Origin of the sequence: Trichocoleus sp. ST-U1 (assembly GCF_039961835.1) — a bacterium.
Classification (GTDB): domain Bacteria; phylum Cyanobacteriota; class Cyanobacteriia; order Cyanobacteriales; family FACHB-T130; genus FACHB-T130.
In genome coordinates, this window is record NZ_JAMPJZ010000049.1 from 1 (window position 1) to 41,875 (window position 41,875).

The 41,875-nt window shown below is 44.5% G+C and carries 35 protein-coding genes, 1 pseudogene and 1 riboswitch; of the genes and pseudogenes, 25 read left to right on the forward strand and 11 right to left on the reverse strand.

Annotation, left to right across the window (positions count from 1 at the left end; translation table 11 throughout):
* Together NDA06_RS17120 and serA are read right to left on the reverse strand one after the other, a co-directional pair.
* A partial coding sequence (locus NDA06_RS17120) for a 50S ribosomal protein L11 methyltransferase (RefSeq protein ID WP_348251787.1) occupies positions 1 to 371 on the reverse strand: 371 nt, incomplete at its 3' end.
* A gap of 245 nt (positions 372 to 616) precedes the next feature.
* Entirely contained in the window at positions 617 to 2,197 is a 1,581-nt protein-coding gene (gene serA / locus NDA06_RS17125) for a phosphoglycerate dehydrogenase (protein ID WP_190411818.1), read from the reverse strand.
* An 86-nt stretch (positions 2,198 to 2,283) separates the two neighbouring features.
* Between serA and NDA06_RS17130 the strand changes: the two genes are divergently transcribed.
* The 6 genes from NDA06_RS17130 (at position 2,284) to NDA06_RS17155 (ending at position 6,990) form a co-directional block, all read left to right on the forward strand.
* On the forward strand, positions 2,284 to 2,619 hold the full coding sequence (locus NDA06_RS17130; protein WP_190985391.1) for a hypothetical protein: 336 nt from the start codon (positions 2,284 to 2,286) through the stop codon (positions 2,617 to 2,619).
* A gap of 74 nt (positions 2,620 to 2,693) precedes the next feature.
* Positions 2,694 to 3,209, forward strand: coding sequence for a hypothetical protein (locus NDA06_RS17135; protein ID WP_190985390.1), 516 nt, complete (start codon positions 2,694 to 2,696; stop codon positions 3,207 to 3,209).
* 124 nt (positions 3,210 to 3,333) lie between these two features.
* A complete protein-coding gene (locus NDA06_RS17140) occupies positions 3,334 to 4,347 on the forward strand; it encodes an ion channel (RefSeq protein ID WP_190985389.1) in 1,014 nt (337 codons plus the stop codon).
* 143 nt (positions 4,348 to 4,490) lie between these two features.
* A complete protein-coding gene (locus tag NDA06_RS17145; protein WP_190536819.1) occupies positions 4,491 to 5,270 on the forward strand; it encodes a photosystem II S4 domain protein in 780 nt (259 codons plus the stop codon).
* Positions 5,271 to 5,523: 253 nt separating this feature from the next.
* Complete coding sequence (locus NDA06_RS17150) at positions 5,524 to 6,663, forward strand: hypothetical protein (protein ID WP_190985388.1); 1,140 nt, start codon at positions 5,524 to 5,526, stop codon at positions 6,661 to 6,663.
* A gap of 141 nt (positions 6,664 to 6,804) precedes the next feature.
* Positions 6,805 to 6,990: a PCP reductase family protein gene (locus NDA06_RS17155; protein WP_190411824.1), complete on the forward strand. Its 186-nt coding sequence runs from the start codon at positions 6,805 to 6,807 to the stop codon at positions 6,988 to 6,990.
* A gap of 134 nt (positions 6,991 to 7,124) precedes the next feature.
* Here NDA06_RS17155 and NDA06_RS17160 read toward each other — a convergent pair whose 3' ends face one another.
* Together NDA06_RS17160 and NDA06_RS17165 are read right to left on the reverse strand one after the other, a co-directional pair.
* The gene (locus NDA06_RS17160) at positions 7,125 to 7,952 is read right to left on the reverse strand and encodes an SWIM zinc finger family protein (protein WP_190985387.1); all 828 of its coding nucleotides are present in this window, start codon (positions 7,950 to 7,952) and stop codon (positions 7,125 to 7,127) included.
* A 69-nt stretch (positions 7,953 to 8,021) separates the two neighbouring features.
* Entirely contained in the window at positions 8,022 to 11,213 is a 3,192-nt protein-coding gene (locus NDA06_RS17165) for a DEAD/DEAH box helicase (RefSeq protein ID WP_190985386.1), read from the reverse strand.
* 165 nt (positions 11,214 to 11,378) lie between these two features.
* On the opposite strand from NDA06_RS17165, the gene NDA06_RS17170 reads away from it, so the two are divergent.
* From NDA06_RS17170 to NDA06_RS17185, 4 genes are all read left to right on the forward strand, one after another.
* A complete protein-coding gene (locus tag NDA06_RS17170) occupies positions 11,379 to 11,732 on the forward strand; it encodes a hypothetical protein (protein WP_199324039.1) in 354 nt (117 codons plus the stop codon).
* 336 nt (positions 11,733 to 12,068) lie between these two features.
* A complete protein-coding gene (locus NDA06_RS17175) occupies positions 12,069 to 14,225 on the forward strand; it encodes a polyribonucleotide nucleotidyltransferase (RefSeq protein WP_190431719.1) in 2,157 nt (718 codons plus the stop codon).
* Positions 14,226 to 14,862: 637 nt separating this feature from the next.
* A riboswitch (cyclic di-AMP (ydaO/yuaA leader) is annotated at positions 14,863 to 15,053 on the forward strand.
* A gap of 163 nt (positions 15,054 to 15,216) precedes the next feature.
* Positions 15,217 to 16,494 (forward strand): glycosyltransferase family 1 protein, encoded by a 1,278-nt coding sequence (locus NDA06_RS17180; RefSeq protein WP_190529517.1) that lies wholly within the window; start codon positions 15,217 to 15,219, stop codon positions 16,492 to 16,494.
* A 218-nt stretch (positions 16,495 to 16,712) separates the two neighbouring features.
* The gene (locus NDA06_RS17185; protein WP_242031478.1) at positions 16,713 to 17,078 is read left to right on the forward strand and encodes a hypothetical protein; all 366 of its coding nucleotides are present in this window, start codon (positions 16,713 to 16,715) and stop codon (positions 17,076 to 17,078) included.
* A 108-nt stretch (positions 17,079 to 17,186) separates the two neighbouring features.
* On the opposite strand, the gene NDA06_RS17190 is transcribed toward NDA06_RS17185, so the two are convergent.
* A complete protein-coding gene (locus NDA06_RS17190) occupies positions 17,187 to 17,594 on the reverse strand; it encodes a pentapeptide repeat-containing protein (RefSeq protein WP_190411830.1) in 408 nt (135 codons plus the stop codon).
* Positions 17,595 to 17,740: 146 nt separating this feature from the next.
* On the reverse strand, positions 17,741 to 17,923 hold the full coding sequence (locus tag NDA06_RS17195) for a hypothetical protein (RefSeq protein WP_190411831.1): 183 nt from the start codon (positions 17,921 to 17,923) through the stop codon (positions 17,741 to 17,743).
* 22 nt (positions 17,924 to 17,945) lie between these two features.
* Here NDA06_RS17195 and tpiA point away from each other — a divergent pair, with 22 nt between their 5' ends.
* Both tpiA and folP read left to right on the forward strand, forming a co-directional pair.
* Complete coding sequence (gene tpiA / locus NDA06_RS17200; protein ID WP_190411832.1) at positions 17,946 to 18,677, forward strand: triose-phosphate isomerase; 732 nt, start codon at positions 17,946 to 17,948, stop codon at positions 18,675 to 18,677.
* A gap of 54 nt (positions 18,678 to 18,731) precedes the next feature.
* Positions 18,732 to 19,685 carry a dihydropteroate synthase gene (gene folP, locus NDA06_RS17205; protein WP_347277018.1) on the forward strand — a complete coding sequence of 318 codons (954 nt, stop codon included), beginning with the start codon at positions 18,732 to 18,734 and terminating at the stop codon, positions 19,683 to 19,685.
* Between the two features lie 111 nt (positions 19,686 to 19,796).
* Here the strand turns inward: folP and NDA06_RS17210 are convergent, their stop codons facing one another.
* The 4 genes from NDA06_RS17210 to NDA06_RS17225 form a co-directional block, all read right to left on the reverse strand.
* Positions 19,797 to 20,609, reverse strand: a complete 813-nt coding sequence (locus tag NDA06_RS17210; RefSeq protein ID WP_190429171.1) for a stomatin-like protein — start codon at positions 20,607 to 20,609, stop codon at positions 19,797 to 19,799.
* A 160-nt stretch (positions 20,610 to 20,769) separates the two neighbouring features.
* Positions 20,770 to 22,584 carry an alpha/beta hydrolase gene (locus NDA06_RS17215; RefSeq protein ID WP_242032488.1) on the reverse strand — a complete coding sequence of 605 codons (1,815 nt, stop codon included), beginning with the start codon at positions 22,582 to 22,584 and terminating at the stop codon, positions 20,770 to 20,772.
* A gap of 191 nt (positions 22,585 to 22,775) precedes the next feature.
* Positions 22,776 to 25,067: a polysaccharide biosynthesis tyrosine autokinase gene (locus tag NDA06_RS17220; RefSeq protein ID WP_190429169.1), complete on the reverse strand. Its 2,292-nt coding sequence runs from the start codon at positions 25,065 to 25,067 to the stop codon at positions 22,776 to 22,778.
* Positions 25,068 to 25,155: 88 nt separating this feature from the next.
* Positions 25,156 to 26,631 carry an SLBB domain-containing protein gene (locus NDA06_RS17225; protein WP_190985384.1) on the reverse strand — a complete coding sequence of 492 codons (1,476 nt, stop codon included), beginning with the start codon at positions 26,629 to 26,631 and terminating at the stop codon, positions 25,156 to 25,158.
* A 270-nt stretch (positions 26,632 to 26,901) separates the two neighbouring features.
* Between NDA06_RS17225 and NDA06_RS17230 the strand changes: the two genes are divergently transcribed.
* From NDA06_RS17230 to NDA06_RS17275, 10 genes are all read left to right on the forward strand, one after another.
* On the forward strand, positions 26,902 to 28,272 hold the full coding sequence (locus NDA06_RS17230) for an O-antigen ligase family protein (RefSeq protein WP_190411837.1): 1,371 nt from the start codon (positions 26,902 to 26,904) through the stop codon (positions 28,270 to 28,272).
* Between the two features lie 274 nt (positions 28,273 to 28,546).
* The gene (locus NDA06_RS17235; RefSeq protein WP_190985383.1) at positions 28,547 to 29,461 is read left to right on the forward strand and encodes a phytanoyl-CoA dioxygenase family protein; all 915 of its coding nucleotides are present in this window, start codon (positions 28,547 to 28,549) and stop codon (positions 29,459 to 29,461) included.
* Between the two features lie 98 nt (positions 29,462 to 29,559).
* Complete coding sequence (locus tag NDA06_RS17240) at positions 29,560 to 30,918, forward strand: flippase (protein WP_190985382.1); 1,359 nt, start codon at positions 29,560 to 29,562, stop codon at positions 30,916 to 30,918.
* A complete protein-coding gene (locus NDA06_RS17245; RefSeq protein ID WP_190985381.1) occupies positions 30,915 to 32,108 on the forward strand; it encodes a hypothetical protein in 1,194 nt (397 codons plus the stop codon). The genes NDA06_RS17240 and NDA06_RS17245 overlap by 4 nt, the downstream gene beginning before the upstream one ends.
* 2 nt (positions 32,109 to 32,110) lie before the next feature.
* Positions 32,111 to 33,019: a glycosyltransferase family 2 protein gene (locus tag NDA06_RS17250; RefSeq protein WP_190985380.1), complete on the forward strand. Its 909-nt coding sequence runs from the start codon at positions 32,111 to 32,113 to the stop codon at positions 33,017 to 33,019.
* Positions 33,020 to 33,033: 14 nt separating this feature from the next.
* Positions 33,034 to 33,651: a DapH/DapD/GlmU-related protein gene (locus NDA06_RS17255; RefSeq protein ID WP_190431774.1), complete on the forward strand. Its 618-nt coding sequence runs from the start codon at positions 33,034 to 33,036 to the stop codon at positions 33,649 to 33,651.
* A gap of 6 nt (positions 33,652 to 33,657) precedes the next feature.
* Positions 33,658 to 34,389 carry an acyltransferase gene (locus tag NDA06_RS17260; RefSeq protein ID WP_190431777.1) on the forward strand — a complete coding sequence of 244 codons (732 nt, stop codon included), beginning with the start codon at positions 33,658 to 33,660 and terminating at the stop codon, positions 34,387 to 34,389.
* Positions 34,390 to 34,439: 50 nt separating this feature from the next.
* Entirely contained in the window at positions 34,440 to 35,363 is a 924-nt protein-coding gene (locus NDA06_RS17265; RefSeq protein WP_190985379.1) for an NAD-dependent epimerase/dehydratase family protein, read from the forward strand.
* 23 nt (positions 35,364 to 35,386) lie between these two features.
* Complete coding sequence (locus NDA06_RS17270; RefSeq protein ID WP_190985378.1) at positions 35,387 to 36,520, forward strand: glycosyltransferase family 1 protein; 1,134 nt, start codon at positions 35,387 to 35,389, stop codon at positions 36,518 to 36,520.
* A 30-nt stretch (positions 36,521 to 36,550) separates the two neighbouring features.
* A complete protein-coding gene (locus tag NDA06_RS17275; protein WP_190536834.1) occupies positions 36,551 to 38,041 on the forward strand; it encodes a hypothetical protein in 1,491 nt (496 codons plus the stop codon).
* Positions 38,042 to 38,087: 46 nt separating this feature from the next.
* On the opposite strand, the gene NDA06_RS17280 is transcribed toward NDA06_RS17275, so the two are convergent.
* Positions 38,088 to 38,690, reverse strand: coding sequence for a methyltransferase domain-containing protein (locus NDA06_RS17280; RefSeq protein ID WP_190536835.1), 603 nt, complete (start codon positions 38,688 to 38,690; stop codon positions 38,088 to 38,090).
* A 251-nt stretch (positions 38,691 to 38,941) separates the two neighbouring features.
* On the opposite strand from NDA06_RS17280, the gene NDA06_RS17285 reads away from it, so the two are divergent.
* From NDA06_RS17285 to NDA06_RS17295, 3 genes and pseudogenes are all read left to right on the forward strand, one after another.
* Positions 38,942 to 39,814: a glycosyltransferase family 2 protein gene (locus tag NDA06_RS17285; protein WP_190985377.1), complete on the forward strand. Its 873-nt coding sequence runs from the start codon at positions 38,942 to 38,944 to the stop codon at positions 39,812 to 39,814.
* On the forward strand, positions 39,811 to 41,013 hold the full coding sequence (locus NDA06_RS17290) for a glycosyltransferase family 4 protein (RefSeq protein ID WP_190985376.1): 1,203 nt from the start codon (positions 39,811 to 39,813) through the stop codon (positions 41,011 to 41,013). The genes NDA06_RS17285 and NDA06_RS17290 overlap by 4 nt, the downstream gene beginning before the upstream one ends.
* Before the next feature lie 146 nt (positions 41,014 to 41,159).
* Positions 41,160 to 41,875, forward strand: a pseudogene (locus NDA06_RS17295) (glycosyltransferase family 1 protein); the annotation flags it as partial.

The following is a 41,875-nucleotide window of genomic DNA, read 5'->3' on the forward strand; positions in this document are numbered from 1 at the left end:
CGCAGGGTAATCCGTTCCGTCTGCTCTGGAGGGGGCAACCAGGCAGGGTAGATTAATAAGCGATCGCCAACTTCTTGCGGTTGCCAGTATTGCTTCCAGCTACTTGCCCAATCTTCCTCATCAATTAAATGCCAATCCATCACCGGCATCGGCATTCCCACATTCAGCGCATCTTGACGCAGCCACAGAGACAGCGCCGCCAAATCTAATAACTGCGCTTGGAGTGCGGATAAATAACCACACACTAGGCGCGAGTGTCCTTTAACCTCAATGGATGTGCCGCGACAGCCAAATTTTTCCAGCCGCCAGAAAATTAAATCTTCTAAGGCTGGGTCGCAGAGAACTTGAATTTCCCACCAGGTGTTTGCCATACATCAGGGCTGAGGGCTGAGGACTAAGGACTGAGGTATGAGGGCTGAGGACTGAGGACTGAGGGGTGAGGACTGTTAGCCCAGTGGTGCGAAGCACTGGCTGAGGACTGAGGAAGGTTAGAACGTAGAACTTAGCAATAGAGAGTCAAGAGAAACTAAAAAGAATTTACTCTTTGTGTATCTCTTTTCTTCATCCTCAGTCCTCATACCTCAGTCCTCAGTCCTACATCCTCCATCCTCAGCACTTATAAAGTTACCGTATAGGCATCTCGAATGCCGGGAATCTTGAGAATTTCCGCCAAAATTCCCTCTGGTAGGGGATCGTCTAGGCTTAACACCATTACTGCATCGCCGCGCACGATTTTACGACCCACCTGCATACTGGCAATATTGACATTAAAACTGCCCAATAGGGAACCAATATTCCCGATAATTCCTGGCATATCGCGGTGCAGCGTAAACAGCATATTAGAAGTGGGGGGGACGTTGATGGGAAAATCATCAATGCTAGTGATCCGAATTTCGTTATCGCCCAATAAAGCACCAGTGACCGAGTGTTCTCCTAGGGAACCCTTTGCCGACAGTTGCAGCGAACCCGAATAATCTCGAATCGAGGCATCCCGCGTTTCAATCACGCGAATTCCCCGCTCCTTTGCCTCAATACTGGCATTCACGTAGTTCACTCGCTCTCTCAACGCTTGAGAGAGCAGCCCTTTCAGTGCTGCTACGATGAGAGGCTGACTTTGATTAGTTGCCAATTCTCCCTGCAAGCTGATATTCAACAACTCAATCCGTCCTCCAGCCAGTTGCCCGACCAAATGACCCAGAGTTTCCGCCAAGAGGAGATAAGGTCTGAGTTTTTCCAATACGTCAGGCCGCAACCCAGGAATATTCACGGCTGAACGCGCTGGTAGCCCCAGCAGAACGTCCCGAATCTGCTCGGCAACATCAATAGCGACATTTACCTGCGCTTCTGCTGTAGAGGCTCCCAGGTGGGGAGTGAGGATAAGATTTTTCCCCAGCGATCGCAACTCCGACTCGCCAAGCGGTTCTGTCTCAAAAACGTCCAACGCCGCCCCAGCAATTTTGCCAGCTTTTAACGCCTCCGCCAAGGCTGCCTCATCAATAATGCCACCACGGGCACAATTGATAATCCGAGTCGTGGGTTTCATTTTAGCGATCGCTTCGGCGTTAATCAGATGAGTCGTTTCTGGAGTTTTGGGGATGTGCAGGGTAATGTAATCGGATTCCTGAAACAGCATATCCAGATCGACTAGACGACAACCCAGTTCATCTGCCCGTTCTACCGAGATGAAGGGATCGTAAGCTAGCAGTTTCATCCCCATCGCTTTCGCAACGCTGGCGACATGAGAACCAATTTTCCCCAAACCGACAACACCCAGCGTTTTCTTGTAAACTTCAGCCCCGATAAAACTCTTGCGATCCCACTGACTGCTTTTCACCGACTGATTGGCTTCGGGGATATAACGGGAGAGCGATAGCATCATTGCCAAAGCGTGTTCTGCTGCTGCAATGGTGTTACCTTCGGGGGAATTGACGACGACAATTCCTTGTCGGGTGGCGGCTGGAACATCGACATTATCGACGCCAACTCCAGCACGACCAATAATTTTTAGCTGGGTGCCCGCTTCGATAATTTCTTTGGTGACATGGGTTCCAGAACGAATCATCAGAGCGTCATACTCTGGCATAATTCGCACCAGTTCTTCTGGAGAAAGACCTGTTTTAATGTCAACTTGGGCAACTTGGGAGAGGATATCTATTCCAACTTGGTCTATGGGATCGGAAACAAGAACCTTGGACATGATGGGCAGGTGAGTCTAAATAAAAATTCCATTACGACACGCACGCACGACCCCTAAAAGGTCAAAACCGCAAGTCGCGCGTTGCGTTGCATCCACTTCGCCAGGATAGCTCCCTTGCGTTACGCGATCGCGTGCCGGTAAAACCTTGGGAGCAAGCTTGCCTGATGGGAGCTGGCTTAGACATCGCGTCTAATCACTCTCCACCACGAACAATACAGGCAGAAGGTCATTTTAACTGTATCAGGTGTCTTTGTACGGCTGGTTGGCTGAAAGTTTTTAACTTTCATTCGCGTGGGCGAAGTGCTTCTTGCCGATGGCGGAACGAAACAAAACACAGCCAAAGATATCAGCTACCCATCGCACAAATGCGATCGCTTTCGCATATACCGCTCCTAGCGACTTCTCGCGCAAGTGCATCCTAATTACGGTAGAAGATTTGCTGTCCCTTGCACTGCTAGGCTTTAACTAAGGCTATCTCAGCATTTTACGAATCACCATGAATTATCTCGTTGCCGTACTGGCAGACCGCATCCAGGCAGAAGCCGCCTATTCCGCTTTAGAGAAAGAAGGCTTACCGATGAATAAAGTCAGTATCCTAGGCAGAGGATACAAAAGCGCGGATGAATTTGGCTTAATTGACCCCAACGAGCAAGCTAAAAAGCAATCAAAGCTGATGGCTTATTGGCTCATCCCCTTTGGATTTTTCGCTGGAATAGCTTTCAATATCACCACGGGTTTAGACACCTTTGCCTGGGCGGGTCCAATCGGCAATTACCTGATTGCTGGACTTTTAGGTGCCGCCTCCGGTGCGATGGGTAGCGTGTTTGTGGGGGGAGGAGTAGGCTTGGCACTGGGGAGTGGTGACGCCTTGCCTTACCGCAATCGCCTCAATGCAGGTAAGTATCTGATTGTTGTGAAAGCTTCCGAAACGATCATCCGCCAAGCGACTCGGATTCTCCGTCAGTTTGAACCCGAAAATATCCAAGGCTACATGGACTCAGGGGGTGTCTAGAACGGAAACCTCTCCCAACCTTTTGCCCTAGCTGGGTCTTCCATCTACGGACAGAGGAAGTAATAAACAGAACGTTGTTACTTTAAGTACCAGCCTGAGCGCAAGTCATTGGGAGCTGGTATTGATGCAAATATTGCTAACTTGTTTGGGAGTTGCGCTGGTCGGCTCGATTGTCGTTGATGTACTTTGGACAACAATCGCCGTTGGGGGTGGGGGGGGACCAATTACGTCTAGAGTGTCCAATTGCTTGTGGAAATTGCTCCTCCATCAACATCGCACCTCTCCCTCTCATCAGTTGCTTTCCATTGCAGGCTACAGCACCATTGTCATTTCTACGCTGCTGTGGATTTTGGTCACTTGGGCAGGATGGGTCTTAATTTTTAGCGCCAGCGATCGCTCTTTGGTTTCTGCGGATACAAAGCAGCCTGCTGACATCTGGGAGAAAATTTACTTTACAGGTTATACGTTAGTTACCCTCGGTCTCGGAGACTACCAACCCCAAGGAAAAATTTGGCAACTGGTGACAGCCGCAGCAGCAGCGAATGGGTTTTTCCTGATTACTCTGTCGATTACCTATCTGCTTTCTGTGGTGTCAGCCGGGACTCAGAAGCGACAGTTGGCAACCTACATTTCCTGTCTTGGCTATACTCCTACCGAAATCGTAACTAAAGCTTGGAATGGCAAAGATTTTGGGATGCTGTCTCAGCACTTAGTAGCGATCGCGCCCATGCTAGCCTTATACGGGCAAAGTCATTTCGCTTATCCGGTACTTCATTACTTTCATAGCACCAAGCGGGAGACAGCGGCGGAAGTTAACATAGCTGTCTTGGACGAGGCGCTGACCTTGCTCGAATCTGGAATTAAGCCGGAACATCGACCCGATGCGGTGGCGCTATACCCAGTGCGGCAAACCCTGTCAGTCTTTCTAGAAACCCTGACTTCTGCTTACATTAAGCCAGCCTCAGACGTGCCACCCCTGGCAGTTCTCGATGAGTTACGTGCGAATGGAATTCCCACTGTTAGCGATGAAGCCTTTGCATTAGAAGTCAGCAACTTGACGAGACGACGACGTTTGCTTCTCGCCTTAGTGAGAAACGACGGGTGGTCGTGGAAGGAGGTCGGGAATCGGTTTGGGTAAAGGGGAATGATTCAGTTTAACCAAGCGCGAGGAGCCGCTAAAAGCAGCATCCGCGAAAGCGATTGCACTCATCGCACTCTCCATCAGGTTTCGCTCCCAACGATAGAATCAAGAAAGTTTCACCTCAATCTAGCGTCTGCTGTATGTTGCCAAGGGAAGAACTCCTCAAAGGAGTCGAAAATCGAGAGACTGTCGCTCGTGTTATCGATCTAGCGGATCAAGCGATTAAGACGTGGGAAGTAGTCTTTACGGATTTTCTGTCTCCTCCAGAACTCGCTGAAATCCAGCAAGCGTTTAATCGGTTAACAGAAGTCCAACTGGTTGCCTGGGGAGGTTATCCGCAAGCTGAACGACAGCGGATTGCGATCGCGCGTGCAGAATTGCCCCTCGATTCGTCCCAAGTCTCGATTGCTGCTATCGATATTTCCGGGAATTTTTTGTTTGACCAAGCCACCCACCGAGACTTCCTCGGCGCGATGTTGGGGTGTGGGATCGTGCGAGAAAAGACTGGCGATGTAATTGTGCTGGGAGAGCAAGGAGCGCAGGCGATTGTTGTTCCAGAAATGGTGGAGTTTTTGGGAATGCATCTCAATCAGGTGCGTTCTGTCCCGGTAAAAACTCGGCAAATTGAGTTAAGCGAGTTAAAAATTCGGGAACCGAAAAAGAAAGAATTGACGACGGTTGAGGCTTCTTTGAGGTTGGATGCGATCGCTTCCGCTGGTTTTGGGATGTCTCGCAGCAAAATGGTTGATTTTATTGACGGCGGTGATGTGCGATTGAACTGGAAAGAAGTCACCCAGCCAAGTCATCTTCTGAAGTCTGGAGACTTAATTGCGATTCGCGGCAAAGGACGGTTAGAGGTTGGGGAAATTGCTGTCACTAAAAAGGAACGCTACCGCGTGCAACTCACAAGATTTATGTAAAAATTTCAATCTTGAATCTTCAACCCTAAGAATTAGATTTGCGATAGGCAAGAGATTAGTTGAACGAAGAGTGTTTTACTGTCTATAGCAATCCTATTTGAGTGGTGAGATGCTAGCGGTTCAGATCCCCGACTTCTCCAAGAAGTCGGGGATCTCGTCTTCACGAATCATTTAAGGTCGCTGATATGATTGCCATCTGAGTGATTTTCCAGTCAGTTGCGGGAACACTAACATGAGTTGCTGGGTGTAGCTTATGTCCCGTCTCAACAATCGCGCCTTTCAAATCCTCCGTGCAGAAGTGAAAAACTGTGCTGGTAATGACGCTTTGAGCCAAATGGAGCAGCGGATTGTACTGGAGGAATTAGAAAAACTGCGATCGCAACCAGGCTCACCTGCCTCCTTAGAAGAACTGCGGAAAATCGTCATCGCCACCTATGCAAACTTCAGCCAGAAGGCACTGCTAGCAGCAGCGAAAGCCAACCGTCCCCTGGGAATATTCGGCAAAATCAAATTAGCTGGCTGTGCGGTAGCTGGGGGGACTTTGTTGCTAGTTGGGGGAACAGGGACGCTTGTTTTGGCAATTTTGCTATCTCCCACAGCTCATCAGTCAGCGGGACAAAATGCTTCTATGAGTACAGAGGATCGCTATCAGGAAGCGATCGCATCTTTAGATCAAGCAGAAGAATTAATTAACCAAGCCAAGACCGCAGCAAGTTTGGCATTAGGTGAAAATAAATTAAGTAAAGCCAAAACACATATCGATTATCTACCTGTTTCAGATACAGTTTCTTCGCGGCGATACTCTTACAACCGCAAGGGTCGGCGCTATGTTAGCGGGTACGATACGCAGACAATCCCTAACGAGCAAACTGCCAATATTCGCTATAGATTTGAGCAAATCAAGTCCCAACTTTCTCAACAACAGCAGATTTTGGGGCGCACCAATACTTTAATTCAAGCCGCCAAACAATATGCTTTTGCTGCTGCTAAAACTGGGCAAAATCCACCTCATACTGCACAGCGGTGGCAACAAATTGAAAATTTGTGGTACAAAGCGATTGTCCAACTGCAAAACGTTCGGCTGGAAGACGTTGACTATGTGGAAGCGCAAAAGCTACTGGTAACGTACCAAATGAATTTAGACACTGTGCAAATTCGATTAAAAACAGAACGCGAGTCTCACGAAGCCTTCAATGATGCTCAGCAACAAATCAACGCTTTGCTTGCGTCGATACCCAAAGATAGTTCCCAAGCAGACCGCAACCAGATAGTCAGCCAGATGCAAAAAATAATCCATCGGTTGAAAATGGTCAAACCAGGAACAAGCGACTATCGAGAAACCCAACAACTGCTGCAATCGGCACAGAAAAAACTAAAAGCTGCTCAGCCATAGAATTGATTCTCCTAAGGCTGGTGTGTCATGGCGCGAGGAGCCGCTAGGAGAGGCATACGCGAAAGCGATCGCAACTTGATAAAATGCGATTAAGTTTACCAGCTAAAAGCCGAACGGCTGATAGCTAAGGGCTGGTGTGCCATGCGCGATTCTGATTTTACAGATGTTTTACAGTGGACGCCGGAAGCAAAGGCAAAGCTGAAAAATATTCCTTTTTTTGTTCGTTCCCAAGCGCGTCAGCGAATTGAGCAAATCGCTCGTGCAGGGGGTTTGGAAGTTGTCACGGGTGAGTTAGTGGAGCAGGCGCGGCTAGAATTTGGGCAGTGAGCGATCGCGCTGCCATACTTCTCGGAGCATACAAACCTCATCCTCATGGGTCATTTCCGAACTAGAAAATGGGAAATTTATAGCTCTTTCTGGGGTAAGGGAGAAGTTAACTAAGAAGTATGCGATCGTAGTCTTCAACTCTCTTCTAAATTCATCGCCGCTAGAAAAGCTTGCTGACTCACTGTTTGATAAACGGTGTCTAAATATTGCATCACCGGCTGACTAGAACCAGATGCTAGGGAAATCGATCCCAGTACATTTAATACAGTGTCGCCAGTAGGTGCAATTACCACCAGCGAAGAATCCAGCGGTTCGTCGTATTGCCAGAATTGCTCAATTTTCAGCGGGGTTGCTGGTAGGGATGAAGTACCCTCTCCCGATGGCTGGGATGTCTCCTCTGTGGTAATTTCAGTCTCAGAAGTTTCAGCGGTACCGCGTCTTAGCTTGCGTAAGGTATCGAGGATTTGTTCTTTCGTGCGTCCCCGCAACTGGAAGATGACGAAAGGATCTTCACTGAAGCGATCGCCTAACTGATAATAAACTGCACCAATGTGTTTGCAGGGAATTTCTTTATCCGGGCAACTGCACCGTGCATGGATATCAGACAAAGTAAAGGGAAATATACTCAAACCATTGGCGGTAAACACTTCTTGAATGTTAGGCGGCATTTCTCCCGCCAATAATTGGGCAGAAAAAATCGCCCGTTGAGACATCGTTTCAATTACGTAATCCCACTGTTCATCCGTAAAAGGGTCTAGGGATAGGGAAACTTGATAGGGTTCCGGTGCCGTACCTTGCACTTTTGCTAACACCTTTGGACCTTTAAACTCAATGCCGAGAACATTTCCCTGCATTGCGTAATTTCGTGCCCTTTCCAATCGCTTTTTGAAGCGGGACTTTTCTAATAGATCGATCCATTCTTGAACCCACCATTCGCGGCTTTGAATTTCGTAATTATTCATATTATTGCTTATTTGTTATCCGTCATTTATCCAGAAAATCTACCTAGCGAGTGATGACTCTGAACTAGCTCATTCATCATCAATTACAGCAGTCCTATCCAGCAGTAATAAATTGCGGAGTTGGTCAGTATTCAGTTCTGTAATCCACTGTTCACCAGCACCCACAACTTGTTCTGCCAATGCTTTTTTACTTTCAATCATTTCATTAATTCTTTCTTCTAGGGTGCCCGTACAAGTAAATTTATGTACCTGCACATTCCGGGTTTGACCAATCCGAAATACCCGATCCGTTGCCTGATTTTCGACGGCTGGGTTCCACCAACGGTCGAAATGAAAGACATGATTCGCACGGGTTAAATTGAGACCCGTTCCCCCAGCTTTTAAAGAAAGAATAAAGATTCTCGGACCTTCTGGGTCGTTCTGGAATCGGTCAATCATTTCCTCCCGTTGTTGTTTGCGGGTGCCTCCATATAAAAACAGGGTTTGCCAGCCTAGATGTTTCTCTAAATAAGGTTGCAGAAGTTTTCCCCACTCGGCAAATTGAGTGAAAATCAAAGCGCGATCGCCTTCTAATAAAGCTTCCTCCAACATCTCTTCTAAACGCTGAAGTTTGCCAGAGCGACCCTGTGCTACCAGTTCTTTTTCCTTTAAATATTGGGCGGGATGGTTGCAGATTTGCTTTAACTTTATCAACAAAGCTAAAATGATTCCCTTCCGTTGCACGCCCTCACTGGCTTCAATTTCAACTAGCGATTCTTCCACCAATTTTTGATAGAGTGCAGCTTGTTCGGCAGAGAGTCCGCAGAATACAGTCATTTCCTGCTTTTCGGGCAAATCTTGAATGATATTGCGATCGCTTTTCAGGCGTCGCAGGATAAAAGGACTCACCAGCGATCGCAATGTCTGCAACGAAGCCACATCTCCATATTTTTCAATCGGCAAGGCAAACCGGCGTTGAAAGAAATCTCGCGTTCCCAAATACCCCGGATTCAGGAAATCTAAAATTGACCACAATTCTGCCAAGCGATTTTCCACTGGCGTTCCTGTCAGCGCAATCCGGAATCCTGCTTTTAACTGACGCACTGCTTGCGATTGCTTCGCCTGGGGATTCTTAATATTTTGAGCTTCATCCAGCACCACACCCCGCCAAGAAACACTTTGAAGGTCTTTGGCATCCCGAAACGCCAGTGAATAACTGGTAATGACCAAGTCTTTGCCCTTAACGGCTTTTGCCAGCGCTTTCCCTTTCGGTCGTTTATCCCCGTGATGGACGACAACTTTCAGCGTAAGGCCAAATTTCTTAACTTCTCGTTCCCAGTTCCCCAAAACTGAAGTCGGGCAAACTAATAGCGTCGGTGCTTCTAATTTCTCTCCTTCTTGTAAATTCAGCAGAAAGGCGATGCATTGAATTGTTTTTCCCAATCCCATATCGTCTGCGAGGCAAGCTCCCAAACCCCAGCGTTCGAGGAAAGAGAGCCAGCCGACGCCCCGCGCTTGATAAGGTCGCAATTGCCCCTGGAAATTGGCAGGAGGCGCGATCGCTTCCACCGCCTGATTATTGGTTAAAGTTGTTAGCAACTGCTGAAGCGGCCCTGCTGCCTCAAAGCTAACCACCGGAAGTTTTTCGATTACCTTAGTATCGCCGGTACTCAGCCGCAGAGCATCTTCTAAGGAAAGAGCCATTTGGTCTTTGGGCGTTGCTAGCAGCAACTGAGCGGCTTTCACATCGGAGGGTTGCAGGGCTATCCACTCCCCATTCACTTGCACTAGCGGACTTTGCAGAGCGATTAGGCGGTCAAATTCTTGTTTAGAAATCGTGCGATCGCCAATTGCTAATTCCCACTCGAAAGACAGCCAGCTTTGCAATCCCGACTGACCTTTGCCCGGTGTGGTGCTAGAGCGAATTTTCAGCCCCAAGTGCCTATTTTCTCCCTCCGCAGGCATCAGACTAGACGGCATCACGACTCCCAATCCACTGTCTTTGAGTCGCCATGCACCCGCCTTGATAAATTCGTATACCTGTACGGGTGTCAAGCGACAAGACTGTGGGCGACGTTCATGCAAGCTGGATTCAATGGGAGGATAAAGTCGGGCACCCAGACCTAAGCCACTCAGAAAAGTCTCCTGATGATGCTCAATTGTGCGACCTTTGAAGACCAAACGCTCTAAGGGATGGTTCCAGATAGTTTCTGCATTCACCAAAAATTCTGGGTCGCCCGTTGCCTGGAGAAAGTATTCTAAACTCCAATTCTCATCACCTGTATCAGGTGGTTGGAGAAGGAAACAGGTGCGAAATCGGTTTTGTTGGTATTGGCGGGTTCTCAATTCCCCGCTAGCGAACACCGGGGCGAGTAAATGATCTCGTACTGGCGATGTCCAAGTCTGAAAGGCTGCTTCCAAGCGTCCAATTGCCGCCGGTTCTGTTTTGAGGGTATTGGATGCGGTAGAAAGGGCTTGCAACCACTCCTGCACTATCGGTTCTACTGCGGGTAAGGCAGAATTCCCAGCACTCGAACGCACTTGTGCGTCGATCGCACTGCCTAAGAATCCTAAGAGTAATTCCTTGGGTTCTTCTGGATCTAGTTGTTCTTTAGGTTTTTCTTTACCACTAACCTCCGAGTGTTGATAAGTGCGGCAGGCAGAGGGCATGAGCTGGGTAAACTTTTCCAAACGCGCTTGATCTAACCCACTATCGAGTAGAGGTTGCCAAGCGGCGACAACAGTACCATCTGACTGCCGATGCAGGGTTGGTAAAAACTTAGATCGCACCAGAAGATCCAAAATCCAGCGGCTAACCTGTGCCCAAAAGCGTAAATCTCCCCCGACATAAGTATCAGATGCTTGAAAAGAGCCAAGGGGCAACGCTTGCAAAAATTGTATGGCTTCCAGAGGATCGAGACATAGCCCTTCAACTTGCCAGAGGTGTAAGGATAAGGTTGAAGCATCCGCACCGTCTGAAAGCATTTTGGTGGATAGCAGTGGGCAAACTGGATCTCCTGCCTCTATTTGGGTGGGCAAAGCGATCGCTTTCTTGTGCCATTTCTCATTAGCCCGACTTTTCGCATGGCTGCGCGATTCACCAAAGAGACTACGCGATCGCAAAAAAGCGATTAATTCTACCTGCGTCATCGCCATCGGATGGGATGCCACTGTATCGGGTTGGGAAGACATCGCAGGCGTCATGGGTCGCCAAATTTCTCCCCAAACAAATAGATAACCACCCTGAGGTTGAATGAGCCAACTACCGTGTAAAATTGCCATGTTTAAAAGCTTTTTTTGTGAGAATTAACTCAATTTATTAACGTTTATTAGAGCAGAAATTAGCAATTAGATAATTCGATGCTTTTTCCTTAGCTAAATTAAAGGCATCACTTTTTACAAGTTTTACTTAAAAATTAAAATTTATTTACTTTTTTAACGACCTTCTTGCCAAATGGGATTAAAGCCGAACTCGACCAGATGTTTCCTTCTAAGCAAGATGCAGTCAGAGAATTACTGAATCTGATTATTATTGAGGGTCAAACTTATCGCAAAAGTAAACCTCTATCCAAAGTAGAATTTGCTGCCTACTGGATGACCCACGATGCTTTTGTTGCCACCGACAACCACACTAAATCCACCAACGCCGATGAAAATCTTGGGAGCTTTACTATCTCAAGCCCAACTTTCCCGGACGGTGCAGCTACATCTGCAATGCTGGATTTATTGTACAACCTGCTTGAGCGGGGTCAAGGCATGAGTAGGTTGATGGAGATCAATGCTAGAAATATCTGCCGTTAAGGGTTACACGGCGATGATGTTCAATTTTGTCTTGGCAATTAACACGCCTTCTATCCGATTGTGACAATCTTTAATATTTGAGAGAATCGGGCGGATTCTGAGCGCTGCACATTTATTTGATGGACTATCTCAGGGACGAGTAGGAGACGTCCTAAAGATGTACCGCTCTTTGCGCTAATTTATCAGCCGTCAGTTGTTATCGTCGATCCTCTGCGCCCTTACTCCTCTGTCCGTCCTCGTCTCCGGAATGCCGTCATCTACACTAAAGGCACCACCAGTACCTAAGTGCTACGATTGCGAAAGATAAAGAAAAATGATAGAAGGACAAAGTACCGCATGGTAGAGCTAGACAAGTCAATATCCTTTGATGGACGGGATATTCGACTGAAGGTGGGTTTGCTTGCCCCTCAAGCTGGGGGTTCAGTTTTAATTCAGTCAGGAGACACCGCAGTTTTAGTCACGGCGACTCGCTCCGGAGGCCGAGAAGGCATTGATTTCCTGCCGTTAATGGTAGATTACGAAGAAAGGCTTTATGCAGCCGGTCGGATTCCCGGTGGTTTCTTGCGACGAGAAGGGCGTCCCCCCGAAAAAGTAACGCTCACGGGTCGTTTGATCGACCGTCCCCTGCGTCCATTATTTCCTTCCTGGCTGAGAGATGACATTCAGGTAGTAGCAACCACGCTGTCGATGGATGAGCAGGTACCGCCGGATGTTCTGGCGGTAACAGGTGCTTCAATTGCGGTGCTTTTAGCACAGATTCCCTTCCAAGGACCGATGGCAGCGGTGCGGGTTGGTTTGGTGGGGGATGATTTTATTATCAATCCTACCTACGCCGAGATTGAGGCGGGGGATTTGGATCTGGTGGTGGCAGGCTCTCCAGATGGCGTGATTATGGTCGAAGCTGGAGCGAATCAGCTGCCAGAACAGGATGTCATTGAGGCGATTGATTTCGGCTATGAGGCGGTGCGCGACTTGATTGAGGCGCAGCGAGAACTCATGGCAGCACTGGGGATTGAATTGGTTCAAGAAATCCAGCCGGAAGTCGATTCGACCCTAGAGAATTTTATTCGCGATCGCGCGACTGCCCAAATCAAAGAAGTCCTCTCCAAATTTGAACTGGACAAAAATAGCCGCGATGCTCTTTTAGATCAGATCAAAGAGACACAAATCCTGGCAGCGATCGCAGAATTAGCCGAAGACGACCCCATCCGAGTGGCTTCTGCGGCTAACTCTAAAGCAGTGAGTAACGTCTTTAAAGACATTACCAAGAAGCTGATGCGCCGTCAGATTGTCGAAGACAGCGTCCGGGTAGATGGTCGCAAGCTTGATGAAGTACGCCCTGTCTCTTGTCGCGTGGGTCTGTTGCCCAATCGGGTTCATGGTAGCGGTTTGTTTAACCGAGGACTGACCCAGGTGTTATCTGTTTGTACTCTCGGCACCCCAGGCGATGCCCAGGATCTTGCAGATGACCTGCATCCAGAAGATGAAAAGCGCTATTTACATCACTATAATTTTCCGCCCTTTTCTGTTGGGGAAACCAAGCCGATGCGGGCACCCGGTCGTCGGGAAATTGGTCACGGGGCACTAGCCGCACGGGCAATAGTGCCAGTGTTACCGCCGAAGGAAGACTTCCCCTACGTGATTCGGGTGGTGTCTGAAGTTCTTTCTTCTAATGGTTCCACATCGATGGGTTCGGTGTGTGGTTCCACCCTGGCTTTGATGGATGCTGGCGTGCCCATTGCGAAGCCGGTGAGTGGCGCAGCAATGGGACTGATTAAAGAAGGCGAGGAAGTTCGCATTCTGACTGATATTCAGGGCATTGAAGATTTCTTAGGTGACATGGACTTTAAGGTGGCAGGTACCGATACTGGTATCACTGCCTTGCAAATGGACATGAAGATCAGCGGACTGCCTCTGGATATCATTGCCAAAGCCGTCGAGCAAGCAAAGGGCGCTAGGCTGCACATTTTAGAGAAAATGCTGGCAACCATTGATCAGCCCCGCACCGAGATGTCACCTTATGCACCTCGCTTGCTAACGCTCAAGATTGAGCCAGAACTCATTGGCATGGTCATCGGACCTGGAGGCAAGATGATTAAGAGCATCACTGAAGAAACGGGTGCCAAAATCGACATTGAGGATGATGGCACGATCACGATTTCAGCAGTAGATGGCGAGAAGGCGAAGAAAGCCCGCAACATCATCCAAGGGATGACGCGGAGGCTGAATGAGGGTGATGTATACGCTGGTCGCGTAACCCGGATTATTCCAATTGGGGCGTTTGTGGAAGTGCTTCCCGGAAAAGAAGGGATGATCCACATTTCTCAACTTGCTGATTACCGAGTCGGTCGCGTCGAAGATGAAGTGGCTGTCGGGGATGAAGTCATTGTCAAGGTACGGGAAATTGATAGCAAAGGTCGGATTAATCTGACGCGCTTGGGGATTCACCCAGATGAAGCGGCAGCTGCTCGTGAAGCGGCAGCAAGTCGCTAAAAAAAGCAATTAGCGATTAGCTGTTAGCGATTGGGAACTGAAATTGCTAACAGCTAATCGCTGAACCGAGCTTTTTTCCTCAACAACTACTATTCCATTCGGTTATTAAATCTAATCTAATTATCCCGTAGCTATAGCAATCCTATTTGAGTTGCAAGCTAGGAGTTCAGATTCCTGACTTCTTCGATAAGTCGAATATCTCGCGTTTGAAAATGATTTAGCACCGAGCTATAAAAACTATAATTAGATGAATCATAGCAACAGTAAAGAGTTGTTTCTAGTAGTCTTTAACTCTTAGTTATGAGTTGGTTGATATTGAACGAATGACTGAAGGTTAAAGATGTAGAAAGCTTTTATTAATAACGAGTTGCATTTCTTGTCGTGTAGGTTAATGCCGTGCGCGAACGTTCGCTAACAAAAGTTAGCTGATGGTTTTTTTACTTAGCCCAATGTACTCTATCGACCCCATCCGCCCACATCAAATGCTTGACTCGTAAGTCTGACGATTGGAGGGTAAGTATAGATATCATTATCGTATATTAAAAAACATCTATCTTAAGGTAGGTTGACGATTTTTAAATTGTAGTGTTAAGGTTGCAGTCAGTCTACATAAGTCAGCCTAATCCAGTATCTCACTTTAAAAAACGTACCTTATCTAATTAAGGTGAAGCTGGAGCGGAGGAACCAAATTTTGGGGCTTATCGATGAGAGATTAAAAATTAAAAATAGTAATCCTAATTTTTAATTTTGCATTCTTAATTTCTCAGAGAGGGACATCTCTCAGTCCTCGCCCGTCAGCTAACTCCGTCGGCATTGAGAGGAGACTGAAGAGTCAGCAATTTTGTAGAATTTGCGCGATCTCATCAGTGTCCTTGGCTGGTATCTGTTCGCTTCGTTGTACCTGCCCTCGACTATGAGTAGAGGCACATTTCGTGCTTCAACTGCTGGCGTAGGAGAGCAGGTGCGCTAGCTATGAGGAGAAAATCAACCGATGTTACTGACTGACAAAAATCGTATCGCCTTAATTTCGGTAGATGGCGATCCAGCGGTAGAAATTGGGCAAGAAGAAGCTGGAGGTCAAAATGTCTATGTGCGTCAAGTAGGATTAGCACTCGCTGAGCAAGGTTGGCAGGTGGATATGTTCACTCGCCGCAGCACTCCGGATCAACTGGATGTCGTTCAGCATACGCCTAACTGCCAGACAATCCGATTAGCCGCTGGGCCAGCCCAATTCATGAGTCGGGATCGGCTTTTCGGCTATTTACCAGAGTTTGTTGAACAATTCCAGGCATTCCAGCAGCGTGAAGGTTTGCAATATACCCTGGTGCATACCAATTATTGGTTGTCATCTTGGGTGGGAATGGAACTGAAAAAGCACCAACCTTTGAAGCAGGTACATACATATCACTCTCTGGGTGCAGTGAAGTATCGTACAGTTTCCGAGATTCCAGCGATCGCTTCCACACGGCTAGCAGTTGAAAAAGCGTGTTTGGAAACAGTGGATCGAGTGATTGCTACCAGTCCGCAAGAAGAAGATCAAATGCGATCGCTTGTTTCCACGATCGGACAGATTGAAATGATTCCCTGCGGTACAGATATCGTTAAATTTGGTTCCACTCAGCGCCAAGAAGCACGCCAACAGCTAGGAATTGCCAGCGACGCCAAAGTAGTGCTGTATGTGGGTCGTTTCGATCGGCGCAAGGGAATTGAAACGCTAGTCAGAGCCGTAGCAAAATCAAGCTTACGCAAGTCTTGCGACCTAAAGCTCCTCATCGCAGGCGGAAGCCGTCCGGGACAGAGTGACGGCATTGAACGCGATCGCATTGAGAAAATCGTAGCTGAAGAAGGCATTGGCGATCTCACTTGCTTCCCCGGTCGTGTGGAAGATAACGATTTGCCTCTCTACTACTCAGCTGCCGATGTGTGTGTTGTCCCCAGTCATTACGAACCCTTCGGTTTAGTTGCCATTGAAGCAATGGCTACCCGGACGCCGGTAATTGCAAGTAATGTAGGCGGCTTGCAGTTTACCGTAGTGCCAGAGGTAACGGGTTTACTGGTACCTCCCAAAGATGAAGTCGCCTTTGGACAGGCGATTGACCGCATCCTAGCCGATCCCGATTGGCGAGACCAATTAGGCCAAATGGGTCGCCAACGGGTAGAAATTGCCTTTAGCTGGAATAGCGTGGCATTACGACTCAGCCATCTGTACACCAAATTACTGTGCCAAGCTGCTGTTGAATCTACGAGCAAACCGCAGCTAGTCGCTTGAGATTTTTTCCCCTGAAAAGTGCTGAGTCCTTTGGGATGGGATTTTAATCCCGATAGCGAGCAAGAAAAGGCACTAGAAAAGAGTTTCCATCCAACGTTGTGAGCTTTCAGTGTATAAGCGTTTCTTGCAATAAAAACAATCAATCTTCTTTGTTCCTTGCAAGGAGGAAATGAGACTCCCTCTTCGTTTCCGAAAGTTAGGACAGGTTCTCAATATTTTTGCAAGAACTCTATTCCCCAACCCTAAACAAATTTATTCCAAATCGATGGATTGTCGGTAAAAGCGGGATATCCATCCAATCATTTGAGAGCAATTCAAGTAGTAAGAAAACGGCAAATCACAAAATTAGGAGAGTTGAAATCATGCTGAATATCGGAGATAGCGTACTACATAAGAAAACCGGACGCTCAGGCAAGGTTTTTGGCTATGGCTATCAGATGGTTAATAGCACATACTTACCAACACTTATTGTCAGAGTAGTTGAAGCTGCAAGTTTAAGCCAGAAGAGTTTTGTAGAAGATTTGTCTTCGTCATGGATTCTGAAGGAAGAAGCTTCTCGGCTCTCGGCAAAGACTGCACGATAGAGCCTAGCACTGCTGCATTTGTGCTTTGAGCGCTCGCTCAAAACAAAACTCGGTCAGAAACTGACCGAGTTTTGTATTTTTGTCAAATATTTAGTTGTGAAAAAACCACTAATCCCATTTAACGTTATTCGGCAAAATCGCGTTGTCGAGAGCCGCATCCTTCAAGTTAGCATTTATCAAGTTAGCCTCTCTCAAATTGGCACTACTTAAGTCTGCTTTCTGGAGATCGGCGCTATTTGCAAATACACCCGTTAAATTAGCTTTTTCCAGATTAGCCTGCGTTAGATCGGCACCTTCTAAGTTGGCATTCGCTAGGTTAGCTCCCTGCAAGTTTGCCCCTCTCAAATCAGCCCCAGTGAGATGGGCACTTACAAGATTGGCTCCTTTCAAGTCGCAGTTCTGACATTGCTTAGTTTCGATTAATCGTCTGACATGAGCGGGATTTTCGGCTCGGACGGGAGCAACTAAGCCTAAGGGAAGCAGAATCGCTGCGGCTGCTAAAAATTTTAGTTTCATATTTACTCCAATAATTTAAGTTTTTTATTTACGTTCTGGTATAATTTTAAACCTATGTTTTTTTGAGAAACATCCTACGATAGGGGGGAATCTTTCGGGTAAATACCCACCTAAAGTAATAAAAAGATTTTTGAAGTGAGTAGCGGCTAAGAGCAGCATCCCCAGAGCGATCGCTCCTGCGGATCGAGTGTTGGCGTGCAAGGATTGCGGGGTGAAATTATCGCGTCGCTTGACATTTGCGCTTTTAGCGACCAGAAAGTGTAAATGCGATCGCCTTTAAAGCAGGGGTTCCCCCGCCGTACTAAACTGGAGGTTACAGTTTTTAGCATTCTGAACTTGACTGAGTTAGCTGTGCGGAAAATAGTTATTGCCGGTAATTGGAAAATGTACAAAACTCAGACCGAGAGTCTGGAGTTTTTGCAAGGATTCATGTCTCACCTAGAAGAAACCCCAGACGAGCGGGAAGTAGTCCTAGCGGCTCCTTTCACTGCTTTGAGCATCATGTCTAAAAATCTGCACGGTAGCCGCGTGCAGCTGGGTGCCCAAAACATCCACTGGGAAGAAATGGGAGCCTACACAGGTGAAATTGCCGGACCCATGCTGACAGAAATTGGGGTGCGTTTCGTAATTGTGGGTCATAGCGAACGGCGTCAATACTTTGGCGAAACCGATGAAACTGTGAACCTACGGCTGAAAGCAGCGCAACGCTACGGTTTAACGCCCATTCTCTGCGTCGGCGAAACCAAGCAACAACGCGATGCAGGTGAAACAGAATCCCTGATTTCTACCCAACTGAAAAAAGGCTTGGTTGACGTTGATCAAGAGAACCTGGTTATTGCCTACGAACCTATTTGGGCAATTGGTACTGGCGACACCTGCGAGTCAAAAGAAGCAAATCGGGTGATTGGCTTGATTCGCACTCAATTGACAAATCCAAATGTCTCGATTCAGTACGGTGGCTCGGTCAAGCCCAATAATATTGATGAAATCATGGCGCAGCCAGAAATCGATGGGGCTTTGGTCGGGGGAGCCAGTCTGGAGGCTGCCAGTTTTGCCCGAATTGTCAACTTTCAAAAAGGATAAGGATGTTAGCGAAGCGGCGCTTTCTTCGCCGGATGACGGATGAATCAATCCAAAATCCAAAATAGCTTGACCCTGCGGGGTCAAACTTTTGACTGGGGACAGCGCACTTATTTAATGGGTGTGTTGAATGTGACGCCTGATAGTTTTAGTGACGGCGGAGACTTTAACACGCTAGGAGACGCCTTGGCTCAGGCTAAGCATCTTGTGGCAGCCGGAGCCAATATCCTCGATGTGGGGGGACAATCAACCCGCCCCGGAGCCGCCCAAATCTCTCTGGAAGAGGAATTGGATCGGGTGCTACCAGTAGTGCAAGCCCTCCGAAAGGGTGCAGAAGGAAAGATCGAGGATGACTCCGATTCTGCGGTAGGAGTCATAGAATCTGCTCAACACAGCAATCCCTTATCCCACCCTCCGGGATACATCCCTCATCCTTCTGAGGTTCCGATTTCCGTGGATACAACACGGGCATCTGTGGCACGGGCAGCGATTGGGGCGGGGGCTGATATCGTCAATGATATTTCCGGCGGTACTTTCGACCCGGAGATGTTTGCTGTGGTGGCAGAGTTGGGAGTCCCCATTGTGTTGATGCACATCCGAGGGACGCCAGCTACCATGCAGCAGATGACGAATTATCAGGACTTGATGGGGCAAATCTCCGAGTTTTTGTCAAGTCAAATTGAGCAAGCGATCGCATCTGGCATCGATCGCTCAAAAATTATCATCGATCCCGGCATTGGCTTTGCCAAAACTTACGAGCAAAGTTTGGAAATTCTGCAACGCCTGCCGATGTTGCATTCTTTAGGTGTTCCTTTGTTAGTGGGACCATCCCGGAAAAGTTTTATCGGGCGGATTTTAAATCAACCCGATCCCAAAGGCAGAGTGTGGGGAACGGCGGCGGCTTGTTGCGGAGCGATCGCGGGAGGTGCTGATATCCTCCGAATTCACGATGTCCAACCTATGCACGACGTTTGTCGCGTCGCGGATGCCATTTTCAGAAAACAAAAATAGAAAAGCTAAGAGCGATCGCTGTCTTGAAATGCCTTAAAAAGTGATGTTTTTAATTTCAAATCAGATCGACTCTTAAAACTCTTTTCATTTTTGTTTTTAACTTTTTACCTTTTAAGTTCCCGATCCATTGCCATTAGAGCCATTGGGAGGTTCAGGAGTAGACATTAAATCAGTCATGGCTTCTGATAAAGCTTTCGGGTCCATAAATACCACTTTGGAGTTAGGACTAGCACTCAATTTCTGATTGGCATCGACATATCTTTGAGCAACGAGAAACTGCAATACTTCTCTACTTAAAGGTTGTGACTGCAAAGCTTGGCTCAGAATTTCTATCGACTTCACAGTTCCCTCCGCTTCCAAGATGGAAGCGCGTTTCTTACTTTCCGCTGCTCGTTCCAACTCCAGAGACTCCAAAACAGTTTTTGCGGGCGTAATGTCTCGTACCTCGACGCGAGTCACCTTAACTCCCCACGCAGCCGTCGCTTCATCCAACTGCTGTAACAAAGTCTGATTAATTTCGGTTCTGGAAGAATACGTTTGCTCCAGTTCCATTTGACCAATCGCAGAGCGTAGCGTCGTTAAAACTAAGTTTTCGATTGCCTGCTCAATATCTTCAACGGCGTAGTAGGCTTTTTCCAAATCCAGAATCTGCCAGTACACCACTGCATCAACTTTCAGCGAAACGTTGTCTTTGGTAATTGCCTGTTGAGGGTCAATGTTCAAAAACTTCTCGCGGCTGGTTTCCTCCACCACAATTGAGTCAACAAAGGGAACGATAAAGTTGAGACCGGGCGCGAGTCTTCGATTGTACTGACCCAAGCGCTCTACTAAAGCTTGATTTCCTTCGTTGATAATTTTCACAGAACCCACTGTATAGCCGATAATCACTAAGGCGAGGGGGGCAAGAATCGTGATGGGGTCCATAATGCGCTCTCTCCTGAAGAGGCTACTGTCAAAAGTAGCGATTAGCTTAATGCTAACTTTTAATTAGTCACAGCTTGACTTTGATTAAATCAGGATTTTTATCCAAAACTCGGAGCCTTGCCTTAGTTTTGAGAAACATTTCATTGGGATGCCCGCCTTTTTAGGGCAGTGGTGGCAAAGCCAGCCACGAAGTAACGCTTGGGGGTAGTTGCGTATTCAGGCGCAGCGCCAGTTCTGGGGTAGAGAGAGATTGGGCGTAGGCGGGTGTTAAAAAGGGTTCGTAAGTTGAGGCGGCTGGAGTCAGCTGTTTGACAAATGCCAAGGTGACGCCTTTAAGCAACTGACGCAGGGGAGCCGCTACTTCACCAGTGCGTTCGTTGACGAGGGTTGTTTGAGTGAGCTGTTCGCCTTGGCTACCAGGAGCAAAATCGCTAATGCTTAAGTGAGTTCCTCCAATTGCTGTGAGGAGATATTTCGGGCTGGGTAGTTGGGTAAAAGGTCGTAGTTGATGGTTCAGCGATGGCGTGAGGGGATCGCTGGTGCCAGTCAAGATTAAGGTAGGAGTGCTAACTTTGCCAAGACCTTTTTTGCCAAATAAGTCTCCCACGACGGGGTTCAGCGCGATCGCTTGCGCCACGCGCCGATCCCGCAAGCTCAAACGTTGGTCGGGCAGATCCGCTGCTGCACACTGCAACCAATCGCCCCCCGATTTTCCTAGAGGATTGCGATTTTTGCAGAATTGTCGTAACTCATCTAGATTCAGTTCCCCTCCCGCCAACGCTAAAGCCGTGTAGCCGCCCAAGGAATGACCAATCACGCTCACTTTCTCGGTATTCAGCTTCCCCTGAAGGGAACCTGGTAGCTGGTTTAGCCGAGCTAGCTCATCAAGCAAAAAGCTAATATCTTTGGGCATGGCGACAAATTCGGACGCCGGTAACAAAGGTACTAAACCGGGTACTCCCACAGAGTTGCTGCCAAAATGCCCGCCAAAGATTTGGTTGGCATTGCTGCCCGGATGCTCGATGGCGGCGACGGTGATGCCATGAGACGCTAGGTGACGGGCTACATAAGCCAGGAAGGAGCGATCGGCTCCAAAGCCGTGGGAGAGGACCACGAGGGGATTCTGAGAATTTTGGTAAGGGGGCTTCTCGTTTGTGTTTGCCCAGTAAAGATCGACGACGATCTTGCGATCGCTGGTGTATGTCCCCAGAATCGGCTCTTGGCGTCGCCAGTCGTGAAAGGTCAGAGTCTGCTGCTGTACTGTTTCGGAACCCGCTTGGGCGGGGTTAAAGGCAGGACGAAATTTTCCTTTGGTGACGGTCAGTTCCCGCTCCAGTAGAGGGCCTAAAGCTCCGCTTTGCCAGTAGGGGGCGTTGAATTCTAGGGCGATCGCGATCGCTGAAGAGGCGTCTATGGTAATGGTGTCGGCTGGGTAGGACTGCAAAAAGCTGATAACGCTTAAGCCGTTGGCTTGCCGCAAGGCTAGAGTTAAACCTGCTTGCAGTTGTTCTACCGTACTATTCGGGAGCGCCAACCCCAGCTTCTTGATTAATTCTTCTCCAACGGGCGATCGCAACACGTCTTTTACCACTTTGTCTCCCAAATTCGGATCTAGGTGCAAGCGACGGTTGAGGATGTCTCGAAATTCTGAGCTGAGCAATGCCTTGTAAGGCTTGAGACTTGCAGGAACTTCCCCCGTTTTGGCAAAATCCTCTAAATCTTCGATCGCGACCGATTGCTGAAACGGTCCCAAGCGCAGCGTTACCCGTTCTGCTGCTAAGACGGGTGCCTCAATTAGCAAAAGTGCGATCGCGTTGCTTAACGAAGTTAGCGTAACGCCCCATAATAAGCTTTGAGCAAGTAAGCGCGTCCGTCCGATCTGCCTTGCCGTTTCTGAAAATGGCGGCGTTTGCGTTCTTGAAAGCGACTTTCGGAAACCCTTGTCCCGAAACCAGTCCAGCTTTAACTTCATCATTTCCATTCACCCCGTTTGAGTGCAGCAGCGCCGTAATGTAGAAGCAATTCGATTGTGGTTGTTCCCATTCTTAAAAAGCTCTGCACTTGTGCGATCGCTTTTATAGAAACTGGATAGTCAGTGCTGTTAGCACAGCAAAGCCAAGCATGGACTCAGCGAACATAAGAATACGCCCCTGCCCCGAAGCTCGCTTAATTGCGACTATAGGTGCGGCTATAGGAAGGATACGCGGGAGAAGTATACCCTTTAATGCCATTGGCGACGATACCCAAGACTGTGCCACCGGAGATTTTTAGTCCATCTAATGCTTTCATCAGCATGGAACGGTCTGTTTGATCGATCCCCACAACTAAAATAGTGCCATCTGTATTCGCTGCCAAGATGTTGCTGTCTGCTAAACCAACTAGGGGTGGTGAGTCGTAGATCACTAAGTCGAAACGGGCTTGAAATTGCTCGATCAGATACTGCATTTTATCTGACGAAAGCAGTTTGATCGGGTCTGAAGAGTTGTGACCCGATGTTAAGACAAACAGGTTGTTGTCTTCTGGCGATCGCTGAATGGCATCATTCAGACTCAAATCCGTGGCGATGATATCGCTGAGTCCGCGCACGTTCGGTAAGCTTAAGCGAGTATGCAGACTCGGACGCCGCAAATCGGCGTCTATCAATAATACCCGCTGACCAATTGCCGCTGCGGCTTTCGCCAAGTGAATGGCAACCGTTGATTTTCCATCTCCCGGTGTTGCGGAACTGATTGCCAAAGAAGTAATCGGCGTCCCGGAACTGAGCAAGCGAATATTGGTATAGAGAGAACGGAAGGCTTCCAAAAATGGCGAATCGGTGTATACATTTAGCTTCTTGCGACCATTGCCATTTGCTTTATTGTCACCCAAAAGTTGATTTAAACCGGCAACATCCGCTGCGGTAGAGAGTTTGCTGGGTTTCTTGGGCGGTTTCTTGAGTTCCTTGGCAAAAGGAATCACTCCCAAAATCGGCAGTTTCGTTTCCCCTTTGACATCTTCGGGGGTATGGAAGACTGTATTGAGAGCCTCGATGAGAAAACCCAACCCGATACCCAATAGCGCACTTAAAACAATTGCGATCGCTAACTGTTTTTTCGTTTGTTTCGTTGCTACTGATATCAGGTTGCCATCTTCATCGCGCCGTAGCTGAGGCTCTTCAATCAGTTCCCAAGGCACTTCCTGCTGGGCGGCATCTAAGTTCAAGGCTTCTCGTTTGCCTAAAAATTGCTTGAGGTTATCGGTTGCAACTAATAATTTTCGCTGTATATCGGCGTGCTGGCGGGCTACCGCAGGTAATTCTTGCAGTTGTGCTTTGATTTTCCTTTCAGTTTTCAGAATTGTTTGGTAGCGCTCCTGTATTCCTTGGATTCTTCCCTCCAATTTTTTGAGAAGCCCTTGGGCTTGTTCGCTCAGCAACCGTTGCAAATTTTCCCGCTTTTCCTTAAGAACCAGAATCGGTGGGCTATCGTCCCGAAATTGGGGGGATTGTGCCGCAATAGTACTATCTAGAGTTTGAATCTGCGCTAGCAAGGTTTCGTAGGTTTTTGCATCAGTAGACAAAATTGCGGTAGAGTTCCCTTCTTGCAACTGTTTTTGCATACTGGCATATTGCGCTTGCGCGTCAGCGAGTTCCGCTTGGGTATCCGATCTTTGTCTTTCAAGCGTCAAAGCCTGCTCGTATAGCAAGGAATCTGCTTGTTCCGGATCGCTGACATTATACTGCTGCCGCAGTTTTTGGAGTTGTGCTTGCAGCGTATCAACTTGCCCTTGTAGCTGAGGTAGCTGCTGATTGATAAACTCAATTCCTTGTTTAAGGCTTGACAGGCGCTCTTGGCGGCTGTAATTCAGATAATTTTTATAAAGACTATCCAATACAAACTGAATTTTTTGCTGGTCTTCATCCCGGTAACTAACTTCTAAAATTTTGGTGCCGTATTGAACTCCATCTTTTTCATAATTGACTCGAAAAATTAAGAGTTTCGTCATCAAGGAGTTATATGTTATCTCCGGATATTTTTTTTGCAATTCCTTGATGACTGGCAACATCAATTTCGTACTTTGCAAAACTCGAATTTGCGTCTCGTAATCCAATAAACTAGATTTTTCTACTTCGATTTTTTGGATATCTGCATTGTTCGTTTGAGACGATAAAAATTGCTTCGCCAATCTATCTTCAGCAGTCACGGGTTCCACCAAAAGCCGAAAAGCTCCTTCGTATTCTGGAGCAATCTGCTTTGAGGTAAAGACAATCATGCTTCCTGACATGACAGTTAATATAATTGTTACCCCTGCCATAACTGGGAGTCGGCGGCGCACAACCCCTAATAGCCATGCCAAGTCCAACTTCTGTTCATCACTGTCGTCAGAGGGTCGAGTCAGGTGCCCTGGCAAGGACTGAGTTAACTTGCTATTGCTAGTGCGCTTATTAAAGAACGGCTGTGAATTGTGTTCGGTATCCATTTACCTATTAGATAGAAGTAGATAGAACAAAAAAAGCTAACTACGGTTTAAGAAAACGTTTATAGATACACCCTGAATATATGCTTACCTAGTCATCGTCTCCCAAAATTCCAAATAAATTAAAAATGTTGAAGAATGTGAAAACCTTTTCGATCGGTTCTAAGAATGTTCGCACACTGTCAGAAGTTTTGGCGCTTCCAGAACGGCTGACGACAATAATGTCGTTATTGCGGACGAGTGGATTATTTGTCTCGTTGATTCCTTGGGTTAAATCAATATTGACTTTACTCTTTGACACTGTACCGTCAGGGTTGAGGCGAATTAAATCAACCGCCTTTCGATTCGCTCTAGCATCATTGAATCCTCCCGCAGTCAGCAATGCTTGATTCAAGGTTGTGTTTGGCGCAACCTGCACCACTCCTGGACTTTTCACTTCTCCGACCACACTTACCTTAATAGTACCGGGAGAAAAGCTAGTGGTCGCTAATTCAGAAATTTCTGCCGGGTTAACTGCTGATGCAGTGGGAATGAAAATGGTATCTCCATCTTGCAAAAGCGTATCTTGACTGAAATCCCCAGCCTGCAAGAGTTGCCAAAGATTCAGATCGATAATTTGTTCTGTCCCTGCTTTGGTAAGTCGCCGCAGCTGGATACGGCGAATATCTGCCAAGGGCTTAATCCCCCCAGCCAAATCGATTGCCCGCGTTACAGTTGGCAGTCCCAGGGTTCTTTGCTCTAGTGTTGTCTTTCCTCCAATCACAACATAAGTACCAGGACGGTTGACTTCTCCTACGACTGCAACACTGCGGGGTTCTTCTAAAGGAGGTGAAAAACGAGTTGTGGCAATTTGACGTACTTCGTCTAAGTTAATGGTGCTGGTTGTGGGAATAAAGACAGTGTCTCCATCCCGCAAATTTAAATCTTGCCTGCTGTCGCCGGTTTGTATCAGCTCCCAAAGATTCAGATTGATTACTTGCTCGGAACCGGATGCTAGCTTGCGACGCACCTGAACCTTACGAATATCAGCCGTCAGCGTAATTCCCTGCGCTAGCTCAATTGCCTGGGTTACGGTGGGATATTGGAACCCAGGCACGCTTCCGACTCCGGCTATCAAAGGAATTGTGAATCCACCTGGACGAGTTACCTCTCCTCCCACCCGAACGTTGATCGGGCGAGGAGACAGAACGTTAATGGTGATGATGGGTCGTTTGAGGAAGCGAAAGTATGCAGATGAAATAATATTCGTCGCTTGTGGCACGGTTAGCCCCTGTACCGATAGGTTCCCTATCAAGGGTAGGGATAAGGAGCCATCTGCTAGAACTTGGTACTCGCCGCTATATTGAGGAACCTCGAAGATATCAAGGCGAATGCGATCGCCTCCACCCAATGTATAGGCTATATCTGGTCGAGCAGGATTAGTATTCGCTTGTGCAAGAATTGTAGGTTTTTGAAAACGCGGTACAGTCGCCTGGGTAGGATTGGGGCAAGCAAAGGCAAATGTTGCCACTAAGGTTATCCCGGCAGAAGTTCGAGTGAGTTGTCTATAAAAACCTAGATCGACCATACATAACCTACTTGTTTTATATTTTTAAATTTAAGCTGTGTGAGTAGAAACCTGCCACTCTAAATAGTAGTTATTTATCCTCATTTTTTCAGTAAAACTCTTAAACCTATTTATAGTAAGCTTTTTGAAGTTACTAGTTTTTAGTTTGTATCTTTAAAAGAATTAAATACTCGTAAATATACGGAAATACATTGTTCTTCTCTGGTTTAATCAGTCGCTATACTCGTATAGGGTCAGCTTCACGTTATTTCTTGTCTAAGAATATTAAACATGAGTACTCTCGCTTCAAACCCTCTATTGTTAATAATCGCTGCCACCAGTGCGATTATTTATATCTTATTATTGTTTAACTTTGCTGGTAGAAGTCAAGCGACCTCTAAAACATTAGAAAAAGTTTTTATTGGTTTAATAATCTTTGCGATCGCAGGAGTTACTTTAAGCGGATTTGATAAAATCCATCCTAGAGCTTTATATCTACAGGGAAAAAAGCTTTATTCGACGATTTTTCAAATCGGCATTTACGCCACCTTTATATTCATTATTTATTCGCGATTCTTGCAAAATATTAAAGACTCAGTTTTTGTTATTTCTAGGCTTCTCATTAATAATGTTTATTTTTGCGGATTACTCTTTTTATTAATTCTATCTGCGGCTTGGTCAGGAACTCCAACTTATACACTCAAAGCTAGTATAGTTTTTTTAGGCACAACTGCTTTTTGTGTTTACGTTGGTAAGCAGTATAAATGGAAAGAACTATTTGATTTATTGCTTACTATCAACAAAATCATACTTTTACTGAGTGTATTTTATGCTTTGTTCAGACCGTCAATTGGAGTAACGTCTAAGGGCTGGCAAGGAATTTTACCCCACGGAAATGCTTTTGGATTCTTGATGGGTCTAACAGCTGTTATGTGTTATATACAGTCAGTTCGCAAACCAAAAACTAAATGGCAATCTCTAGGTTTTGCTGCTTTATCTATTTTTTCTTTACAACGCTCAAATAGCGGAATGGGGAAAGTTCTGTTGGTTCTACTGATAAGCGTGTTAATCGTTATCCGCTTTATCAAAAACTTGCCTCCACGATTAGCTTTTGCCTGCATAATCTTTTTTATGGCTATCGCCATGTGTTTGTGTATTGTAATTACCCAAAATGCCGAATTTATTATTGTAGATACACTGAATAAAGATTTGACATTAACCGGACGCACAGACTTCTGGCCTTTAGTAATCAACCACATTAAACAACATCCACTGCTGGGCTATGGATACCAAGGATTCTGGCAGTCTTGGCGAGGAGCAGCCGATCCAGCGGCTGACATCATCGTGGTAAAAACCCAATTTAAGCCAGAGCATTCTCATAATGGTTTTTTAGACCTAGCTGTAGACTTGGGATTCGTAGGATTAGGGTTCTTTTGCCTTTCTTTCTTAACGAATATTGCTTTAGCAGTTCAGTATATGAAGCGTACCCAAGAACCTGAATTAGTCATGCCCCTGCTACTGATTACCTGGGCAGTTCTGACAAATATTACTGAAACTGGATTGATATCAATTACCTATGCTTGGCTGTTTTATGTTATAGCAACAGTTCGATTATGCCTGGACGCTACAGGAAACAGTTCTCAAGAGAATTCCAGCGCTTAAGAACTGGTTTGCCGGTCTTGAGGGGTGCCTAACCAAGCAGGCGATCGCTAGAAGGGTTAGAGGCTCGGTAAGCGATCGCTTTAATTAAGGATGAGTTTCAGCCAAATATGTTAAGCCGTGTTGCAATAACATTCAACACTTTTTCGGGATATTTACCTAGGAAAACTTTCTCGCTATCTAATTTCCGGATATTTACGTAGGAAAATTTTCTCGATATCTAATAATATACGTTTAAAAGTGAACTAAAACAATCAGTTCCTAAAGGATTTAATTTATGGACACCCCTAAAGATTATTACGAAACTAACGGATACTATGTCTTTAGAAATCTCATTCCGGAAAGTTTGATTAATAATATTTTAAAAGAGTATAACTCCAATATCCTTTCATCTAACTCTCCTTTCTTTAGACAATCAACGAATAAATGGGAAACCAATACAATTACTCCCAATGGATATTCTGAAGAATCTTTTAGAGATGTTCACGATTACCCAGATTATCCAGGATTTACTGAGGCAGCTAAAGAAGTTTTCTGTTTGCAGCAGGTTAGGGAAGCACTGACTGAACTGACGGGTAGTAAGGAGCATAACCTCATGCAAACTATGTTCTTTGATATGAACACAGCTACCCCTGCCCATCAAGATTGGTACTATTTAGATTCCATGCCCAATGGTCATTTGCTGGCTGGATGGTTTGCTCTGGAGGATATCCACGAAGAAGCGGGTCGATTCTATGTTTTACCAACATCTCATCTGGTTGACTTTGAGTTAACAGATGATGAAAAACTATCTAATCGGTTTTACTTGGAAAAGTTGAAGGAGTATATCAATGTTCACAAGAGTAATATTCAAGCTCCTGCCTTGAAAAAAGGGGACGTCTTATTCTGGAACTCTAGAACGATTCACGGTTCCTTGGAAACACTCAATCCCCAATATTCTCGCAAATCTCTCACGGCTCATTATTTACCAGCAATATATGAATTCGGTAGCCGCAATGCAGAATCTCCGACTGCTGTAGATTATGCCACGTACAAAGGAATGAAGTATCGTTTGATTCCTGCAATGTACAAAAATTATTCAGCGGCAGCGAAACTGAAAACAGATTTATTGCAGTATTTGTGGGAGCAACCGAAACTAATGCGAACCGCAAAATTTGTGAGAAAAGTCTTGCAAGGTGCTAAAGGTAAATAATCGATTCCGTTCTGTTCACCGCAACAACAAATAGGGTTTTGTAGGACGACCCAGTTCTCAAACCCTATCTTTATTCCTTCATAAATTGCCCAATTCTAATGTTAGACAAGCTGAGTCTGGTCAATCAAAAGCTTAGCCCTGGTCTACGCAAGGTGTTCAGCAACATCGCGTGGCTGTTCGCTGACAAAATCCTCCAAATGGGCTTAAGCCTAATTGTAGGGATATGGGTGGCTCGCTATCTAGGGCCGGAACAGTTTGGCTTATTTAATTATGCGATCGCATTTGTAGCGCTGTTGGGGCCAATTGCCAACCTGGGGCTTGATAGCATCGTAGTACGCGACATTGTGCGCGATCCGTTTACCAAGAATGAAACACTTGGGACTTCCCTCGTACTAAAACTTATTGGCGGTGCTGTAACAACTTTGTTAGCGGTTGGCGCAATTTCCTTACTACAGCCCCAGGACTCTTTAACTCATTGGCTGGTAGGAATTATCGCTGCTGGAACCATTTTTCAAGCTTTCGAGACGATCGATCTCTGGTTCCGCTCACAAGTTAAATCTAAGTATACAGTTGTTGTTAAAAACTGCGCCTATTTGCTTGTCTGTGCTGTCAGAATTGTCTTAATTCAAATTAAAGCTCCTCTCATTGCATTTGCCTGGGCAAGATGTGGAGAGCTTGCCTTAGCTGCTGTGGGATTGATAATAATTTATCAGACTAGTGGACAAGATATAAAAGCATGGCGTAGCAGTCTCCCTCAGGCGAAAAACTTAATCAAAGAAAGCTGGCCCCTGATTGTGTCAGGAATCGCCATTTATATTTATTCCACTATCGATCAGGTCATGCTGGGTTCCTTCTCTGCTCAAGAACTTAAATTCGATCCTAAATATGAATTAGGCATTTATGCCGCTGCTGTGAAGATCTCGCAGATATTTGATTTTATTCCCTCTATCATGCAAATATCTTTTTTCCCAAAACTCACTGAAGCGAAGGCTCAAGGGGAGATTGAATATTTCAAAAAATTTCAGGCTTACTTTGATTTAACCTTAATTTTGTGGTTGATAATCGCAATTCCAGTTTCACTGCTTTCCACTTACATTGTTCATTTCTTGTACGGAGATAAGTATGCAGCTTCAGCAATAATATTATCAATCTATGTTTGGTCACAGTTTGGTAGCGGTTTTGGTCTTGCGAGAAATGCGTTTATTATGATTGAAGGAAAAGCCAAAAATGAATTACTTTTAACCTTTATAGGGGCAGTCGTAAATATAGTTTTAAATTTATATCTAATTCCTAAGAATGGAGCGGTTGGAGCTACCATAGCAACTTTGATTACTTATTTTATTGTAACTATAGTTCTCAACTTTATAATTCCCGATTTAAAGCCAATCAGTAAGTTTATTTTGCGTTCTTGCAATTTATATAAGGCTGCTACAAGAATTAAAGGAATCGTGCAATGATTGAAATAAAACCAAGCATTCAGCACAAATCCACCTGTCCCCACAGCGGTACACTGCTTAATCCTCAAGGTATTCTTTGGCAGGGAATGCATATTTGCGTAAAATCTAAGTGCGACTCCTGTAATACAGAAATTATTGAGGATTTAGAAGTTGGTCATGCTGTCACTTTTCCTTATCAAATTGATTTAGCAAAAGGCGACGTTTTTGGAAATGAATCTTGTAAATATTGGTTAGGTCAAAAACTTCTTTACTCTCTGCAAAATCCCCAATCTGAAGAGATTGCGATATCTAAGGAGGTTTTTAAGCAGCATCAACGTGTCATTATCTTAAACTGTATTGATTATCTTTATGGGCATAGTTTGTTAAAGCTGCTTAATGTCCAAAGATATCTAAATAATTACCCAGATTGCGGCTTAATTGTCATCGTCCCAAAGTTTTTGAGATGGATGGTTCCAGAGGGCGTTACAGAAATTTGGACGGTAAATATCCCTTTACAGCAAGGGCAATGCTACTATCCGAAGTTTGACCAATTTATCTCTGAGGAATCCAAGCGTTTTGATAAAATTTACGTAAGTAAGGCATATTCTCATCCGAGTCAGTTTGATATTAGTAAATTTACGCGGGTTCCCACTCATAGCTTTGATAAAGATTCAAACCAAATAACCTTTATTTGGCGCGACGATCGGATTTGGTGTAATCCGCTTCTCTTCAAAACCTTGAGGAAATTAAAGATGGTTGATATTGCCCTCAAGCTTCAGAATGAAAGGGTGCAAAAACTATTTTTAAAGATTCGCTCTAAAGTTCCTTTAGCAAAGTTTACGATCGCTGGTTTGGGGAGGAAAACTCAGTTTCCCGACTGGATTGAAGATTTGCGGGTAAACAAGTTTAATTCAGACACTGAGAGGCAAATGTGCCAAGTTTATTCCCAAAGCCGCTTGGTCATTGGTGTACATGGTTCTAATATGCTGTTACCTTCTGGTCATGCTGGCATGACTCTCGATCTGATGCCAGAGGATCGGTGGGGAAACGTGGCGCAAGATATCCTCTATCAAGAGACAGAGCCTCGATTGGCTGCTTTTCGATATCGCTATGTTTCGCTTCAGACTCCTTTAGATGAAATAGGAGCGATCGCTTCCAGTATGCTCCTACATTACTCCGAATATAAACAGAATATGACTGCTGATAAGTGACCATGAAAACTCCCGTTGCTTTGTTAATCTTTAAACGACCTGAGACTACAGCCAAGGTTTTTGAGGTAATTCGTCAGGCAAAACCGCCGAAGCTTTTAGTAGTTGCTGATGGCCCTCGTAGCGATCAACCAGGTGAAGCAGAAAAGTGCGCTGCTACTCGTGAAATTATTGACACTGTAGATTGGGATTGCGAAGTTCTAAAAAATTATTCAGATGTAAATTTAGGCTGCGGTTTACGTCCAGCTACAGGTATTAATTGGGTATTTGAACAAGTAGAAGAAGCCATCCTTTTCGAGGATGATTGTTTACCTCATCCAACTTTCTTTCAGTTTTGCGAGGAGTTATTAGAAAAATATCGCGATGATGAAAGAGTAATGAGTATTGCGGGAACCAATCTTTTAGGCGAACGGAAGTTACCTGGACAAAGTTATTATTTTTCCTACTTTGGTGGAAATTGGGGTTGGGCATCCTGGCGTAGAGCTTGGAAATATTTTGATTATGACATTAAGCAATGGCCTGAAATTTTCGAGAGTCGGTTCCTAGAAAATTACTTAAGGGTCCCAAAACATTATTTGTTTTGGCAAAAAATATTTCAAGATGCCTACCAAAATAAAAACAGATCCTGTTGGGATTATCAATGGTTGCTAGCTTGTTGGCTTCAACATGGATTAAAAATAGTGCCTGAAGTTAATTTGATTACGAATATTGGTTTCGGAGCCAATGCAACTCACACTTTTTCTACTGAAAATCCCTTAGGTAAAATGGGGACGCAAGAAATTAGCTTTCCTTTGAAGCATCCTCCTTTTATGATTCGAGATGTAGAAGCAGATACCTTATTTCAAGAAAACTTTTTTGACAATAGAAGCCTATTTACTAAAGTTAAAAATAAACTTCAAAAAAGTTTTGCTTAAGGAGTAATTACGAGATGAACCCCTTCTCCAAAATTAAGTCTAAAATTAATGCTAATTTAACCAAAAAAAAGTGTGTAATTGGCAATAATTCAAGCGTTTTAGACCACAATTCACTGATAAGCCACGATCGCGATAAAAATAGTATTATTCTGGGTGAAAACACTTACATCGAAGGTCAATTAATGACTTTTCCGGGAGGAAAAATAAAAATAGGTAATTTCTGTTATTTAGCCCAAGGCTCTAAAATTTGGTCAGACACTTTAATTGAAATAAAAGATAGAACAATCATTGCTCATAATGTAAATATATTCGACAATCAAACTCATCCACTCGATCCGGTAGCGCGTCATCAACAATTCGTTCACATTATCCAAAAAGGCTTTCCTAAAGACTTAAACCTAAATGGAAAACCAGTCATTATTGAAGAGGATGTTTGGATTGCTTGTAACTCAATTATTCTAAGAGGGGTGACAATTGGAAAATGCTCAATTATCGGTGCTGGCTCAGTCGTTACAAAAGATGTCCCTGCTTGGACGATTGTTGCGGGGAATCCAGCCCAGATTATTGGCAAAGTTCCTGAAGGTGAACGGAAGATTTTAAATAGCAAAGAAGTAGTAAGCGATCGCGGGTGAAAATCAATGAAGCGCTTTATAGTATCTAAACTAACAGACGCTCAAATAGACAGGATTAAATGGCTAGGAGGTAACTTAAAAGCCCATTTTAGTAAAAGGCAAAATGTAGGTAAAAACTCTTATATCGATCCATCGGTTCATGTACTAGGGTGGGGTAATGTAAAAATTGGTCAAAATTCAGTTATCGGTTCGGAAACAGTAATTGTCATTAACAAACGAGAAAAAGAAAAAATTTCTGTCATTGTTGGTGATAACTGTTTTATCGGTCGCAGAAACTTTTATAGTGCTGGAGCTTTAATAAAAGTCGGTGACTACAGTTTAATTGGTAATGACTGTAAACTGTTAGGAAGTGGGCACGAATACACTTCTCCGTTTATTCCGTATCACACTGCTTTAACAACTACTGATGGAGTAATAGACATCGGCACAAATTGCTGGCTGGGTGTAGACGTGACTATTTTGAAAGGTGTCCAAGTAGGATACGGCTCAATCATTGGAGCTTCCACCGTAGTAAATTGCAATATTCCCCCATTCAGCGTGGTGGTGGGAAATCCATGTCGAATCGTTAAAAGATTTGATATGCGATCGCAAGAGTGGGTAAGGGCTAAAGATTATTCTGAAGATGGCGATCGATATCTTCCTGGTGAAGATGAATATTTAGCAATATTAAAAAAAAATTTTCCCGCTACTAGAATGCCAACAATCGCTGTTAGCAAGTTCTTCGGGGATTTAGACTAACAAAGTAGGAAGAAAATAGATAATTTTACGAATAAATAAAAAATATTTCCATGAAAACTGTTTTAATTACAGGTGTAACAGGGTTTATCGGGCGATATGTTGCTCGTCAGTTTACAGAAACTGGATGGAGTGTTATTGGGCTGGGAAATCGCCCTCCAGAGAATGCACCTAGACAAGATTTGTTTCGCTATGAACAATTAAATTTGCCTTCTGCGGATCTAGCAAAAATTGTTCAAGAGTTGCAACCGGAAGTTTGTATTCACTGCGCTGGAAGAGCTTCAGTAGAGCTTTCAATTGGCGATCCATCAGCAGATTTTAGCAACAGTGTTGCTGTCACTTTCAACCTTTTAGATACATTACGTCTTTATGTTCCAAAATGTCGTTTAATCTATCTTTCTAGTGCTGCTGTCTATGGAAATCCAGAAACCTTACCCATTCAGGAAAACCAAAGCTTGAAGCCAATTTCTCCCTATGGCTTTCATAAGCTGATGTCTGAGCAACTTTGCGCTGAGTTTTTCCAAGTTTATAACTTACCCACTGCTATAGTACGCATTTTTTCGGGCTATGGGCCAGGACTGAGGCGGCAAGTTCTTTGGGATATGTGTCAAAAAGCTTTGATAAACCCCACACTAAAGTTACGAGGTACTGGGAACGAAAGCCGCGATTTTATTCATGGTAGAGACGTAGCAAGGGCACTTTATGTTCTTGCTGAAAAAGCTAATTTTGAAGCCGAGGTTTATAACCTTGCAAATGGTGTCGAAACAACAATCAAAGAATTAGCAGCATTAGTGTTAGCCAAACTAGGGGAAGATATTCCGGTTGAATTTGATAATAGTACTCCTGTCGGAACTCCAATAAACTGGCAAGCCGATATGAGCAAACTTGCCCAAATTGGATTTACCCCTGAAGTAACGATAGAAAGGGGTGTAAACGTCTATGTTCAATGGTGTCGAGCTGAGATTTTAGGATGGTAAAAAATCTACATATTTGCCTCAACATGGTGGGTGGCTCTAGCTGGCTAGGGGGCGTGCTATATATTCAGAATTTAGCTCGTGCGATCGCTACTTTACCAGAAACAGAAAAAGCGAATATCAAGCTAACAATCGCTGTTCACGATAAAGATATAAATTTAATAGAACCAGCCCGGGGTTACGTTCACCAAATTTATGCTACTTCCAAGTGGCAGCGTGCCTATCTAAAAATGTGTAATTTTTTAGCTGAGCGTATCTCTTTCATTCCTCTGGAACTACTAAATCCTCAAAAAATAAATTTTCTTTACCCGGCCATAGCAGGAACCCGCTCACCTTATCAGTGGGGAGGTTGGATTCCTGACTTTCAACACTATCACTTACCCAACCTTTTCTCTCCGGAAGAAATCGCTCAACGTAATCGAGATCAGCAACAAATTGCTCACGCTGCTCCTATTATTGTCCTCAGTAGCAATATGGCACAAGAAGACTTTAAACATCTTTATCCGGAAGCAGCTTCTCGAAGTGTTGTAATGAATTTTGTAAGCTGTCCCGCACCTGAATGGTTTGAGTTAGATCCCAAACTAACGCAAGAAAGTTATCAACTTCCAGATAAATTTTTCCTGATCAGCAATCAATTTTGGAAACATAAAGATCATGCTGTGGTAATTGAAGCTTTGGGGCTACTGAAACAACAGGGGCTTACACCTACCGTTGTTTGTACTGGAAGTGCTACTGATTATCGTAATCCTGATTATTACAATTACCTCTTAACAAGAATTGAGGAATTAGGAATTAGCGAACAAGTACGTCTTTTAGGATTAATTCCTCGTGTAGACCAAATTCAGCTCATGAGGAGGTCTTTAGCTGTAATTCAGCCTTCTTTATTTGAAGGTTGGAGTACGGTTGTAGAGGACGCACGTTCTCTTGGTAAACCCATGTTACTTTCTGACTTTCCTGTTCACCTGGAGCAGAATCCTCCTGATTCTTACTTTTTTGAGCGTAGTAATGCGGAACAACTAGCAGCACTGATTGATAAAAGTTTCACTACATTAACACCAGGACCAGATGTAGAAAAAGAAAGTTTAGCTAAACAGGATAATGTTGAACAAATCAAAGGATACGGTAGGCGTTTTTTAGAGATAGTACGCAGTGTTGTATAACCAACAAAATTTTATCTAGGGATTTTTTAGATGTTGAAACGCTCAGAGAAATACTTACATTACGTACTCTTTGATACGCTCAAAGAAAAGAATGTTATTCCTCCAGCCTTTTTCTGGATAGCTGTAGCTACTTTGTATGCAGTAGCGAATGCGCCGAAGAATAGGATAATCATGGCGTTTCAAGCAATTTTCAATCGCCTGCCTCAAGATTGGGTTTCTACAACTGTTCAAGCAATCGAAAGTCGTTTCAGCCAGGGGGTAATTTCTCCAGAAATCCTAGCCAAAACTGCTCCGCAGCAACTAGCTGAGATTACTACTAATTACGGCATAATCCCTATCAAAGGATTTCTCTTTTTTATCGCAACTTTAGTTATTGCATACCCAATTTTAATATCGGTTATTAAGTCGCGTCATTCACTATTTCAGTCTGGGTTTAAAAGAAGAGCGATCGCCTCCTTAGCCATCTTCGCAATTATATCTGTACTCATCGTCCCTTTTCGCTATCCTTTAGGTCCAGGGGTGATGGGTTTAGAGTATGCCATTAGGAGTTTAGAGCCTTTTAGTCAAAATGCCGACTGGTATTATCGACGCTTGCTTATGCTAGCGATCGCTAACTTTATCCACATGAGTGGACCATTCCTATATTACATTTTTTCTCTGGCTTGTACCTATCTTTTAATCTTCTTGACTTTAACCTTTATCGAGTCCAAAATATTCGGTTCAAAGGAGACTGATGAGGGGCAACAAGAAATTGAATCCGAATCAATAAATTATCAAAAAGTTGGTTTATATTACCTTTCAATTACAACTAGTAGTTATTTAATTTTTAATTGTCAATTTCCGGGCTATGTCGATCAGCTATTTTTTAGCCTGCTATTACTTCCAGCTTGTATCCCTATGACTCGGCAGGGAAGACTCGCAACCCTTGCTTTTGCCTTAGCCACACATGAAGCCAGTGCTTTTGTCTTTATCCCAATTGTTATTTTCTGTTTTCCCAGAAGAGAAGTATTAACCGCTTTATCCTTAGTCCCCATTTACTGTTTTATTTGGTTTGCTGGCAGTGGATTTTCTCTGGATAGTCCAGTAAAGGCACACTTGATACTGGAGAATAAGACGGCATTGCAGTACTTAGCTGAAAATCCAATGTTGGGATTAGCAGGGTTCTTTTTCTCCTACAAGCTATTGTGGATTATTACCCTGTATATTTTGTGGATACTTTGGCGTCAGGGCGAGACACTTTTGGTAAGTGCGATCGCTTGTATCATTGCATTCCCTATTTCTACAATGTTTTTGATTGTGGATACTAGCAGAAATGTAGGCTATGGTTTCTTTGGAATGTTAATTGCTTTTGCTATCCTGATTCGGGAAAAAAAAGTCTTTCCGGGGCATCTTATATTATTTTATATGGTCATTCTAAATATTATTATTCCTTCATACTATGTAGGTTTAAACACGGGTTTTCAGACTTATATGGGTCTGTATCATCTTATCCCTCTTTTTCCCTCCACTTATGTTCCATGAATATAAAATTTTAGGGTGAGCATTGCCCACCCTACTCATTCAACTATTATTTAATACATTCCATAAATAGGGATTCTGGGCGTTCTTCTCGTTCTGCAATTCCTGCTATTTGACTGTTTCGGTAGTTACATCTAACCACTTCCCGAAATCCAGTATCCAAGAGGATTTTTCGCAACGAATTTTCGTTATAGTGCCAGTGGTGGCGATTTTTTTCTAACGTCTGCGTTGCTTCTAAAAATTCTGTCAAAAATACTTCAGGACAGCTAGGATTGTAGCTCTTTATTAATTGATCGAGGTCTGGAACTGCAACCCGAAATATTCCACCTGGCTTCAGAACTCGATAAACTTCAGAGATACAATTTAAAGCGCCTTCCAGGTATAAATGCTCAAGTACATGAGATGTATATGCTGCATCAACACTATTATCAGACCAGGGAAATTTTTTAGTCAGATCCAGATATGTAAGCTGACGAAAAATTCCTTTTTGATGCTCGTCATATCGTTCTCGATCGAGCTTCCCTACTTTATACATGAGATCAGGTAAAAAGGGGATTTTTGAAACCCAGATATGAGGAGTAATATCTGTATTGATCCAGCCAGAGAAAATGCGGTCGAAAGAGCCTAAATTTAATTTCATTGCCTCAGACATATTGTTGACCTCAGAAAGTGAATTAAGCCGCTATAAACTAGCTTAATAAAAATCAATATCAAAAATATTGAAAATATTCTTTAATTTTAGAAAAGGTAAGCTTAGGGCTTGCTAAATTGTAGAATATAGGTTGACCAAAAAAAGCAATTACGTTGATACATTGTTCATGCTTCTAATTTTAGTATTCCCAAGTTCAGGAATAATATAGCTATTATGACAACTAACATTTATTTTAATAATGTGAGGCGCTGATGGAAAATACTAGCATAGCTGTTCTTATCACTTGCTATAACCGTAAGCAAAAGACTTTAGCAAGTCTAGAGGCACTTTTCAACCAGGTACTCCCAACTAACGTTAATCTTTGGGTCTATCTTGTAGATGACGGCAGCAGTGACGGTACAGCAGCAGATATCAACCAATATTATCCTCAAGTAAAGATTATCCAGGGAGATGGAAATTTATTCTGGAATGGAGGAATGCGAGTGGCATTTTCTGAAGCCATTAAGCACCCTCATGATTATCATCTCTGGCTGAATGATGACACGCTAATTTACCCAGAAGCTTTAAGTAATTTGCTGACAACCTCTCATCTTTTAGCCTCGCAAGGAAATGCAGCAGCCATTGTAACAGGGGCGACTTGCGATCCGGAGACGAATACGGTTTCTTATGGCGGCGTTGTGAAAAGTACGTGGTGGCATCCCTTCAAATTTCGCTGGCTAGAACCGAGCCAAAAAGCTATACGATGTGACACCATGCATGGAAATTGTGTATTGATTCCTAAAGAAATATTCCAAGCAATCGGAAACTTAGATCCTGACTTTAAGCATTATGCGGGAGACTTTGATTATGGGTTACGCGCGAGAGGAAAAGGATATACGGTTTGGTTAGCTCCAGGCTACATCGGAACCTGTTTAGTAAACCCTCTGTACGCAAACTGGATGGATTCTAATTTGCCGATTCGCGAACGATGGCAAAAGGCAGAACAACCTAAAAATTTCACATTTCAAGAACGGAAGTTATTTGCTCAGCGCCATGCTGGAATTTTATGGCCTATTTATTGGTTGCTGCCCTATAGAAAATTGCTTTTCTCAAGCTTTAGCAAACGGGGACAGGTGGGAACATGAAAATTATAAATTCTGGCGATAAAAAATTAAAAATAGACGATCTCCGCATTGCTATTGCGATTCCCTCAGTCGAATTTGGCTCTTACTGGCGACCTGTTTTGTACGAATTTACGAAAATCTGTAAGAATACAATTTTTTATACTGGCTGTCTTTGGCCGAAATTCGATGCTGATGCTCCAGGAGCTTCCGCGGTTAAACTTGTAGGAAAATTTAAATTTGTAGAGGCAACTCAAGTATCGGGTGGCTATGGTCGCGGTTTTATGGTAGCTTCCCCAAAGATTGTAAATGAGTTACTTGAGTTTAAGCCTCATGTTGTTTTTGTCAGCGCTTTCTCTATATGGACTGTTTTAGCACTGCTTTTCAAACCCTTGGGAGGTTGGAAAGTTGTAATTATTTATGATGGCAGTTCACCGAATACAAACTTTGAAGATTCTAAACTTCGTACCTTTTCGCGTCGTTTAATGGTTAAATTCACAGATGCTTTTATTGCTAATAGTAATGATGGCGCAAAGTATCTTCATAAGGTAATTGGAGCTAAGGAAAGGAGAATTCATACTAAAACTTATCTGGTGCCTGAACCCCAAGCTTTGCGGGAACGTCTTGAAGCTGCAAAACCTAGTGAATTAAAGCTAAAGCGTCCGGTTTTTTTATTTGTCGGACAAGTGATTCCTAGGAAAGGAATAAAGCCCTTATTGGAGGCATGTTCTCTTCTTACAAGCCAGGGATATTCTGATTATTCGTTGCTAATTATTGGGGATGGAGCGCAACGTGAGGAATTGGAATTTTTTATTAAAAACAATAATCTAACAGAGCGTGTGACCTGGACAGGATGGGTAGATTACGGGCAACTAGGGGCATATTTTCAGGATGCCGATGTCTTTGTTTTTCCTACCTTTGAAGATGTATGGGGAATGGTGGTGCTGGAGGCGATGGTATTTGGCAAACCCATATTGTGTTCTAAAGGTGCAGGCGCTTACGAAATGGTGATAGAAGGAGAAAATGGGTATTTGTTTGAGCCGCAAAACCCAGAAGAAATTGCTGAAGGAATGCGCCGTTTTATAGATAATCCAGAGCTTGCTGCCTCAATGGGAGAAAAATCAAAGCAGTTGATCGGGCAGTACACTCCAGAGGCAGCAGCCAAATCGATGGCAGAAGTAGCAATGAATGTTTTACAAAAAATTCAAATAAATGCCGAATGATATTGAATTGAGACAGCGCTTCTAAAATTGCGTTTCTCAGCTTAGGCTGGAAACCAAAAAAATAATTTTGGGTAAATGGGTAATTTTGAAAGTGGGTGGGAACTATAGATAGAGAAAACGGCTAATTTTATAAAAGGTAAAAGCCTATGAAAATCCTTCTATCTGCATACGCTTGTGAGCCTGGGTGTGGCTCTGAGGAAGGGGTAGGCTGGAATACAGTTCGGCAAGTAGCAAATCATCACGAAGTTTGGGTGTTAACTCGAATTGGTTATCGTGCAGCAATTGAAGCCGAGCTAGCTTGTCACCCGGTTCCCAATTTACACTTTATTTATTTCGATCCATTTAATTGGACGGAAGATTGGCGGAATAAACAAGGGTTAGTGCAACTTCATTACTACCTTTGGCAAATACAAGCTTATTTTCTGGCAAGGCGGCTGCATCGGGAGATTGGCTTTGACTTGGTGCGTCATGTCACTTATGTGAAACACTGGTCTCCTAGCTTTTTAGCACTATTGCCAGTCCCCTTCATTTGGGGACCCGTTGGAGGCGCTGAATCGGCTCCAAAAGCTTTCTGGAAAGATTTTAGTCGGCGTGGCAAGGTTTACGAATTGCTGCGAAACTTCGCTCAATCGGTGGGTGAACAAGATCCATTTGTGCGGCTGACTGCAAAGCGAAGTTATGTAGGATTAGCAACCACTGAGGAAACGGCAGAACGGTTGCGATCGCTTGGAGTAAAAAATGTCCAAATCGCTTCGCAAGTGGGTTTATCTAAGGAAGAAATTAGTCAATTGGCGCACCATATTGTGCCTGATGATAGTCCCATACGGTTTACTACCGTGGGTCGGCTCATCCACTGGAAAGG

What these genes read in the sequence shown, in the direction of transcription:
- serA (WP_190411818.1), bottom strand. Translation starts at nt 2,197, where the DNA reads ATGTCCAAGGTTCTTGTTTCCGATCCCATAGACCAAGTTGGAATAGAT.
- NDA06_RS17135 (WP_190985390.1), top strand. Translation starts at nt 2,694, where the DNA reads ATGAATTATCTCGTTGCCGTACTGGCAGACCGCATCCAGGCAGAAGCC.
- NDA06_RS17140 (WP_190985389.1), top strand. Translation starts at nt 3,334, where the DNA reads ATGCAAATATTGCTAACTTGTTTGGGAGTTGCGCTGGTCGGCTCGATT.
- NDA06_RS17145 (WP_190536819.1), top strand. Translation starts at nt 4,491, where the DNA reads ATGTTGCCAAGGGAAGAACTCCTCAAAGGAGTCGAAAATCGAGAGACT.
- NDA06_RS17150 (WP_190985388.1), top strand. Translation starts at nt 5,524, where the DNA reads ATGTCCCGTCTCAACAATCGCGCCTTTCAAATCCTCCGTGCAGAAGTG.
- NDA06_RS17155 (WP_190411824.1), top strand. Translation starts at nt 6,805, where the DNA reads ATGCGCGATTCTGATTTTACAGATGTTTTACAGTGGACGCCGGAAGCA.
- NDA06_RS17160 (WP_190985387.1), bottom strand. Translation starts at nt 7,952, where the DNA reads ATGAATAATTACGAAATTCAAAGCCGCGAATGGTGGGTTCAAGAATGG.
- NDA06_RS17165 (WP_190985386.1), bottom strand. Translation starts at nt 11,213, where the DNA reads ATGGCAATTTTACACGGTAGTTGGCTCATTCAACCTCAGGGTGGTTAT.
- NDA06_RS17175 (WP_190431719.1), top strand. Translation starts at nt 12,069, where the DNA reads ATGGTAGAGCTAGACAAGTCAATATCCTTTGATGGACGGGATATTCGA.
- NDA06_RS17180 (WP_190529517.1), top strand. Translation starts at nt 15,217, where the DNA reads ATGTTACTGACTGACAAAAATCGTATCGCCTTAATTTCGGTAGATGGC.
- NDA06_RS17190 (WP_190411830.1), bottom strand. Translation starts at nt 17,594, where the DNA reads ATGAAACTAAAATTTTTAGCAGCCGCAGCGATTCTGCTTCCCTTAGGC.
- NDA06_RS17195 (WP_190411831.1), bottom strand. Translation starts at nt 17,923, where the DNA reads ATGCTAAAAACTGTAACCTCCAGTTTAGTACGGCGGGGGAACCCCTGC.
- NDA06_RS17210 (WP_190429171.1), bottom strand. Translation starts at nt 20,609, where the DNA reads ATGGACCCCATCACGATTCTTGCCCCCCTCGCCTTAGTGATTATCGGC.
- NDA06_RS17215 (WP_242032488.1), bottom strand. Translation starts at nt 22,584, where the DNA reads ATGATGAAGTTAAAGCTGGACTGGTTTCGGGACAAGGGTTTCCGAAAG.
- NDA06_RS17220 (WP_190429169.1), bottom strand. Translation starts at nt 25,067, where the DNA reads ATGGATACCGAACACAATTCACAGCCGTTCTTTAATAAGCGCACTAGC.
- NDA06_RS17225 (WP_190985384.1), bottom strand. Translation starts at nt 26,631, where the DNA reads ATGGTCGATCTAGGTTTTTATAGACAACTCACTCGAACTTCTGCCGGG.
- NDA06_RS17230 (WP_190411837.1), top strand. Translation starts at nt 26,902, where the DNA reads ATGAGTACTCTCGCTTCAAACCCTCTATTGTTAATAATCGCTGCCACC.
- NDA06_RS17235 (WP_190985383.1), top strand. Translation starts at nt 28,547, where the DNA reads ATGGACACCCCTAAAGATTATTACGAAACTAACGGATACTATGTCTTT.
- NDA06_RS17240 (WP_190985382.1), top strand. Translation starts at nt 29,560, where the DNA reads ATGTTAGACAAGCTGAGTCTGGTCAATCAAAAGCTTAGCCCTGGTCTA.
- NDA06_RS17245 (WP_190985381.1), top strand. Translation starts at nt 30,915, where the DNA reads ATGATTGAAATAAAACCAAGCATTCAGCACAAATCCACCTGTCCCCAC.
- NDA06_RS17250 (WP_190985380.1), top strand. Translation starts at nt 32,111, where the DNA reads ATGAAAACTCCCGTTGCTTTGTTAATCTTTAAACGACCTGAGACTACA.
- NDA06_RS17255 (WP_190431774.1), top strand. Translation starts at nt 33,034, where the DNA reads ATGAACCCCTTCTCCAAAATTAAGTCTAAAATTAATGCTAATTTAACC.
- NDA06_RS17260 (WP_190431777.1), top strand. Translation starts at nt 33,658, where the DNA reads ATGAAGCGCTTTATAGTATCTAAACTAACAGACGCTCAAATAGACAGG.
- NDA06_RS17265 (WP_190985379.1), top strand. Translation starts at nt 34,440, where the DNA reads ATGAAAACTGTTTTAATTACAGGTGTAACAGGGTTTATCGGGCGATAT.
- NDA06_RS17270 (WP_190985378.1), top strand. Translation starts at nt 35,387, where the DNA reads ATGGTGGGTGGCTCTAGCTGGCTAGGGGGCGTGCTATATATTCAGAAT.
- NDA06_RS17275 (WP_190536834.1), top strand. Translation starts at nt 36,551, where the DNA reads ATGTTGAAACGCTCAGAGAAATACTTACATTACGTACTCTTTGATACG.
- NDA06_RS17280 (WP_190536835.1), bottom strand. Translation starts at nt 38,690, where the DNA reads ATGTCTGAGGCAATGAAATTAAATTTAGGCTCTTTCGACCGCATTTTC.
- NDA06_RS17285 (WP_190985377.1), top strand. Translation starts at nt 38,942, where the DNA reads ATGGAAAATACTAGCATAGCTGTTCTTATCACTTGCTATAACCGTAAG.
- NDA06_RS17290 (WP_190985376.1), top strand. Translation starts at nt 39,811, where the DNA reads ATGAAAATTATAAATTCTGGCGATAAAAAATTAAAAATAGACGATCTC.